At 39.5% G+C, this 40,890-nt stretch carries 40 protein-coding genes (1 of these 40 cut by a window edge); 25 read left to right on the plus strand and 15 right to left on the minus strand.

What is annotated here, in order from left to right; all coding sequences use genetic code 11:
- The 3 genes from BANA01_RS14345 to BANA01_RS14355 all read left to right on the plus strand — a co-directional run.
- A protein-coding gene (locus tag BANA01_RS14345) for an aldo/keto reductase (RefSeq protein ID WP_034672690.1) crosses the window boundary here: on the plus strand, window positions 1-419 show its end. It extends 457 nt beyond the left edge of the window; 419 of the gene's 876 nt are visible here — the last part of the coding sequence; its start codon lies off the left edge, out of view; it ends in the stop codon at window positions 417-419.
- A gap of 156 nt (window positions 420-575) precedes the next feature.
- The gene (locus BANA01_RS14350) at window positions 576-1,031 is read left to right on the plus strand and encodes a hypothetical protein (RefSeq protein WP_052106262.1); all 456 of its coding nucleotides are present in this window, start codon (window positions 576-578) and stop codon (window positions 1,029-1,031) included.
- 43 nt (window positions 1,032-1,074) lie between these two features.
- A complete protein-coding gene (locus tag BANA01_RS14355; RefSeq protein WP_034672694.1) occupies window positions 1,075-2,115 on the plus strand; it encodes a DUF418 domain-containing protein in 1,041 nt (346 codons plus the stop codon).
- Window positions 2,116-2,154: 39 nt separating this feature from the next.
- Here the strand turns inward: BANA01_RS14355 and BANA01_RS14360 are convergent, their stop codons facing one another.
- Window positions 2,155-3,990 carry an LTA synthase family protein gene (locus BANA01_RS14360; protein ID WP_052106263.1) on the minus strand — a complete coding sequence of 612 codons (1,836 nt, stop codon included), beginning with the start codon at window positions 3,988-3,990 and terminating at the stop codon, window positions 2,155-2,157.
- A 190-nt stretch (window positions 3,991-4,180) separates the two neighbouring features.
- On the opposite strand from BANA01_RS14360, the gene BANA01_RS14365 reads away from it, so the two are divergent.
- Window positions 4,181-5,449 carry an MFS transporter gene (locus tag BANA01_RS14365; protein WP_052106264.1) on the plus strand — a complete coding sequence of 423 codons (1,269 nt, stop codon included), beginning with the start codon at window positions 4,181-4,183 and terminating at the stop codon, window positions 5,447-5,449.
- A gap of 3 nt (window positions 5,450-5,452) precedes the next feature.
- Window positions 5,453-5,629 carry a hypothetical protein gene (locus tag BANA01_RS30190; RefSeq protein WP_218008397.1) on the plus strand — a complete coding sequence of 59 codons (177 nt, stop codon included), beginning with the start codon at window positions 5,453-5,455 and terminating at the stop codon, window positions 5,627-5,629.
- Window positions 5,630-6,026: 397 nt separating this feature from the next.
- Here BANA01_RS30190 and BANA01_RS14375 read toward each other — a convergent pair whose 3' ends face one another.
- Window positions 6,027-7,799 carry an ABC transporter ATP-binding protein gene (locus BANA01_RS14375; RefSeq protein ID WP_052106265.1) on the minus strand — a complete coding sequence of 591 codons (1,773 nt, stop codon included), beginning with the start codon at window positions 7,797-7,799 and terminating at the stop codon, window positions 6,027-6,029.
- Between the two features lie 125 nt (window positions 7,800-7,924).
- Here BANA01_RS14375 and BANA01_RS14380 point away from each other — a divergent pair, with 125 nt between their 5' ends.
- Both BANA01_RS14380 and BANA01_RS14385 read left to right on the plus strand, forming a co-directional pair.
- Window positions 7,925-8,287, plus strand: coding sequence for a DMT family transporter (locus BANA01_RS14380; RefSeq protein ID WP_052106266.1), 363 nt, complete (start codon window positions 7,925-7,927; stop codon window positions 8,285-8,287).
- Window positions 8,287-8,601 carry a DMT family transporter gene (locus tag BANA01_RS14385; RefSeq protein WP_034672699.1) on the plus strand — a complete coding sequence of 105 codons (315 nt, stop codon included), beginning with the start codon at window positions 8,287-8,289 and terminating at the stop codon, window positions 8,599-8,601. The genes BANA01_RS14380 and BANA01_RS14385 overlap by 1 nt, the downstream gene beginning before the upstream one ends.
- A gap of 49 nt (window positions 8,602-8,650) precedes the next feature.
- Here BANA01_RS14385 and BANA01_RS30385 read toward each other — a convergent pair whose 3' ends face one another.
- A complete protein-coding gene (locus BANA01_RS30385; RefSeq protein WP_235847147.1) occupies window positions 8,651-9,163 on the minus strand; it encodes a redoxin domain-containing protein in 513 nt (170 codons plus the stop codon).
- A gap of 372 nt (window positions 9,164-9,535) precedes the next feature.
- Between BANA01_RS30385 and BANA01_RS14400 the strand changes: the two genes are divergently transcribed.
- The 5 genes from BANA01_RS14400 to BANA01_RS14420 are packed head-to-tail and all read left to right on the plus strand — an operon-like array spanning window position 9,536 to window position 13,508.
- On the plus strand, window positions 9,536-10,486 hold the full coding sequence (locus tag BANA01_RS14400; protein WP_034672705.1) for an ABC transporter permease: 951 nt from the start codon (window positions 9,536-9,538) through the stop codon (window positions 10,484-10,486).
- Window positions 10,479-11,429 (plus strand): iron chelate uptake ABC transporter family permease subunit, encoded by a 951-nt coding sequence (locus BANA01_RS14405; RefSeq protein ID WP_034672709.1) that lies wholly within the window; start codon window positions 10,479-10,481, stop codon window positions 11,427-11,429. Before BANA01_RS14400 ends, BANA01_RS14405 begins: the two co-directional genes overlap by 8 nt.
- The gene (locus tag BANA01_RS14410; RefSeq protein WP_034672712.1) at window positions 11,426-12,187 is read left to right on the plus strand and encodes an iron ABC transporter ATP-binding protein; all 762 of its coding nucleotides are present in this window, start codon (window positions 11,426-11,428) and stop codon (window positions 12,185-12,187) included. The genes BANA01_RS14405 and BANA01_RS14410 overlap by 4 nt, the downstream gene beginning before the upstream one ends.
- Window positions 12,188-12,205: 18 nt before the next feature.
- Window positions 12,206-13,153 carry a siderophore ABC transporter substrate-binding protein gene (locus BANA01_RS14415; protein ID WP_034672715.1) on the plus strand — a complete coding sequence of 316 codons (948 nt, stop codon included), beginning with the start codon at window positions 12,206-12,208 and terminating at the stop codon, window positions 13,151-13,153.
- A gap of 49 nt (window positions 13,154-13,202) precedes the next feature.
- Window positions 13,203-13,508 (plus strand): antibiotic biosynthesis monooxygenase family protein, encoded by a 306-nt coding sequence (locus tag BANA01_RS14420; RefSeq protein WP_034672718.1) that lies wholly within the window; start codon window positions 13,203-13,205, stop codon window positions 13,506-13,508.
- Window positions 13,509-13,572: 64 nt separating this feature from the next.
- On the opposite strand, the gene BANA01_RS14425 is transcribed toward BANA01_RS14420, so the two are convergent.
- Complete coding sequence (locus tag BANA01_RS14425) at window positions 13,573-14,058, minus strand: hypothetical protein (protein WP_235847148.1); 486 nt, start codon at window positions 14,056-14,058, stop codon at window positions 13,573-13,575.
- A 216-nt stretch (window positions 14,059-14,274) separates the two neighbouring features.
- On the opposite strand from BANA01_RS14425, the gene BANA01_RS14430 reads away from it, so the two are divergent.
- On the plus strand, window positions 14,275-15,738 hold the full coding sequence (locus BANA01_RS14430) for a PAS domain-containing sensor histidine kinase (RefSeq protein WP_034672721.1): 1,464 nt from the start codon (window positions 14,275-14,277) through the stop codon (window positions 15,736-15,738).
- A gap of 450 nt (window positions 15,739-16,188) precedes the next feature.
- A complete protein-coding gene (locus BANA01_RS14435; protein WP_235847149.1) occupies window positions 16,189-18,567 on the plus strand; it encodes a M14 family zinc carboxypeptidase in 2,379 nt (792 codons plus the stop codon).
- Window positions 18,568-18,617: 50 nt separating this feature from the next.
- Here the strand turns inward: BANA01_RS14435 and BANA01_RS14440 are convergent, their stop codons facing one another.
- Window positions 18,618-19,175, minus strand: a complete 558-nt coding sequence (locus BANA01_RS14440) for a GNAT family N-acetyltransferase (RefSeq protein WP_235847150.1) — start codon at window positions 19,173-19,175, stop codon at window positions 18,618-18,620.
- 257 nt (window positions 19,176-19,432) lie between these two features.
- Complete coding sequence (locus BANA01_RS14445) at window positions 19,433-20,209, minus strand: GNAT family N-acetyltransferase (protein WP_034672725.1); 777 nt, start codon at window positions 20,207-20,209, stop codon at window positions 19,433-19,435.
- A 153-nt stretch (window positions 20,210-20,362) separates the two neighbouring features.
- Here BANA01_RS14445 and BANA01_RS14450 point away from each other — a divergent pair, with 153 nt between their 5' ends.
- On the plus strand, window positions 20,363-21,142 hold the full coding sequence (locus BANA01_RS14450; RefSeq protein WP_034672727.1) for a hypothetical protein: 780 nt from the start codon (window positions 20,363-20,365) through the stop codon (window positions 21,140-21,142).
- A gap of 125 nt (window positions 21,143-21,267) precedes the next feature.
- Here the strand turns inward: BANA01_RS14450 and BANA01_RS29545 are convergent, their stop codons facing one another.
- Window positions 21,268-21,375: a methionine/alanine import family NSS transporter small subunit gene (locus tag BANA01_RS29545; RefSeq protein ID WP_157411797.1), complete on the minus strand. Its 108-nt coding sequence runs from the start codon at window positions 21,373-21,375 to the stop codon at window positions 21,268-21,270.
- A gap of 1 nt (window position 21,376) precedes the next feature.
- Window positions 21,377-22,882, minus strand: a complete 1,506-nt coding sequence (locus BANA01_RS14455; protein WP_034672729.1) for a sodium-dependent transporter — start codon at window positions 22,880-22,882, stop codon at window positions 21,377-21,379.
- Between the two features lie 398 nt (window positions 22,883-23,280).
- On the opposite strand from BANA01_RS14455, the gene BANA01_RS14460 reads away from it, so the two are divergent.
- Entirely contained in the window at window positions 23,281-24,375 is a 1,095-nt protein-coding gene (locus BANA01_RS14460) for a cytochrome-c peroxidase (RefSeq protein ID WP_052106268.1), read from the plus strand.
- A 200-nt stretch (window positions 24,376-24,575) separates the two neighbouring features.
- Here BANA01_RS14460 and BANA01_RS14465 read toward each other — a convergent pair whose 3' ends face one another.
- The 4 genes from BANA01_RS14465 to BANA01_RS14480 all read right to left on the minus strand — a co-directional run bounded on the left by BANA01_RS14465 (window position 24,576) and on the right by BANA01_RS14480 (window position 28,346).
- Window positions 24,576-25,718 (minus strand): glycosyltransferase family 4 protein, encoded by a 1,143-nt coding sequence (locus tag BANA01_RS14465; RefSeq protein ID WP_034672731.1) that lies wholly within the window; start codon window positions 25,716-25,718, stop codon window positions 24,576-24,578.
- Window positions 25,719-25,747: 29 nt separating this feature from the next.
- Window positions 25,748-26,272 (minus strand): phosphatase PAP2 family protein, encoded by a 525-nt coding sequence (locus BANA01_RS14470; protein ID WP_411835054.1) that lies wholly within the window; start codon window positions 26,270-26,272, stop codon window positions 25,748-25,750.
- A gap of 21 nt (window positions 26,273-26,293) precedes the next feature.
- Window positions 26,294-27,622, minus strand: coding sequence for a UDP-glucose dehydrogenase family protein (locus tag BANA01_RS14475; protein WP_034672739.1), 1,329 nt, complete (start codon window positions 27,620-27,622; stop codon window positions 26,294-26,296).
- Window positions 27,623-27,809: 187 nt separating this feature from the next.
- On the minus strand, window positions 27,810-28,346 hold the full coding sequence (locus BANA01_RS14480) for a ribonuclease H-like YkuK family protein (RefSeq protein ID WP_034672742.1): 537 nt from the start codon (window positions 28,344-28,346) through the stop codon (window positions 27,810-27,812).
- 266 nt (window positions 28,347-28,612) lie between these two features.
- Here BANA01_RS14480 and BANA01_RS14485 point away from each other — a divergent pair, with 266 nt between their 5' ends.
- Complete coding sequence (locus BANA01_RS14485; RefSeq protein WP_034672747.1) at window positions 28,613-29,713, plus strand: amidohydrolase; 1,101 nt, start codon at window positions 28,613-28,615, stop codon at window positions 29,711-29,713.
- A gap of 176 nt (window positions 29,714-29,889) precedes the next feature.
- Window positions 29,890-31,311, plus strand: coding sequence for a Na+/H+ antiporter NhaC (gene nhaC / locus BANA01_RS14490; RefSeq protein WP_034672750.1), 1,422 nt, complete (start codon window positions 29,890-29,892; stop codon window positions 31,309-31,311).
- Between the two features lie 43 nt (window positions 31,312-31,354).
- On the opposite strand, the gene BANA01_RS14495 is transcribed toward nhaC, so the two are convergent.
- Window positions 31,355-32,605, minus strand: a complete 1,251-nt coding sequence (locus tag BANA01_RS14495) for a hypothetical protein (RefSeq protein WP_034672754.1) — start codon at window positions 32,603-32,605, stop codon at window positions 31,355-31,357.
- Window positions 32,606-32,677: 72 nt separating this feature from the next.
- Here BANA01_RS14495 and BANA01_RS14500 point away from each other — a divergent pair, with 72 nt between their 5' ends.
- Together BANA01_RS14500 and BANA01_RS14505 are read left to right on the plus strand one after the other, a co-directional pair.
- Window positions 32,678-33,787, plus strand: a complete 1,110-nt coding sequence (locus tag BANA01_RS14500) for a mandelate racemase/muconate lactonizing enzyme family protein (protein ID WP_034672756.1) — start codon at window positions 32,678-32,680, stop codon at window positions 33,785-33,787.
- A 14-nt stretch (window positions 33,788-33,801) separates the two neighbouring features.
- Window positions 33,802-34,512: a hypothetical protein gene (locus BANA01_RS14505; protein WP_034672766.1), complete on the plus strand. Its 711-nt coding sequence runs from the start codon at window positions 33,802-33,804 to the stop codon at window positions 34,510-34,512.
- A 56-nt stretch (window positions 34,513-34,568) separates the two neighbouring features.
- On the opposite strand, the gene BANA01_RS14510 is transcribed toward BANA01_RS14505, so the two are convergent.
- Complete coding sequence (locus tag BANA01_RS14510; protein WP_034672805.1) at window positions 34,569-35,054, minus strand: DinB family protein; 486 nt, start codon at window positions 35,052-35,054, stop codon at window positions 34,569-34,571.
- Window positions 35,055-35,169: 115 nt separating this feature from the next.
- The gene (locus BANA01_RS14515; protein ID WP_034672768.1) at window positions 35,170-36,366 is read right to left on the minus strand and encodes an MFS transporter; all 1,197 of its coding nucleotides are present in this window, start codon (window positions 36,364-36,366) and stop codon (window positions 35,170-35,172) included.
- Window positions 36,367-36,567: 201 nt separating this feature from the next.
- On the opposite strand from BANA01_RS14515, the gene BANA01_RS14520 reads away from it, so the two are divergent.
- The 5 genes from BANA01_RS14520 (at window position 36,568) to BANA01_RS14540 (ending at window position 40,525) form a co-directional block, all read left to right on the plus strand.
- Window positions 36,568-36,975 carry a hypothetical protein gene (locus BANA01_RS14520; protein WP_034672770.1) on the plus strand — a complete coding sequence of 136 codons (408 nt, stop codon included), beginning with the start codon at window positions 36,568-36,570 and terminating at the stop codon, window positions 36,973-36,975.
- A gap of 4 nt (window positions 36,976-36,979) precedes the next feature.
- Window positions 36,980-37,648, plus strand: coding sequence for a PspA/IM30 family protein (locus tag BANA01_RS14525; protein WP_034672773.1), 669 nt, complete (start codon window positions 36,980-36,982; stop codon window positions 37,646-37,648).
- 78 nt (window positions 37,649-37,726) lie between these two features.
- The gene (locus BANA01_RS14530; protein WP_063253609.1) at window positions 37,727-38,443 is read left to right on the plus strand and encodes a M50 family metallopeptidase; all 717 of its coding nucleotides are present in this window, start codon (window positions 37,727-37,729) and stop codon (window positions 38,441-38,443) included.
- A gap of 20 nt (window positions 38,444-38,463) precedes the next feature.
- Window positions 38,464-39,135: a response regulator transcription factor gene (locus tag BANA01_RS14535; protein ID WP_063253610.1), complete on the plus strand. Its 672-nt coding sequence runs from the start codon at window positions 38,464-38,466 to the stop codon at window positions 39,133-39,135.
- Window positions 39,125-40,525 carry a sensor histidine kinase gene (locus BANA01_RS14540; RefSeq protein WP_082799535.1) on the plus strand — a complete coding sequence of 467 codons (1,401 nt, stop codon included), beginning with the start codon at window positions 39,125-39,127 and terminating at the stop codon, window positions 40,523-40,525. The genes BANA01_RS14535 and BANA01_RS14540 overlap by 11 nt, the downstream gene beginning before the upstream one ends.
- Window positions 40,526-40,890: the final 365 nt, after the last annotated feature.

Genomic DNA, 40,890 nt, shown 5'->3' on the forward strand with positions numbered 1-40,890 from the left:
AGGCTGTTTTAGGCAGTCATGTTATTATGTGTAATCAGGTGGGGTATCATTTGAATGATCGAAGGGTGGAGAATGATATAATACCATACTGTCAGAAGAATGAGGTGACGGTTATGGGCTACTCACCATTTGGTTATGCCCCACAGTTTTTTGGCGGAGTTGGTTTCCCAGAACAGGGTACGATGGAACGTCAGATATTGGATAAGATTGGCAGAAAATATGGCGCAACAGCTTACCAAGTCGCATTGAATTGGATTCTTAGGCATGAGAAACTCATTACAATTCCGAAAGCGAAAACCATTACACATATTAAGAGTAATCTTAAAGCATTAGAACTGACATTATCGGATGAAGATTTACAATTAATTGATACATACTTTCCCAAAACCAATGAGGGTATGAGTTTAGTAAAATATTAGCCAGTGCGGCGGAACGCTTATAAAATTCAATTTCCGCCGATATATCTAAATAAACGCCTATAATTCATTTAACGCTGATATCTTTGAAATAAAGCTGATATCCCTGATACAGAGCATAATCTCGATTTAATATCTTGTAACAAAGGAGGGAAAAGCTTGCCCTATAAACTTTGGATTGCGGTAAATAGTATTTTGATTGACGTTTCGTTTATTTATATCTGGTTTTTCCTTCCGACTGACAGCAGTTTAGTCATTTTGGCTCGGCTGCTGGCACAAATAGCCATGGTCCTCTTTTTGATTAATATCAATATGTATTTGATATTTTGGGTTATTCGCAAAACCTCAATAAGACAGGTTAAGATACGTCTTGCAAAATTCTCAAGAGTTATGATGAAGTGGCATATTTCAATTGCAGTAACAGCTACAACCATTATTGTTGGTCATGCCGCTATCAATTTATATAAAATTGCTCCAGTTGTTGTCTTTGATAACATAAAAACATCAGCGGCTATCTGGCTATATCCTTTCTGTTCCATACTTTGGCTGCAGGGTATTTACGTCATAAAAAGTCTTCCGGATTTAGACGGAAATTTCATCTCACAACAGCCATGATCTTTTTTCTACTCTTTCTTGTACATCTGTTCATTCCGATCTAATGGAGGTGAGTTTATTGAAGCCGACGGAGAGTACTAAACGAATAGAAAGCCTCGATTATTTACGAGGATTTGCACTGCTGGGAATTATTCTAGTTAATATTCTGCCGCTGTTGGCTGTGAAAGTGCCTGAGCAAGGCACAGCGGATGCCTACTATCAAAGGTTTCTCTTTTTATTTGTAGAGGGAAGGTTTTATACGCTTTTTTCTTTTTTGTTCGGTGTAGGCTTTTATCTATTTATCTCAAGAGCGAATGCAAAGGGGAAAAACGGCTACGTTTTGTTTTTGCGAAGGGTGACAGCATTATTTATATTAGGCTGGTTCCATGTTAAATTCCATCCTGGAGAGGCATTAACTGTTTATGCCGTGACTGGACTGCTTTTACTTCCATTTTACAAAGTGAAAAAGGAAATTAACCTTGCCATTGGATTAATCCTGCTAATCGCGATAAGTGTCATGGCCTTCAAGCTGTTTATGGTTGTACCGCTGATGCTGCTGGGGATTACTGCTGGTCAATATCATCTCTTTGAAGGTGTGGCGGGGAAGATAAAAAGAGCTGTGATCTTTACTGCTCTTCTGCTAGTAGTAAGTGCAGCGGGACTTATTTTTCAATATCAACATGTACCAGCTGCACCATTTGGTTTTTATACCGGAGTTGACGAGGCTACTTATCAATTTTTAAGTATAGGAATTATGATTGGACCAATTGTTTCCGCTTTATATGTTGGGGTGCTAATTCTGCTTCTTCAATTTCAGTCTGTTCAAAAGCTGTTGTCCCCTTTGAAGAGCTATGGGCGTATGGCGCTGACTAACTATATTTTTCAAACTGTCTTTATCTATTTAGCTGGATATCTATTCAACTGGTTTGATACATTAACCTACCTCCAATCTCTACTTGTTTGTCTAACGATTTACGTTATCCAGCTTATCTTTAGTGTAGTCTGGCTTCGTTTTTTTCAATTTGGACCACTGGAGTGGCTATGGCGTGTTGTTACGTACTTAGAGGTGCCGCCAATGAGGAATCGTTTTAAAGCAGTAAATTAAAAAGAAAGGACCTGCATGCGATTCATGCAGGTCCTTTACCTAATCTTCTGTTTGTTCTTTGCGGATATAATCCGAGTACTCCATGATGGTTAAGGAATTATCAATACTTTTTTGGAGACCATTCGTATTCTTTGTTTTCTTCATGATTTTTCGATTATAAATGGAAGCAGGGAGCTTGGCACTTGGTGCTGTATAGATCGTTTTATCACTGATAAACGATCCACCTGGCAGGTAGTAACGCATTCCAAGCAGGTTCTTTTTGTAATGAAAGAGATTGTGCCCCATCATTTGCGTTTCATGCTCGATACCAAGTAAGTTTAATAGAGTCGGCATTAGGTCAATTTGACCTCCAAGGTGTGAATAAGTATCACCTGTAAATAGACCTGGTGCTGTAAATAAAACTGGTACAATGAAGCGGTCTTGCATGGTGTATTCGTGACCTAATACTTCTTTTAACAAGGTCTTATCGTGATCAGTAACAGGTGCACCGTGAAGACCAGAGTGATCGCCATAAATCAAAATAACAGATTCATCATAGATTCCTAACTTCTTTAGATGGTTAATGAATAACCCAATCTGTTCATCCGTATAACGAACAGATTGAAAGTAGTTCCCGACATACGTTTCTTTATAGTATTCCGGTAAGTCTAGAAGTTCGTATTCTTCGGGCATTTCAAATGGTGTATGGCTTGTAAGCGTAATAATATTCGAATACATCTTTTCGTGCGTCTTTAACTGCTTTTCTAGCTGTTCGTCCACAAAGTTAAACAGCACTTCATCTGCCGGACCAAAACCGATTTCTTTTTCGTTTGGAATCTCACTACTAGTGTAGATATAATCAAATCCAAGTGCTGGATATAACTTATCACGACTCCAATAGGTAATATCATCGGCGTGATAAGTGGCAGTGCCGTAGCCATTCTTTTTTAAAGCCCGAACCAGTGAAGGTATCTCTTCACCGTCAAGGGTATTAACGGTTGGGTCCATGCCTTCAGGGTATAGGGAGGTATGCATGAGCCATTCAGCATCTGATGTGTTACCTGCCCCAATTTGTTGATAGACATGATCGAAATAGGCACTTTCTTTTAAGAGTGCATTTAAATTTGGTGTGATTTCCTGCCCGTTTATCTTTTGATTAATCGTGAATTCCTGCAAAGACTCCACTTGAATAACAAAAACATGGCGGTTTTTTGCGAGTCCAAACGTGCTTTGTTCAGCAGCTGGGACATAGGTGTTTCCCTTAAGCTTTTCAAGTTCTTTTTCAGACATATACTCCTGACTTGCAAAGGCTGTCCCTAGGCTATTTTCATAAGCTTGAACGAATTGTGATTGGATATAGCCGTGCTTCTTTGCAAAGTAGGAAACATCAATTAACGGATAGCGAAATGCGATAACAGTCATGATGAGTCCGATACAGCCAAAGCCAGCTGTCCATCTCTTTGCTGAGATAAAGGTAGTGGAATTTTTCTTGAAAAACCAAATAAGCGGGAGGATTATCACTACATCTAGGAAAAACAGAAAATCATACGGGCTTCCAAGTAAGGCAACTGTGCCTCCGACAGAGTTGGATTGATAAATTTGTTTGACATCAAAATAAGATGGTACGGTTGAAAAATACCGAGTATAATAAACAACGACAATGAACAGCACTGACAAGATTAAGTTATAAAGCCAAATGGCTAACCAGGTTCGTTTTTTAAAAAATATCATGAGAGCAGTTAAAACTACAGCCCACATGGGAAACTCAATAAGCAACACATGAAAAAACGACGTGTTTTCAAAAACGACAATCTGAAAGGCATAAATTTTTATAAACAAAACAACCAATAGTAATACAATTGGTTGAAGAAAACCACCGCTCAAAACCTTATTCATAAAAAACACCTCTATAAGATACTCTTCTCTCTTAACTTATCAAAACTTCTACAATACTATCAACTAATATGGAAATAAATATTAATTTTCTGAAACCTTGGGTATCTGCTGAAATAAATTTTTCAATATGATATGATTATGCAGAATTTTGGCAAAAATAACTTTATAAAGATTTAAAGGGAGGAATACGATGGAGGGTAACAATCAGGGCACGTCATTCATTTCAACTGGAAATATATTTTCAAATCGAATTGTATTAGCCATTATGTCTTCAAACTTTTTACTCCAGTTAGGAATTTGGATAAGAAATTTTGCGATTTTACTTTACGTTACTGATATTACCAATAATGATCCGGTTTATGTTTCGTTAATATCAGTTGTTGAGTTTACCCCGATATTTATTTTTTCATTTATTGGCGGCACCTTTGCTGACAGATGGAAGCCTAAATTGACGATGGTTTGGTGCGATATGTTGTCTGCTTTATCGATCGGGCTGGTATTGTTGGCACTTCTTTTTGGCTCATGGCAGGCAATATTCTTTGCAACACTTATTTCAGCTATTTTATCTCAGTTTTCCATGCCTTCAGCAATGAAACTATTAAAGCAGCATGTACCAGGTGAACAGCTGCAATCCGTTATGGCCATCTTCCAATCATTGATGGCAGTTTTTATGGTTATTGGCCCTGTGATTGGAACACTTGTCTATCAGAACTATGGAATTTACATTTCGATTGGTGTCATGGGTGGGATGTTCTTACTGTCAGGACTAGTGCTTATGTTCCTGCCGCGTGATTTGGAGAAAGAAAAGTCGGAAGTACAAAATAATTTTAAAAAAGAGCTTGCAGATGGTTTTCGTTATGTGATGTCAAAAAAGGTATTGAAATCAATGGGAGGTATTTTTGCCGTTTGTGGTTTAGCTGTTGGATTGATTTCACCGTTAATGATTTTTATTACTATAGAAAAACTGGGAATGCCAAAGGAATCACTGCAGTGGCTGTTAATGGCAAACGGTATTGGAATGCTGGCTGGCGGTGGTATCGTTATGGCATTCTCAAAAAAGATCTCACCACAAAAGCTTCTTGCAATCGGAATTTTTGCAAGTATGGTATTCACGGTTGGCGTTGGCTGGTCAACAAGCTTTACGGTAACACTGGTATTGCAGGTATTGAACGGTATATTTTTCCCGTGTATTCATATAGGAATTAACACCATCATTCTGAAATATTCAGAAGAGGCATTTATTGGTCGAGTGAATGGTGTCCTAAGTCCGTTATTTATGGGGATGATGGTGATTGGAATGTCAGTTGCAGGTGTTGTGAAAATACCGCTGACATTATCCGGTGTTTATACGATTTCTGGTGTGTTATTTCTGATTGGGTCCTTACTGGTTGTTCCGCTTTTTAAAGTAAGAGAAGATGGGGCAAACCTTTCAATGGTAGAGAAGCAGCCAGAGGCTTAGAAAATGAGAAGGTACAGTATGCTTTGGGGTGTCGAGAAAGAATCGTTTCTCGGCATTTTTTATTTTCTAAGGATTAGTCATCAATCAGGGGCCTTGAGGACAAAACTTATCGTTCTCTGGAAGGATAAGTCCTCAATCGGGGGGCTTGGGGACAAATCAAAAGCGGAGGCAGGAGGATAAGTCCTCAATCGGGGGGGCTTGGGGACAAATCAAAAGCGGAGGCAGGAGGATTCGTCCTCAATCAAGGGGCTTGAGGACAAAACAAAAGCGCTGGCAGGGGGATTCGTCCTCAATCAAGGGGCTTGGGGACAAATCAAAAGCGGAGGCAGGAGGATCCGTCCTCAATCAAGGGGCTTGAGGACAAAACAAAAGCGGAGGCAGGAGGATTCGTCCTCAACCCGGGGTCTTGAGAACAAATCTTAGGCGCAGCCAGAAGGATTAGTTCTCAATCGGGGGCCTTGAGGACTAATCATACGCGACACCCTAAAGGATTCGTCCTCAATCCAGGTTTTAACGACAATCAACCACGCAATCTATATAGAAAAACACGATGCATTGTGAAAAAGGCACATTAAGCTCAGCTTAATGCACCTCTATTATGAATTTCTTGATCGCTGCTTGCTAATTGCTGCGCTGCGAATTCACGATATAATTGATGGGATTGTGTTAATTCTTGATGCGTCCCAATCCCAGTGACGCGCCCTTTCTCGATAAAAATGATTTTATCAGCGTCCACAATCGTCGATAAACGATGAGCAATAACAAAAGTAGTACGGCCTTCCATTAGCCGGGATAATGCTTGCTGAACGATTCCCTCTGATTGACTGTCAAGACTTGCCGTTGCTTCATCCATCATTAATATCTTAGGGTCACGTAAAAAAGCACGTGCGATTGCGATTCGCTGGCGTTGACCGCCGGAAAGTTTCACGCCGCGCTCGCCAACCTGCGTGTCCAATCCATCAGAAAAGGATTTAATAAACTCACTCGCATACGCCATCTCTGCGACCTTCCAAAGACTTTCATCCGAAATCAATTTACCATTTGGCAGTCCATAACATAAATTTTCGCGTATGGTCCCCGCCATCATGGCACTTTCTTGCGATACATAACCAATCTGAGAGCGCCATGCTTCCACCGATAAGTCGGTTATCGGTATATCCCCCACCATAATTTTTCCAGAGGTTGGCTCGTAAAAGCGTTCGAGTAAGCCAAACATGGTGGTTTTACCGCCGCCGCTAGGACCGGCAAATGCAATCATTTCACCTGGCATTGCCTCAAAGGATACATCTTCAAGGACCGGTTCATCATCACTATAGGCAAATGAAACATTGCTGACGAGAATAGGTTTATTGGTGATATCTAGTTCTAAACCTTCCTGCCCTTCTTCTAAAGGGAGTTGTAAAATATCGATAATCCGCTCGGTAGCCCCTTTTGCCTTTTGTAACTGGGTAAAGAACATGGCAAAACTCGTAATCGGAAAAATGATTTGAAACAGGTAAAGTAAGAATGCTACCAGTGAACCAGTGGACATCGTTCCGTTTGCCACCCGCATGCCGCCGTACCCAATAATCATTACGATAACAATCATGACCACCAGGTACATGAAGGGGGCAATGAGTGCAGTGATACGTGCTTCTTTTAACCCAAAACCAAGCAAATTGCTGATCCCTGTAATTCCTTTTTTCTCTTCATGTTGTTCTGCTGTTGAAGCTTTCATTAATCTGATTTCACTTAATGTTTGTTGGATATTCCCTGTGAAGGCTGCCGTTTCATCTTGAAGGCCGCGGGAGATTTTAGCCATCTTTCTTCCGAGTGGCATCATGATAGCAAACGTAAGTGGTACAGATATTAACATCATCAGTGTCATTTTCCAATCCATGATCAATAAAATGACGATTGCACCGACAATTGAAATAATCCCTGAGATGAATTGTGGAAAGTGATTTGAGATCAAATCCCGTACAACACTTGTATCATTTACAATCCGGCTGACGGTTTCACCGCTGGATTGTTTATCAAAATAACTGACAGGCAGCCGTATTAATTTTACCCACATCTTTTCACGCAGCCGGGCAACAATTTTCTGCCCGACAAAACTTAACAGGTAAATCGATACCCCGCTGATGATGGCTTGGAAAATGAATGCAGCACCTATCCCTATCATGAGCGGGATACTTAACGATGCAACTGAAAATCCATCGACTAAATTCTTCGTTAATACGGGAACAAGAAGTCCCGCAAGTGTCGTAATAAGACTTGCAGATAATCCAATAACCAACGCAGTTTTCGGGAACTTAGTAGATAATATTAGGGAGATAAATGGCTTTAGACCATCTTGGTTTTGGTTCATTTGTACGGCTCCAATCTTTAAATAAAAGAATGATTTTCATAAGCAATCATACGTTCATCATGAATGTTATGCAAATGATAATTTGGTAAAATAAAGCAAGCAAAGGAAAGAGAGGAATAACAAAAATGAATGATTCAAAAGTGCTAGCTGCATCAAGCGCAAAGAATGAATCAAAAGCATGGTTATACGTGATTTTAGCTGGGCTTCTTGAGATTGTTTGGGCAAGCGGTTTTAAATATGAAGAAGTTCCGTCACTTGTTGTGCTTCTAGCGATCTTGTTAAGTTTTGATTTAATTATAAGAGCGACAAAAGTGATTCCTGTTGGAACGGTATATGCTGTATTCGCCGGAATCGGCACCATTGGGATGGTGATAGTCGAAATTGTGTTTGAAAACGGCTCCTATAGTCCATTAAGAGTGGCCCTTATTTTATTACTTTTGGTTTGTATTATTGGCTTGAAATTAACAAATAAGGAGAGTGAGCTTTAATGGATTGGCTGATGTTAATTTTAGGAGGGTGTTTTGAAGTCGTTGGGGTTATCGGTTTAAAAAGAACGGCCGATAAAGGTAACTTTGTTAATTATCTCATCCTAATTGGAGGATTTATTATGAGTTTTCAGCTGCTCATGGGGGCAATGGAGACGATTCCATTATCAACCGCCTATGCTGTATGGACAGGGATTGGAACCGTTGGGGCAGCAGTAGTGGGGATGGTATTCTTTAAGGAATCTAAGAGCAGGCTACGGATTGCATGTATTTTAGGAATTATTTTTTCAGTAGTAGGCTTAAAGCTCGTTCATTAAATAAACAAAAAACATCTCTCAAACTGTCGGGAGATGTTTTCTTTTCTGCTTAAGCAAGCTTTTCGAGTTCTGAAAATACTGCTTCGTAATCTTCCTTTTTATCGGCTTTAAAGGAGGTGTTCATATACGTAATCACTCCATCTCGATTGACAACAAATACGGAGCGGATGGCAACGCCGCCTTTTTCGTTATACACCTTATAGTCCTTAATCGTCTGCCTTTGCCAATCGGAAGCTAATGGATAAGGCAATGTACTCATACTTGCAGCAAAGACACGGTGCGAGTGAATATGATCTGCACTGATTGCAATAACCTCTGCGCCTAACTCTTCAAACCTTTTGTAGTCCTCTTTCCAAGAGGCGATTTCTTTAATTCAGCCAGGGGTAAAATCCATTCCATAAAAGGCGACAACCACATTTGTCTTTCCGCGATAATCCGAAAGAGAAAGGGGGTCCTTTGTTGTTGCTGGTAATGAAAAATCAGGGGCGGTATCCCCAACCTTTAAGGTTTCTTCCAAGATAACTCCTCCTCTCGTAATAATATTCTTTGCTAGGATTTCCATCTTGCTAAAAAATTACACAAAAATAGAGGGTGATGTACCATCTTTTACTTTGATATAGCCTAGTGCTTCCAAACTGCTCCAGTTCTAAGGTTCTATAATCTCTTATCCTTTTTTACTATTCTTCATAAAAGGGAGAACATCGGAAATCACACGTTAGATTTACAAGGGAGACACCGTGTTTATGTCACAAATTAGTCAGAAATTAGTGAAAATAGTTCTCACTAACCGGTTGACTTGAAATTTTTCAATGCTTATAATCAAATATGTAGGGCATTGATAATGATTTTCAATGCCATTTATTTTTATCATTTTGTGATAATTATTCTCAATTAGATTAATAATGATAGAAAAATAGAAATGTTGGAGACTGCCATGAAGAAAAGATATTTACTGCTAGCATTAATAGTTTTATCTGCTGCTTCCTTATTTGTTGGGGTTAGCAGTATCTCTCCATTGGACCTGTTAGATTTCCAATCAGAGGAGACACAAATTTTCCTTATCAGCAGACTTCCAAGGCTTGTTGCGATATTACTTGCAGGTGCTGGGATGAGTATTGCTGGATTGATTATGCAGCAGCTCAGCAGGAACAAATTTGTTTCACCGACTACCGCAGGAACATTAGACGCAACCCGGCTTGGTATCCTTGTCTCGATGTTGTTGTTTGCAAATGCAACTATGCTTGAAAAAATGGCCGTTGCCTTTGTGTTTGCACTCGCTGGTACGTTTGTTTTTATGCAAATTCTAGATCGAATTAAGTTTAAGGATGCTATTTTCATACCGCTTGTAGGGTTGATGTTTGGAAATATATTGTCCTCCGTGACGACTTTTTTTGCGTATCGTGCCGACGTCATTCAAAATATGTCTGCTTGGCTGCAGGGTGACTTTTCAATGATTATGAAGGGCAGATACGAATTGCTCTACATAAGTATTCCAATATTAATTATTGCTTATTTCTATGCAAACCGCTTTACAGTAGCTGGAATGGGTGAGGATTTTTCCAAAAATCTTGGCCTTGCCTATCGCCGTGTGGTGAATTTCGGTCTTATCCTTGTTGCACTTGTAACCACAACTGTGGTTCTGACCGTCGGAATTATCCCTTTTTTAGGCTTAATTATTCCAAATATCATCTCGATTTTTAAAGGCGATCACTTACAAAAAACATTGCCGCATACAGCACTCCTTGGGGCCATCTTCCTTTTGGTTTGCGATATTTTGGGCAGAGTGCTCATTTATCCATATGAGATTTCAATCAGTCTTATGGTTGGAGTGATAGGAAGCGGAATTTTCTTATACTTACTGTTCCGGAGGAAGGCATATGCGTAACTCAATCAAACTACTAGTTTTTGCTTTAATTGCTGCCGCAGTGTGTGCCATCTATTTATTCCATGAATTAAACGGGAGCTTTGGATATGCCCTTCCAAAACGAACGATAAAAGTGCTGGCAATGATTTTAACCGGAGTCACCATTGCGTATGCAACCGTTGTTTTTCAGACGATCACTCATAATAAAATTCTAACACCGAGTATCATGGGGTTGGATTCACTTTACCTGCTTTTACAAACCTTAATTATTTTCTTTTTAGGCTCAGGTCATATCATTATAGTCAATAAACAGGTGAATTTTTTACTCTCAGTAGTTGTCATGATTGTTTTTGCTCTATTTTTATACAAGTTTTTATTTAAAAAGGGCAATCAGCCAATCTACTTTTTATTGCTTGTCGGAATCATTGTAGGAACATTTTTCTCCAGTATTTCAACGTTTTTTCAGGTACTGATTGACCCGAATGAATTCCAAATCGTCCAAGACCGGATGTTTGCGAGTTTTAATAATATTAATTCAGACTTAGTTTGGCTGGCGATTGGCATCGTTGCGCTTGTGATGATTTATGCATGGCGTTTTTTAAAGTATTTAGACGTCCTGTCTTTAGGGCGTGATACAGCAATCAATTTAGGGGTTCCATATGATTCTATCGTCAAAAAAATGCTGATAGTCGTAGCAGTCTTTATCTCAATTTCGACTGCTTTAGTAGGACCGATTACCTTTTTTGGCTTAATCGTTGCCAATCTATCATATCAATTTTTCAAAACGTACAAACACAATATCCTGATTACTGGAGCAATCCTTATGAGTATCATCGCTCTTGTTGGCGGGCAATGGGTGGTTGAACGGGTGTTTACTTTTTCAACCACGTTAAGTGTCATTATTAACTTTATCGGTGGAGTGTACTTCATCTATTTACTGTTAAAGGAGAGGAAAGCTGCATGATACAAGTCCGAGCTTTGTCTAAGCTATATGGTAAAAAGTCAGTTGTTGAGGACGTGACCGTTGATATTCAGCCGCGGAAAATCACGAGCTTTATCGGTCCGAATGGAGCAGGTAAATCGACATTATTATCAATGGTGAGTCGTCTTCTTGATTCAGATACTGGTGAAGTGCTGATTGATAAAGCTGATGTAAAAAAGATGAAGTCAAATGATTTTGCTAAGAAGGTTTCAATTCTAAAGCAGTCCAATTACATGAATGTTCGCCTGACGATCCGCGAACTTGTATCCTTCGGACGCTTTCCCTATTCGAAGGGGAGATTAACGGAGGAAGACGTACGGATTGTTGACCAATCGCTTGAATATATGCACCTAACCGATATGCAGGACAGTTTTTTAGATGAATTATCTGGCGGCCAAAGGCAGCGCGCGTTTATTGCGATGGTTATTGCGCAGGATACAGAATACATTTTACTTGATGAACCATTGAACAATTTAGATATGAAGCATTCCGTTCAAATTATGAAAATACTGCGCAGGCTTGTTGATGAGCTTGGAAAAACAGTTGTCATCGTGCTGCATGATATCAACTTTGCCTCGGTTTATTCCGATCGAATCGTAGCAATGAAGGACGGTAAGGTCGTGAAAGATGGACCGACAGAAGAAATTATTGAATCAGCCGCACTAAAAGAGATTTACGATATGGATATTCCCATTCAGAAAATGGATGGCTGCAGAATTTGTGTATATTTTAGCTCTTAATAAAAGGAGAGATATGTTGTGAAAAAATGGAGTTTTTTATTGGTAATGGTATCAATGATGTTATTCTTAGCAGCATGCGGGTCACAAGAAGAGAGTAAGGCAGAACCAGCAGATGGAAAAACGGCAGCTTCTGAAAAAATAACCATTGAACATAAGTATGGAAAAGTAGAAATCGATAAAAATCCAGAAAAAGTAGTGGTTTTTGACTTTGGTATTCTTGATACCTTGGATGAATTGGGTATAGAAGTTACGGGAGTTCCACAGGCAACCATTCCTTCCTACTTAGAAAAATATGCAGGTGAGAAATATACGAATGTTGGAAGTTTAAAAGAGCCTGATTTTGAGGCGATTCATGCTATGCAGCCTGATGTTATTTTTATTTCTACCCGCCAAGCTGAATTATATGGACAGTTTGCAGAAATTGCTCCAACGGTGTATGTGGAATTAGATTATTCCAAGTACATGGAGTCTTTTGAGAAAAATATGAATCTTGTCGGCGACATTTTTGATAAGAAAGAAGAAGTGGCAAGTAGCGTTAAAGAAATCAAAGCAAGTGCTGATGAATTAAACAAAAAGGCTTCTGAGCTTGACCAAAAAGGGTTAATTGTTTTAGCAAATGAAGGAAAAGTAAGTGCTTATGGACCGAGCTCCCGTTTTGGTGTGATTCATGATGTGTTTGGTTTCGGAGCAGCTGATGAGAAAATTGAAGTTTCCACACATGGACAAAGCATTACCATGGAATACATTATGGAGACAAACCCAGACGTATTGTTTGTGATTGACCGTAACACAGCAGTAGGCGGTGAGGCTGGTGCTGAAAAAGTAATTGAAAATGAGCTTGTTAAAAAGACCACTGCCTTCAAAGAAGATAAAATCATTTACCTCGATCCAGACGCTTGGTACTTAAGCGGCGGCGGTTTACAATCTGTAAAACTTATGACGGAAGAGATTGAAGCTTCATTATAAAAATTTGGGCCAGGTGCTTACCTGGCTTTCTTAATATGGAGGGAAGTTTATGTTCTATCAAATTAGAAGAATTGTAGTGAAAGAGGGATTTAGCGATCAGGTGGTCGAGAATTTTTCAAATCGAGGCGGTTTGTTAGCAACTCGTCCTGGATACATTGGCAGACAGATTTTGGTTAAGAAAGTTCGCCGAGGCGAAGAGGAAGTTATGGTAATGGTTCAATGGGAATCTGAAGAGGATTGGAAAAACTGGGAGAAGAGCCCTGAGCATATTGCCGGCCATAAGGCGAAGCCCAAGGCAGAGAAGCCTGAATATATCATTGAATCCACTCATGATCTTTACTATGTAAAAGGGTAAGTCTAGCTAGAGAGAGGCTGACGCGAAAGGTCACTTAGTGGTCCAATCGTGTCAGCCTTATTGTTTACTCTTTTTCGATTTCCACGTTATTTTCCTTTGCTAACTCATCGAGTTTTTTGTTATAGTCTTCAATTTGAAGACGCCCTTCTTCGAGAAGCTTATTTGCTTCGTCTACCAAACTAGAATCTTGTTTTTCGAGGGCTTCAACAATCTTTTCAAACGCGCTAAATTGGAGCTTTGCTCCAGAAAGATAAATGTCATGTATTTCTTTCAATTCATCTGTTTCAATTGATACATTTTCAAGTTCAGTCAGTAATTCCTCATAATTGGGAATGACCTCGTTTACCATGGCATCATACATTGTTTGATCATCTGTATAATTGACCCCCGCAACACCCTCATAAGCAGCAACAGCCTTATCCTCCAGGGTTTGTGCCGTCTTCAATTCCTCATTAATATAATTCACAATATCATCCTGAACCGGCCCCCCGCAGCCAGCCAAAACAAGCAAAAATCCTAAGAAACCCACCGCTAACACACGCTTCACCACAACCCCACCTCCCTCGACCATTATATGAACCACCGGAAGTCCACTATGTATGAACAAAGTTGAAAAAAGTGGAAATTAACCGGAAAGTAACTGTCCGCCTGAGGTGGAAAGTGTCCACAAGTGGTGCCTGTCACCCAATTCAAAAAAATCTTTTATTATTCCCGCAATTCTGTAAAATGGAAATAGAAGAATAATGTTGTGTCTGGAGAGATTGTTATGGCGAAGTGTTATCCGATTTTTGGAAGTAAGGCTGCTGCAGATTTATGTAATCCTGATGAGTGGATTGATTTATTTCTTAGTTGTACCCCAGATGGTGTTAGTATCATCAATATGGAGGATCGGTTTATTCGAATCAACCATTTGTTTTCGGTGATTTTTGGCTATACCGAGGAGGATGTGATTGGCAGAAAAATATATGACCTTCCTGCTCCGTTTTGTATAAATGGAATCCTAACAGAAGTGAAAAGTGGTAAAGCCTTTACTAATTTGATCACACAGCGTCAACATAAAGATGGTCGCCTCTTAGACATTGCCGTATCTTACTCTCCGTTTCTAAATGCAACGGGTGAGATAATAGCCGTTCTAGCCATCTATCGAGATATTACGAAAGAAGTAAATATGGAGAGAGAGTTAAAAAGAACACGTGAATTATATAAATTAATATCGGAAAATACATCGGATTTTATTAAGGTTTATTCAAGGGATAAAACCATTTTATATGCTTCTCCTTCTCATGAAAAAGCATTTGGGTTTTCACCTGAAGAATTACAGGGCATGCATGTGTTAGACGTTATCCATGAAGAGGAACAAGAGTCATTAGATAGAATGTCAAAGAACCTTCACGAAACTGGAGAACCTCAGCTAATACAACTAAAATTGAAAACAAAGGATAATAAGGTTTTTTATTCAGAGACAACGGTTTCTCCAGTCTACAATGACAAAATGGAGATTGACTCTTATGTTACGGTTGGCAGGAATATTACAGAGCGAGTTGAAAATGATGCGGCACTCCGTAATTTAGATCGTCTCTCTATAATTGGTCAATTGGCTGCAGGAGTTGGACACGAAATAAGAAATCCCTTGACAGCTTTGAAAGGGTTTACGAAGTTGTTGAAAACATCGAATCCTTCTGACAAACAGGCTGAATACTTATCAATTATCACAGACGAGCTAGATCGAATCGATATAATCGTCAATGAATTTATGTCTTTGGCAAAACCCCAGGCGATTCAATTTGAGCAAGGGAATTTAATTTCAATCCTAGAAAGTACCATTAATGTACTCCGTCCACAAGCCATGCTGGATAATGTACAAGTAACCACTAAATATCCGAAAGAAGACAATCTTGAACTTCTATGTTCTCCTAATCAACTCAAACAAGTCTTTGTAAATATAATAAAAAATGCAATAGAAGCCATGCCCAATGGCGGAAATGTTTCAATCAGCCTTCTAAAATTGAAGAACAAAAGAGTTGTCATCACCTTTAAGGATGAAGGGCCTGGTATAGATAATGATCTCTTGCAATATTTAGGAACTCCGTTTTATACAACGAAAGATAAGGGGATTGGTCTAGGATTAACCGTCAGTAACAAAATAGTCCAAGAACATAACGGTAAGATGAAAATAGATAGTCACCAGGGAAAAGGGACAACTGTGAAAATTGAATTAGAATGTTTGTAAGATTTTACAAAAAACAATTAAATGCCTATCAATCTTTATGCCAGTCCATCATTAGATAAAGAGACGAGACTAATCATGGATAAGGATGATTGAAAATGGCGAAGAGGAACAGAGGGAAAACCATAAACTACCTCCCATCAAAAGGGCGGGGGACATGTCCCTTGTGTGGAAGGACAAGAATAAAGCTGTTATACCCGTTTAAAACAGAAAGCAACCAAACCATCAAAGTGTGCAAAAACTGCCGGTTAAAAAAATACTAAACAAAGTTCCTAGGGAGGTTTCCTTAGGAACTTTTTATTAGGGCGTAATGACTATAAAGAATAAAGCTTAATTGCCTTTTTCAGGAAAAAGGTAGGATAGTATTTTGTTTCTAATGATATTAAAATAATTTTACGTTATAAAAATACATAATTATTAATAAAAATACAAAATGGTTGTGGGGGCTTATTGATGAAGAAGAAAAAAATTGCAGGTCTATTAGCGGTGAGTTTACTTACGGCAGTTCCTTTTTCGACAGGATTTGCTGAGGGACCGAAATGGACGAATGTGAATGCATATGAAGAGCAGGATGCTAGCAAGTTTAATAGTGAAAACTATGACTTTATGAAATTCTCCCAAATTGGGGCTAAATTGACAGCGATTGAAAAACAATCGAATCGTATAAAAGTAGAAGTCCGCGGAACATCTGCTGATGGTCACCCTCTTTACGTGGTAACCATTGCGGATCCAACTACACAAGGAAAGTTTGGGAAATTCCAGTCTCTTAGAAAACAAATGTTCAAGAATCCTGGAAAGGCTCAGGAGTGGATTGAAAATAATCCGGATTTCAAAGTACCGATTATGATCAATGGCTCGATTCATGGTACTGAGTTTGTAGGAAGTGACGCGGTTATCCAATTAATCGAACGCTTTGCAACCCAAGATGATGCAGAAACGAAAAATATTTTAGAGAATAATATTCTTATTTTTAACGTCGTGCAAAATCCGGATGGCCGTGTGGAGGCAACCCGTTTTAATGGAGAAGGGATTGATTTGAATCGTGACTTTATCACCCAGTCCCAGCCTGAAACCCAAGAAACGGTTGAATTAATTAAAGAGTGGAATCCAATGGTGTTCCTTGATACCCATGGCTATGTGAAGAATTACGCACCTAATAAGCAGGGTTTAATTGAACCATGTACACCGCCTCATAATCCTAACTATGAGTATGACCTTTATAGTAAATGGGCAATGGATCAGGCAAAGGCAATGGAAGCAGAGATTTTGGGAGACAAGGAAAGTTATAAAGGAAATTTGTATCAAAGTATGGAGGGAGTTTACGTGCCGCAGCGTGACGATGCGGCTGGCTGGGATGATTATCCGCCCATTTTCACACCGATGTATGCGATGTACCATGGTGCTTACGGACATACGTTAGAAGCACCGACAAATGATTTGGACGGAGTACGCTGGATGTATAATGCCATCATGGGTGCCTTGAATTTTGCCACGGAAAACAAGCAATCCATGATCACAGACCAAATTGAAATGTTCAAACGCGGCATTAATTTCGACCATCCTTTCCATGAAACAGGATTCTTCCCTAATGCTTACATTTTGCCAGTTGATGAAAAAGACCCAACGGTAACGACGAAGGCTGTGAACCATTTACTCCGTAACGATATTGAGGTTAAAGAAGCAACAAAAGCATTTACGGTTGAAGGAAAAACCTATCCTAAGGGAACGTATCTTGTTCAAATGGATCAAGCGAAAGCTGGTTTAGCCAATACAATGCTATGGGATGGTGAGGATATTTCAAACAATACAACTGCTATGTATGATATTTCTGCATGGAGCCTTCCGGAGCTTTGGGGCTTTGAGGCAGTTGAAATATACAGTGCTGTAGACGTTACAACTAAACAGGTTAATCAAGTAACGGTGCAAGGGACAGTATCAGGTAAAGGTCCTTACTTGATTCCGAATAGTTCTGTAAAAGCAATTGAATTAGTAAATAACTTGCTTAAACAGGGAGTAGCGGTATCACGCAGCGAATCGGGCGATTTTTATACAGCTGCCTCAGCAAATAAAATTTCAGCAACTGTGAAAGAATCTGGTCTGAAAATCGGATCGGTTGAAAGTGTACCGGGGGATGCTGTTGAGGTAGCTAGTTTGCAGGTAGCCATTTTGAAGGATGGTGGAATGGGGAAGGTTCAGTCTCATAGCGGGACAAAACTTGCCTTGAAGAGACTAGGATTTGAAGTGACAGAAGTGACACCTGTTGAAGTAGCAGAGCAAGGTTTAGCGGGCTTCGATGTGTTTGTATATAGTGGGACAGAAAGTCTTATTTCTACGAACTTGTCTGCGGCAAACAAAGAATTTGGATTCCAAAAACCGGAACAGCTAACAGCATTTCAAAGCAATGTTAACAGTTTTCTAGACAATGGAGGAAAGTACATTGCTGTAGGTGCCGGTGCATCAAAAGCAACCAAAACACTTGGCTTGACTGACAACGAAATTAACAGTGCTGGATCAAACAGTAACGGTATTGTGAAGGTTAATTATGAAGGTACTGGACTAACTGCAGGCTATAATCAGGACGACTTAGGATTTGTATACCGCCCAGCTTGGTACAGTGTTGTAGGAAATGATGAAGTAGCCGCTACTCTAGCAGATTCGGATGACTTCTTTGTAGCTGGCCATTGGAGAATAAATAAACTTCCAGCCAAGGGTCAGGCTGTCATCGTAAAAGAAGATAATAAAGACGTCACTCTTATAGGTTTAGAGGCAGGGTTCCGTGACCATACCGACTACTTATTCAGACTCCTTTCCAATGCAATATTTGAAAGATAATGATGAGTAAAGCCTGGTTCTGCTATGGACCAGGCTTGCTTTTTGATACTTTACATTAATTTTTGACCTAATTCCATTTTTTTAAGACAGTTATTAAGTACCTCTTCGTCAATCTTATTTACTAAATAATATTTTTCTTTATAAATCGCAAAAATAATTTTTTTAATATCTTGTTCGTGATTTTGTAGATCCTTTATAAAAAGATTTAGTTGAACCGGCTCATCTTTATTATGTAGTGGTGGTTGGAGATAGCTGATTCCTTGTGACTTTTTAAAACCATTCCTTTTAAAAAATTCATTTCTCTTCTTACACTGATCTTTCTCTTCCTTCGTATGGACCAGACCCTCTGTTTCTGTTTCTAGAATGATTGCGTTTAATGAAGAGTGACCTGCTGCAATAGCATCATCGATAAATAATTCTTCCATTTTTGCTAACGTTTTCGAACCTATTCCTTTACTTCTAGTATGTGGATTTGTTGCAATATAGACAATAAAACCGGTATTAACTTCCTCTAAATAGTGGCCAGTTGCAAAAGAAATAAGTTGCTCCCCTTCAAAACCTATCAGGAAACGAAAATTGTTAGGCTTTTGAAGCTGTGCATAATGCAAGCCATTAAAAAAATAGTATGTGGTTCTCTCACAACAAGTGGAAAAACTAAATAATATAAATTTAGCACCCTATCCATGTGGCGTAAGTTATCCTGAGTTATCTCATCCCAGTGGATATTCATATTAAATCCCTCCCCTTTAATAGTACAACAAAGAAGATAGTAGTTATAAGTGAAGGCCAATGACTCAGGGCTTAAGGATAATCCTTTTATTTTTAATGAGAAAAAAATCCCTAGGAATCAAGTCCAAGGGATCTTCTAAGTAAACTTTGGTGACATACATGGTGTTGAATAACCATAGCAGATGAATCCGTGCTTTTCAAGGATGGGCTTGCTCATCGAACTGGCATCGACAATCAATAAAGGATAACCTTTCTCTGAAGCCGCACGTGCCCGAATTGCGAGAAGTGAACTGTAATAACCTCGTTTGCGGTATTCAGCCAAGGTAGATACTCCCCAAAGGCTGGCAAAAGGTGTGCCCTCATGAAGGTATATCCAGGCAGCGCTGACAATTTTTCCATGTATATAAGCTCCGTATAGGGAAAGATGAGCAGAACTGTTATTAAAATCCCGAACAAGACGCTGACCTAAGTCTTGATAATTCTCATTCCAAATGTCTTCTTCTAGTTTAATAATGTCCCAGATTTCCTGTTCAGTCGTAAGTCTTCTTACTTCCGGGAGAATCTGAGTATTGAGCAGTTGATTGGCCTCTGTTAAGTCGGAAATCATAAGTGCCTCTGATTCCTCAAGTGTGAAGCCTTTTTTTTGTAATCTCTCTTTTAAATCTGTAGGCTGGTCATAGTCAAAAACCTTCCATTCAAATTGCTGTTTTAGATTTTTATAGAAATTAATTTGTTCTTCTATGACTTTGTCTGCATTAGATTCGTTCATTTCCGAGTAGGAAATAAACCCAGGTTCATTCGATAATGAAACCTTTCTTACGACAGAATCGGTCTTTTCTCTTCGAGAATTCGGCTCATTTATCTCAATCCTTAAATGCTGGTTAAAAAGTTCTAGTATTGTGTCTCTGTTCATAAAAAACCTCCTCCAAAAGTAGTGAAAAGAGAACAAAACAATCATATAACAATTTTTTCCTAGTTAGTAGATATTTTATTTTGATTTTTTTAAAGATTTAGATATGATAGTACAGGATTGTATCTAAAAAAATACAAAATGCGGGGAAACAATATGAAAAAAGTTTTGTTGGTTATAGGGATACTAGTTGGCTTAGTAGTTTTATCACCTTTTTTACTGTTAGGAGTTTATGCTTTAGATTTTGTCTATTATGACGCTAATGACGATAAAGTAGAAAAGGCAGTTTTGAAATATTTGGAAGATAAGTATGGGGAGCATTTTAAGATAGACGATGTAGAATACAATAAAGCTTTAGGTGATGATGAGGGAGCCTACTCTCTTTCTGTACATCCAGTGGCAAATCCGGATATTACGTTCGGGATGGATGCTTCTGAGAAGTATCAGGTGATAAGGGATTCTTATAAAGAAAACAATTGGTCGGATCAATTTAGGAAAGAGATGCTTCCGATTATTGAACCAATATATCAAGGAACAGCGGAACTCTATGCCTATAGTTCTTTTCCAGAGGAGATAGAGGAGCGATACCGATTCGAAGACAGCTATCAAAAAATTTATAATGAGAATCCTCTGCAAAGCAACGAACGTATCCATATAGTAAATTTCGACGATCCCTTTGATAAGGAGAAAGAATTACAGCGTATTTATCAGTTATGGGAAAACGTTAAGGATAGAGAATTTAAAGACAATACTATTAAGATCGATTATTATCCAAAAAGACTTAAGAAAAAAATTAAAACCTACCCAGACTTAAACGAATTTGAAAATAAACATTGGCAAGAAATGACCTATACCTGCAGATTCTCCAAGCAGGGAACACAAGAAAAACCGATAACATCTCCTGGTGATATCGAGGGGTATTGCAGACAAATGTAAGATGGGTTCACAGGTGTAGTGATAAAGGATGCGGTGACAGGCACCGCCCGTGGACACTTTCCACCCCAGGTGGACACTATATGAAAAAAGGATTGAGCAAGGTTATTTGCTCAATCCTTTTTTGTTTAGGATGATTTTTTTGATACTCTAATTGCGTTGTAAACGCTGGCTGCTAATCCGCCCCAGAGTATGATCATTCCGACGATCATCATTGTGACTGCACTTGCTGACATGTTAAGCAGCCTCCTTTTTTTGTTCTATATTTTTAGTAGCCTTCCAGCCTTTGAGTGAGAGGAGGATTCCTCCGACGATACTTGCGGCAACTACCAATAGCCCTCCGTACATGATAAGGTCTGTAGGGTAACCCTCATAGTTTTCTTTTAGGTTTTGACGGATGTTGTCAAACATCATATACCCAAGAATAATTGGCGTTACGAAGCTTAAGCAGATTTTCCACCATGCTCCAATGCGTAAGTCAGAAATGGCATTTGCATGTGTTTGCAAGCCGCCAAGCCCTTTGAAGAACCAAGCAATTAAAAGTACCTCTACTAATCCTGCGGTAACAACCCCAAAGTTATTGATGAAATAATCGACAACATCAAGGAAGTATAAGCCGCCTCTTGTAGCAAAAAGCAAGGAAATGACAGTTGCTGTTAATCCGCTTGTTAAAACTGCTTTTGTACGAGAAACATTGAATTTTTCCTGAATACCTGCCACAAATGTTTCCACAATAGATATTAATGATGTCATACCAGCGAACACAAGAGATAAGAAGAACAATACTCCAAAGAATCCATTCATCCCTGGGAATTCGTTAATAATGCTAGGAAAGACAACAAATGCTAAACCAATTCCACTGCTTACTACTTCGTCTACAGCAACACCCTGTTGGTTTGCCATAAAGCCAAGTGCCGCGAAAACACCGATACCTGCAAGTAATTCGAATCCTGAATTAGCAAAAGCTGTAATGAATGCATTGTTATTGATATCAGACTTCTTTGGAAGATAGCTAGAATACGTTAGCATGATTGCAAATCCAATCGATAACGAGAAGAAGATTTGACCGTAAGCAGCTATCCAAACCTTACCGTCAAAAATCATTTCCCAATTCGGCTTAAAGAAGGCGTCCAATCCTTGTGCAGCTCCATCAAGTGTTAAGGCACGTACCACAATGATTAAAAACATAACGACTAGAGTTGGAAGGAAAATTTTATTTAGTTTTTCGATCCCTTTTGATACACCGCGATAAAGGACAAAAAGAGTAACTGCCCAGACAAAAAGGAGTGGAACCACAATACCAGGAACTAATCCCCCGATTGTTCCAGGTTTTTCAGCAAGCTTCAAAACATCTCCGAATAAAAAGCTGCTAGGGTCGCTTCCCCACTGAGTGCCAAAGGAATAAATCGTGTATTTAACAGCCCAAGCGATAATCACTGCATAATACGTACAGATGACGAATGATATTAATAACTGCCACCAGCCAAGCCATTCTGCTTTTTTATTAATGCGAAAGAGTGAAAGTGGTGCCGAGCCTCTATATTTATGTCCAATCGTGAATTCCATAATTAAAATAGGAATACCAGCTGTTAAAATCGCAAAAAGATAGGGGAGGAAAAAGGCACCCCCGCCATTTTCATAGGCAACTGCAGGGAATCTCCAGATGTTTCCTAAACCTACTGCGGAGCCAACGGCTGCCATAATAAAACCGTATCGTGATCCCCATTGCTGACGCTTTTCCATAATATGTTCCTCCTTGATGATTTCTATATTTTCTATTTTTTAATAATATTCGGATAATTAATTTGTTATATTAATATATCTATTATTTTTCGAAATGTCAAATAATTTTTTATAAATAGTTAGTTTTGTTGCTTTACTAGGTTAAGAGAAAATCTCGAATTTGTAAATGGATAATATTAGTATCATATAAACATAGTAACTATTATTCGTTGGTGCCTGTCACCGAGTGGTTTTTGCTCGGTGACAGGCACCGTCCGTGTACACTGTCCACCCCAGGCGGACAGTTGATGGTGCTAGTTGTAACGTTTGCTAATTTCTTCACAATGTGGTGACCATTTTTAATAAAACCAATTTTATAATGGTGATAAGATAATAAAAATCAGGGGAGTACTCAATTTATGAATAAGGTAGTGAAGGGCACAGTTTTGACTCTATTATTGTGTTTAGGTTTGTCTGCTTGTGGAGAGAAGGAAAAGGTGAAGGCCCCAACGAAGTTGCCAATAGAAGAACAGAGTAGTACAGAAGGGGATGAAATAAATTCAGAGGAGCTGCTGACCAGTCTTCGAAATCATACAACACTTGTACCGATTGGTGATATACCAATCCCCGAGGATAATCCGATGAAGCCTGAAGTGTTAGAGCTTGGGCAAATGTTGTTTTTTGATCCGCGTTTATCAGGGAATAATGAGGTAAGCTGCCAGACTTGTCATGACCCAGATTTGGGTTATGGAGATAATCAGCCTACCTTTGATAAGTATACTGGCGGCAGTGGAGCAAGAAACAGCCCAACTGTAATCAATTCAGGTTATTACACTTCAAACTTTTGGGATGGACGTGCTGCTTCCTTAGAGGAGCAAGCACTTGGCCCGATTCAAAATCCAGATGAGATGAATCAGTCGCTTGATGAACTTATAAAAGAACTATCGGCTATCAAAGGATACCAGGACCGTTTTCAGTCTGCATTTCCTGATGGAATCACCGAACAAAATATTGCTAAAGCCCTAGCAGCCTTCCAAAGGCAAATTGTTGTAAAGGATACTCCATACGATAGGTTTCTTGAAGGGGATACAGAGGAATTAACGAAACAAGAAATCAGCGGGTTAAGGTTGTTCACCGGAAAAGCATTTTGTGTAACCTGCCACAATGGCCCCAATCTTTCAGATAACAAGTTTTATAATATCGGCCTCAATACAGAGGATAAAGGCCGCCAAGCGGTAACTGGGCAAGAAGGGGATTTAGGCAGGATTCGTACGCCTGGACTATATGGAATTACCCATACAGCACCATACATGCGGGATGGAAGTCTCGCAACGCTTGAGGATGTAATCGACTACTATGACCGCGGCGGTGATAGCCATCCCAATAAGAGCTTTTTTATCCAAAAATTTATGAGTCCGATTGGTTTAACAGAACAAGAAAAAGCAGATCTACTAGCCTTTCTAAAGACCTTAGGCGGAGAACCGCCAATTTTTACTAAACCAGAACTCCCATAATTTAGAATAGTCCTGAGCCCCTTACATAATCACAAGGGGGCTTAGGACTTTATTATATTGAGGTTACTTTTTTATTTTATTTTATTTTATAGAGGTTAATTTACCTGTATAGATACTTGGTTTTGATGATCTGAAGGAAATAAACATGATAGCAAGTTTTGAGAAACTTTTTTTGCTCGGAACCAAAGGTCCTTTTAGAATCAAGCATATATTTTTGTGGCAGGTTCATTGATAACATTAGAATATTGGTGGATTACGTCTTCAAAGATCTGATCCCATTTTTGTGTAAGGGCATACTTTCTAGCATTTATCCCCATTTGAACACGTAAAGAATCATTGTCTAACAAATGAAGTATTCTTTTGATAAAATCCTCTGCATCCCCGGGTTCACACAAATATCCGTTAACTCTATTCGAAATAATATATTTCACCCCGCCTGAATTCGCCCCAATCACAGGTGTCCCACTAGCAAGGGCTTCAAGAACAACATTTCCAAAGGTTTCAGTTGGTGATGGAAAAACAAATAAATCTGTAGCTGAATAGGCTTCAGATAATTCCACACCTTTTAAATAGCCGGTAAAGGTCATATTAGGAAGTGCAGTCATTTTGAGTTCGTCATGCAGCGGCCCATCGCCTGCAATGAGCCAATGTACTTGTTCGCTTATTTCAGGGGGTAAAGAACCAGCGACCGTCATGAGCGTTTTTAAATCCTTTTCTGGTGCCAATCTGCCAACAAAAGAAAGAATGTACTTCTCAGAAATTGCATATCGATTGCGAATCATTTCTTTTTTGTAATAAGGATGGTAGGCTTGGCAATCCACACCTCTTGGCCAGATTTCTAGGTTACAGAAACCGCGGTTATTTAGTTTTTCAAGTGTATCCATTGAAGGGACAAAAAGCTTTTTAAAAGAATGATGAAACCATTTCATATATTTCCAAAGAGGTTTAGTTAGGAATTGAAGGTCATAAAAATGTAAATAGTCACTGAAATCGGTGTGATAAGAGCCGACAAGGGGAATATTTAATTTCTTTGCAAAATAAACACCTGAAAGACCAACCGTGAAAGGTGTTGCAACATGAATGATATCTGGAGAAAATTGCTCTATTTCCGTCTTAAGCTGAATGATGTTAGGAAAAGCTAATCTACATTCAGGATAAAGGAAAAACGATAGGCTCTTTAATCGGTGAATATGGTCTGAAACATATCCATTTGAAACGGAAATAGGCGCAAAAACTTTGTAGGATATATCTTGAGTTTCAAGATAGTTTGTAAATTTTTTAAGCGTATTAGCAACCCCGTTTACTTCCGGATAAAAGGTATCTGTGAAAATAGCAATTCTCATATAAACCCTCCTAAGTTTCAAATCTATTTCTAGACGATGAAATAATAGCAGAGACTGCCGAAGAACGCTCCAAGAAACCCTCCTGCAATAACGTCGGAAGGATAATGAAGCCCTAAATAGATTCTCGAAACTCCTACAGATAGCCCTAAAGGGAGGAGAATAGCAATTAATGAAGGTAATTGAACCAAAAAGGGAACGATAACCGAGAAAACGGCTGTTGTATGACCTGATGGAAAAGAATGATCTTTCAAAGGATTAGGCAGGATTTTTGTTGTTTCAATTTGTAGATAGGGCCTTTTTCGCGGGAAAAACTTTTTTACTAATTGTACAGGTATATGACTTAGAGCTAAGGCAGCAGCACTTGAGATGGCTGTAAGCCTAGTTTGATTCGTTGCAAAGATGATGAGTAATAACGTTGTTACACTAATAAAGAGAACACCGCCAATGTGAGTAATCGTACGGAAATAGAGGTTCATAATCCTTTTATCAAAATGGCTATTAATTTGTTGAAAGACTTTGCATTCGAATTGATATAAGGTTTGAATTTTTCTCATCATGTTAGTGTCTCCCTTTCATTAATGTTGTGGGGTATGCGCCACATTTGCAATAGTCGGTCTTCCAATGGATACATAGGTAATCGGATATCGTTGAATATCCTTAAGAGAATAGCAATTTCGTCCATCAAAAATAATCGGTTCTTTCATATAGGCAGTATAGGTATCCAATGGAAGATGCTTGATTTGGTCCCACTCTGTAGCAATGACAGCAAAGTCAGCTCCTTTAACCGCTTCACGAATCGTTGTTGAATACTCAATTGAATTTCCTAGTAGCTTATGTGCATTAGGAATCGCAATCGGGTCGTAAGCAGAGACAAATGAACCTTCCCCAAGTAATTCTTTAATAATGGTTAGGGAGACAGCTTCTCGGATATCATCTGTTTCAGGTTTAAAAGCGAGCCCCAATACTGCGGCTTTTTTTCCTTTTAATGATCCGAACCTTTCTTTTGCCTTTCTCACTAGAAGGGAATGCTGCTGCTGATTTACCTTAATAACGGATTCAAGCAATTCGAACGGATGTAGAACATTGCCAGCCAGTTGAACGAGTGCTTTCGTGTCCTTAGGAAAGCAGGAACCTCCATAACCAATTCCGGGCTGTAGATAGTTAAGTCCAATCCGTTTATCCATACCCATTCCAAATGAAACCTCGTCAATATTTGCGCCAACTTTTTCACAAAGATTGGCTATTTCATTGATAAAGCTAATCTTCGTGGCAAGAAAGGCATTGGAGGCATATTTAATCATCTCAGCACTTCTGGTATCAGTGACAACTATCGGTATTTGAAATGGAAGATAGAGCTGCTCCATAATGGAGGCTGCTTTAGGGTTGTCAGCGCCAATTATAATTCGATCCCCCAAATAGAAGTCCCTGATGGCTGAACCTTCGCGAAGAAATTCAGGATTTGATACAACATCCACGTTAAGGTGGCGGGGTTTACGATGCTGTAATATTTGCTTAATGATATCGTTTGTTCCAACTGGGACGGTGCTTTTCGTACAGACAATGACGTCATTCTCGATATTTTCAGCAATGTGGTAAGAAGCAATATAAATATAGGATAAATCAACAGACCCATCTTTTTTTTCAGGAGTTCCAACTGCAATGAAAATGATTTCTGCACCACGATATGCTTGTTTTGGATTCGTCGAAAAGCGGAGTTGTCCGCTTGCGAGGTTCTTTTCTAATAAAGGTTCCAGCCCAGGCTCAAAGAATGGTGTGTGTCCTTTTTCGAGCATTTCGATTTTCTCTTTTTGAGTATCTAAACAGGTTACTTGATGTCCTGCTTCTGCGAAACAAACGGCTGTAACTAGCCCGACGTTTCCTGCCCCTGCGACTGTAATCTTCATTTTATCCCTCCAAAGAATGGCGTTTATTTAATCTTATCTGAAAATTTAGAGTTTTTTCTTAACCTAGTGTTAAAAGAGTGTAAAGACTTTGTATAGTTGGCAGGGAACTAGCGCTTTGCAGAGCCAAAATAAAGTAAAGACCTGAGCCCTGGTGCGTTTTTTAGTGAACGCAACATGGCTCAGGTCCCTATTTTGTGTAACGGTTGGCATAGCTTGAGGCAACAAAAGCATTTGGCTTTATCTTTGGCTCCACTCCCATAGATTCCATTCTTGCTACCATTTCTTTCACAAATTCTCTCGTTTTATTGCGTTTTCCTGCTCCGATATCAATATGGCCTTCCATGGTGAACGTTGCCCCTTGATAGACAAAGGGAAGGACAATATTGATTAACCGATTCTTTCTTTCCTCCGTAAATAAAGCAACAATATCCTCTGTTAATGAAAGCTCAAAGGAAATCCGCTCATGCAAATGTGTCATTTTTCTTGGGATTACAATCTTCCTGATACAAGCCCATGCGCCTTTACCCTCATTTTGGATGACAATACCGGTAATAAAAATGGTATGCCTTTTATGAACCTGTGAATCCGTTCCAACCATTAATCGAAAATTACCGCTGGGTGCTAAATTCATGAATTTGACAATGTGTTCAAAAACCTGTTCAAACGACATACTCTTTTCACGCAGATTCTGAAACGAATAATCAAAAACCTGATAATTTTTCATTTAAAACACCACATCTTTCCTTTCGTTAATATAATTACTCTTAGTCTTCTTAATATTATTTTATGGAATAAAAATTATTCTTGTGCAGACATAATGGGACATGCTGCAAACAAAGTTGTCCCATAAAAATCCACACTGTCCACCTGGGGTGGACAGTGTCTTTCTGTGGTGCCTGTCACCATGATTACCAGTTTTAAAAAATATTGTAGGAACAAGTTCATTTGATGTACTATGACTTTATTAGTTTTTTTGAATAGGAGTGTGTAATGGTGGCAAAAAGTTTTGAAGAACAAATTTTGGCTTGGTTTGAACATTTCCATGCCCACCCTGAGGTTAGCTGGAAAGAGGTTAAGACAACTCAAGCGATTGCTGATATTTTAGATAATCTTGGCGTAGAATATCGTCGTTTTTCTGATGTAACCGGACTTATAGCAGAAATCGGCGAGGGAGAAGAAGTGATAGCGGTTCGTGCAGAAATTGACGCTCTATGGCAGGAGGTGGACGGAGTTTGGCAGGGGAATCACTCCTGTGGACACGACGCCATAATCTCTATGGCGCTTGGAGCCCTCCTTTACTTGAAGGATCAGCCTCTCAATAAAAAGCTGCGTTTTATTTTTCAGCCGGCTGAAGAAAAAGGGAATGGCTCGATTGCAATGATTGAAAAAGGGGCAATCGAAAACGTTAGCCACTTATTCGGTATTCACCTTCGACCAATTGAAGAGCTTCCAATGGGACAAGTCTCGGCATCCATCCATCATGGAGCCGCTATCTTTCTAGAAGGAAAGGTACTTGGCGAAGACGCGCACGGTGCAAGGCCGCACCAAGGCAAAAATGCGCTAGATGTGATTGTTGGACTGCACCAGTTCATTAAGTCTATTTATCAATCACCTTTTGAAGCCTATTCTGCAAAACTTACAAAAGTGATTGCTGGCGGCGAGAGCTTAAACATAATCCCGGGTTCTGCAGAATTTGCCATTGATGTCCGGGCACAAAAAAATGAAGTTCTAGAAGAACTTAAGAACCGAATTGACCACGGAATTAACAACTTAAAGAACCTATATGGGGTCGATATCGAATGGAAATGGAGTGATTTTACTCCGGGTGCTGAGGTTTCTGCTGAAGCAGAGGCGATTGCTGAAGAAGCGATTCTAAACATTGCTGGTCGAGAGGCGCTTGCACCACCTGTTATCACGTCTGGTAGTGATGATTTCCATTTTTATACCATTAAGAATCCAAAGTTAAAAGCAGCCATGATTGGGGTTGGGGCAGACCTTCAACCAGGGTTACATCATCCTATAATGGCATTTAATCAATCTGCCCTTGACGTTGGGGCACGAATCCTTGCTGAAACACTACAGAGAGCATAGAAAAAAATGCGATGCAAATCATGCATCGCATTTTTTTCTGAATTGTGGGAAATTTGCGTTGACGTGAAATTATCAAGTGTATAGAATATAGTTACCGACTATTTAGCGACAATTAATAATTTTCTAAAAAGTAAGCGCTAACAGTGTTTGCGAAATAATTTGGATGGGGGAACAATATGAAAAAAGAGATGACTTTTAAGATGGCAATAATACCACTTCTAGTCATGATCGGGGTAATGGGGATTACGATCATTGTTTTCGAACAAGGTCCGCATATTCCACTGATTTTTGGAACATCGATAGCAGCGATCGTTGCTTGGCGCTCTGGCTACAAATGGTCAGAAATTGAAGAAATGATGTATAAAGGAATTCGCTTGGCTTTACCCGCTATTGTTATCATCATTCTCGTTGGATTAACGATCGGTGCCTGGATTGGCGGCGGTATTGTTGCAACCATGATTTATTTTGGATTGAAGATTATTACCCCATCTCTCTTCCTTGTGTCGATTACAGTTATTTGTATGATTGTGTCACTGGCAATTGGAAGCTCATGGTCCACAATGGGAACCGTTGGCGTAGCTGGTATGGGTATTGGCTTAAGTATGGGAATACCGGCACCAATGATTGCGGGTGCTATTATTTCAGGCTCATATTTTGGTGATAAAATGTCACCACTATCGGACACTACAAATCTAGCATCTGGGTTAACAGGAACTGATTTGTTTGTACATATCCGCCATATGCTTTATACCACCATCCCAGGTATCATAATCACCCTGGCAGTCTATGGTTTTATGGGCAGGAAGTTTGGAGATAAAGGAATGGATACTGCTAGTATCGATAAAACCTTAGGGGTTCTCCAGGATAGCTTTGTCATCTCGCCTTTTTTATTAATTGTTCCATTATTGGTTATTGTTTTGGTAGCAAAAAAAGTACCAGCAATACCAGCATTAATTATTGGTATTACGCTTGGATTCCTCTCGCAAGTTTTGATTCAGGGCGGGACGATGTCTTCAGCAGTTGCTGCGCTGCAAAGCGGGTTTGTGATTGATACTGGCAATGAAATGGTGGACAATCTGTTTAACCGCGGTGGTCTTGACTCCATGATGTATACCGTATCGATGACCATTGTGGCAATGACATTTGGAGGGATTTTAGAAAATTCCGGAATGCTTCAAGCAATTGTTAATCAAATACTTAAATTTGCTAAATCAGCAAGGGGTGTTGTGGCTTCAACGGTGGTTTCATGTTTCGCCACCAACGCAACTTGTTCAGAGCAATATATTTCAATCGTTATTCCATCACGGATGTATGCGAAGGCATATCGTGATAAAGGCCTTCATTCAAAAAATTTATCGAGGGCACTTGAAGATGGAGGTACACTTACTTCCGTATTTATTCCTTGGAATACCTGCGGTGTATTTATCTTTGGTACTCTTGGAGTACATGCAATCGATTATGGTCCGTATGCAATATTGAACTTCATCGTGCCGATCATTTCAGTCTTTTATGCGCTAACAGGGATTACCATTGCCAAATTGACACCAGAAGAAATGCTGCTTTTGAAAAAAGAAGAGGAAGCAACGATTTCAGTTTAAAAAAATAAGGAAAGTTCACCACTACGGGAACTTTCCTTTTACTTTATTGGGGAAGTGATAGGTGAAGTTCATATATTGCTCTTGGACGTCCTTGTTGATATACCATCTCTTCACCGACAACCTTTATGTAACCGTGATCTACAAGTTTTTTAATAATCCGTTCTGTGGAGCGGCGGGTAACCTGGAGATAGTCTGTGAGATCTGCAGACGTAAATTGAAGTGACTGCCTTGATCTGCTGAACTCAATGATCTTAGAAAGATTAGAAGGGCTTAGTTTTGTTTCCTTTGCCACTTGTAAAAGTTCAGGATGGTCATTCTTTAAACTGTACTGTTTATGCTCGTATGGGAAGGGGCCAATCATTTCCTTGTCTCCTGTTAAAATATAACCGCATTTTGAGGACAAGTCTTTCTCGGCAAACTGCAGTGCAATCTTAGCGTGTTGGTCTGCCTCTTTCATCGTTGATCCATAGCCAAAGCCAACTAAAATAGTTCCAGACCATTTTTCCAAAAAGTCATTCAGGCGAAGCTTATCCATTTCGCCCCTGGTACTATAAAGAACAAATAGGGTTTGGTTTATTGGCTGAATATATGCGTTCAGCGAATGAGCGAGGTAATTAATTTGTTCTTGCTGCGGTTCTTGAAGTGAAAGGTAACCAACAGCCACTTGAGCGGCTTTACTTTTAAAAAGCTCTGCTTGATCTTTTGCTGTTTGCAAACCACGGAGCAAAGATATTTGCGGATCGGCCATCCTAATGGCAGGAACACCAAGAGCTTGAAGCTGGTGATAAACCGCATGGACACTGGTTAAAGCAGTTTCAGTTACACCTTGTTCCCAGAGAGTAAAGTGAAATTGGACAATACTTTCTAAATTGAAACAGTCTTCAAGCATTTGTTTTTTTAAATCCATTATTTTTAAGTGTTCAATCCTGATTTCACTTTCCGAAAGAACATGTTTGATGTTTGAAACGTCAAACAAATCAATAGAAATCCGCTCAAATGGTATTTTGCTTTTATACGTGATAGCAAGTAAAGAGGCTGCAACCGCTATTTCGTCTTGGGTGAGAATTAGAGTTGGAATTGTCAGGTTCTCAAGGTGCTTTTTTGAAAAATAGTAAGGCAGGGCTCCTGAGAAAAAGACCACATCACAGGGCTTTAATTTTCTAACAAGTTCACAAGCTTCCTGTGGCTGCTGATAAATATAAGGTTCAATTGTAATATCCGGAACTTGTGCAGCAACGGTAAGGATATTTTTAAAAAATTCCTTCGAGCTTATGACAGCTATCTTTGTGGTCAAGTTAAACACATCCCTAAAACGCCTATTTAACGACAAATATAACATATTATTGTTTGGAGAGGAACGATTATTATGAAGATTATGTCAATTCAACTTTTTGCTATCCACTTGCCCTTAAAAGAACCATTTATCATCAGCTACCACACCTATAACCATATGCCGTCTATTATTGTGAAAGTAACAACAGACGAGGGCATTGTCGGTTATGGTGAAGGGGTGCCAGACGAACATGTAACAGGAGAAACGTGGGAAGGTACATTCGAAATTATTAAGAATACCTTAGGACCTGTTGTGATCGGGCAAAATCCGATGGAAATTGAACGAATTCACGAAGTGATGAACAAAGCAATATATGGTGCACCGACAGCAAAGGCAGCGATCGATATTGCTTGTTTTGATATAATGGGAAAAAAAATGCAGCAGCCGGTTTACCAGCTTATAGGCGGGCGTTATCATAAAGAATTTCCAATTACCCATGTGCTTAGTATCGCAGAGCCTGAGGAAATGGCTGCAGAAGCAGCTGGTATGAGTGAGGTGGGCTATCGTTCTTTTAAAATGAAAGTCGGGACGAAGGTAAGCAAAGATGTTGAACGGATTAAAGCTGTTCGGACTCAAGTGGGTGAGGACATTGCCATCCGTGTCGATGTGAATCAAGGCTGGGTTAATAGCGGCACAACAATAACTGCAGTAGAACAGCTGCGTAATCTTGGTCTTGATTGGCTGGAACAGCCTGTTGCTGCAGACGACATCGATGGAATGGTTGAGGTAAAGTCGAAGACCACAATCCCTCTCATGATTGATGAGGGTTTAAAGGGTACACGTGAAATGCGGGAAATTATACAAAAGCGTGCTGCAGATAAAGTAAACATAAAACTTATGAAATGCGGAGGAATCTATCCCGCTGTGAAACTTGCACACCAAGCAGAGTTAGCTGGAATTGAATGTCAGATTGGTTCCATGGTCGAATCCTCAATCGGTTCAGCGGCAGGTTATCATGTTGCTTTTTCAAAGAAGGTCATTACAAGTGTCGAGTTGACGGGACCTTTGAAATTTTCTAAGGATGTTGGAGATTTAGCATTTGAAGTGCCATATATCCGGTTGACAGAAAAGCCTGGATTGGGCATAGAAGTTAACGAAGAAACACTGAGAGAGTTAACTGTGTTTCAAGGCAGTATTCAATAAAGGAGGGGTGGCTCTTGAATTGGCTGTATGAAGGAGTACTTAGAAATGGGAATATGCCTTTTAAGGTTCGAAAGTTAGTTGCTGAAGACTTAATCGAGATTTTGGAGGTGCAGAAGCAAGTTGTTCAAGCGATGGAAAGTCCAGGAATACTTCAGCCTCTGACGGAGGATGAGTATCAGTATATCTTAGAGGGGAAGGGGTTGATGATTGGTGCTTTTGCAGGGAATAAGCTGATCGCCTTTCGAGCACTGCTTATTCCGCCAATTGATGAGGACCATTTAGGAAGGGATATTGGACTGCCCGATCATGAACTGCCGAAGGTCCTCTATCAGGAGATCTCGAACGTACTTCCTAACTTCCGCGGAAACCATCTGCAAAAGACTTTAGCAACAGTAATTATGGATGAGTTAGGAAGCGAAGTTCAACCATTCCGCTATATTTGCTGCACGGTTGCGCCGTTTAATATTCCTAGTCTAAAAGATAAGTTTGCACAAGGAATGCAAATCGCCGCCCTCAAAGAGAAGTACGGCGGCAACCTGCGTTATATCTTTGTCAAAGACCTAACAGGAACCGAGGAACAGATAATACCTTATCGGGAAAATATCACAATTACTATGGGTGACATTGAAACCCAACAACAATTGCTCGCACAAGGCTGGCGGGGAATACAAATGGAAAAAGCAGAAGGAACCCGTTGGGTAGTATCTTATTCTCGTATCTTGTAAACAGCAATAAAACTGCTAGGTGGCTGTTACCATTTATGTGGTGACAGCCACCTTTTTTATAACAAAGACTTAATTTCTTTAATTTGCTGGATATGCCGCTCTTCATGAAGATAAATTAAATCAACCCATTGGTCTAAAGGCGTGTAACCAAAGAGCGGGTGCTTAGTGGATTTTTCTTTTAGGATGGACTTGTCTTCAAGTTGATTATAAAACTCCAAAAATAGATTTCTTGATTGGTTCAACAGCTCTGTGATCTTCTCTAACTCCAACGATTCATCGCCAGGGACTACCATATCAGGTGCCTTTGCCTTCTGAGTCCGGTCAACTGCCAGCTGAACAGGCTTCGGCTCTGCCTTTTTTCCATTGCTTTTAGTAAGACCATAAATAATGGCTTGTGTGAAGACATTTTCGGTTAAATACAAATGATGACACACCTGAGCCACACTCCATGTAGACTCATCAGGTTTTTGATTCAGCTGTTCATAGCTTAAACCAGAAATCTCATTTAACAACTTATTCCTTGTTGCCGTTAGATTTTCCATAACCTCTGCACTAATAATAACCACGCTCCCTAAATGGACATTCAATACTGTTTATATTCACGAGTATAAAAAATATTCCTTGCAATGCTGCAAGGAAAAATGGATGATGCCTGCGTCAATTCTCCAGTTTAGCAGTACCAAACTGTTTGTTTTTTAAATAAAAGATAATGGTAATGATGACGGTCAACCCGCCATAAATCAAACACATTAACTGCAGGCCAATAAAGTCTAAGAGGAATCCAGTCAAAAGCAGAACAACTTGGAATCCAATCCGATCGAGCATGTTGCGGAACGAGAAAAATCTTCCGTGAAAATCCTTTGGCACTTTTGTTTGGAAAATCGTCGATGCCGTTGGGAAAAAGCAGCCGACTGAAAAACCGAAAACGATGAATGCTGCAATAGTTAAAACAAAAACATCTGCAAAATAAAGCATAATCTGGGAGACCCCGACCAGGAGCGAGCTGCCAAATAAAATTTTGTAAGGCGAGAATTTGTCGTTGATTTTTTTTATGAAAAAGGCACCAATCATAAAGGAAACCCCTTCTGCGGCATAAATATATCCTTTTATCGCAGAGCTGTCTTGCAGCTCACTAATATTAATGACTAAAAGGTTGAAACCGCCAAGAAACAATAGTGGTACAAGAGTCATCAATAAGGTCATTAAAACAATTGGCAGCCCCTTTATAACTGGTAAAACATCTTTAAAGCTGGATTTCCCATTGGTACTTTTTCTTGATGAAGGTGTTTCATTATTCTCTTCAAAGTTTAGGAACCAGGTTAGAATCAGCAATCCAAGATAGGCAACGAGAGAACCAATATAAAGCATGGATAAGGGAAGGAGTACCAATAAAATCCCTCCGACGGCCGTCCCTATGATCCGCGAAAGGGTAGACACATTCATATGAACTCCATTTAATTGGAGTAAATCTTGATCTTTAACAATAAGCGGGATCGCTGCTTGCAGTGCTGGAAAGTAGAAGGCAGCGGAAATTTGAATAGAAACGAAAAATACGAGCATCCACCAAACCGAACCAGTAGCAATAGCAATCAGCATGAAGATGACACTCACTGTTCGTAGTAATCCAGACCAAAGCATAACAGTTTTCTTGCTTTTTTGGTCAGTAATTCTTCCTGCGTAAGGGCCAACAGCAATTCCTGCGACAAGGCCGGTGGCCATAAGCAGTGATTTTAAGAAATCAGAAGGTATCTTTTCCTGCATGAACTCTAAGTTTCCAATGATCCCAAGCCATAAACCGAGTCCAGCAATGAATTCCCCTGTTAAAATAATCCAGACATTTCTATTTTTCCACATGTATAAGCCTCTCTTAGTCTGTTAATTTGATTTATCCAAACACTATCATAATCCAATAGTGAATAGAATAAAATAACTTCTTTTACATATGGTAATGAACAATTTTTTTATAAATTTTTTTGTACTTCCCTCCTTTCACCAAGTTTTCACCATTGTCCTTTAAACTTCGAACTATCAAGAACGAAAGGAGGAAAGATAGCGATGAATTCAAAAGTTAAACTAGCCATTATCTGGGGCGTGATGATTACTGTTGCACTGGTTGTAATTAATTTCTTCCTGCACCTATTAGGAGGGCGCCAAACCAATGTAATGTTCCAAAATGGGTTTCGACCTGAGGGGAGGGGGCACCATGGCGGAAGGGGACCTCACCCGTTTATGGGTGGTCCGCACCATGGAGGAGAATTTTCTTGGCTTGGCCTTTTATTCTTTCTGATTATGGGACTAGCACTTTTAGTTCTAATTGTGAAATGGGTTAGAAGAAAAGCAAAAAATGCTGCGATGCAACAGTTCGTCGATACACCTGTAGTAGGTTCACATATTCCGGTTATGAATCAAAATGCAAGCATATTAGACCAATGGGAAAAAAATATAACAAAAAAAGGAGAATGACAAAATGGGTATTTTTAAAAGGGTAAAAACAATTACGAGGGCGGAGATTAATGGATTATTAGATGGGATGGAAGATCCAATTGCCATGTTGAGTGAATATTCAAGAGAATTGGAGCAAGAAATAATTAAGGGACAAAAGGCATTATCACAGCAATACCTAGTTGAGAAAAAACAAGCGGCTTTACTACTGGAAACAGAAGAATTAATAGCAAAAAGAACACGTCAGGCTAAACTTGCCATTGAACAAAAAGAGGATACCATTGCAAAATTAGCTGTTCAGGAAAAACTGCTTCATGAAAAACAATATAATCTGTATCAGCAGCAATTTAAGGCAATTAAGGAGCAAACACAAATTTTAGTAGAAAAATTAAATCAGTTAAAGGAAACATATAATGAATTGCACCATAAGAAAATTCTATTAGCCTCCCGGGCGAATGTGGCTCAGTCTATCAAACAAATTCAAAAAGCGACGGTTTCCTTTCAAACAGATAACATTGCAAGAGGAGTTTCACGTGCGGAAGAGCGGATTATGTTGATGGAGGCTCAGGTACAAGCAGGCAGTCAGTTTTCCAATCCTTTAGCACAGCATGAAGCGGTATTCCAAAACTATGTAAGAGAAGAGGAACTCGAAAAGGAACTTGAAAAACTAAAGGGTGAAAAAGTGACGTTGTAAGAATAAAGAGAGATAGGAAGCACTTTTTGCAGAATGAGTGCTTCTTTTTTCTTTATACAAATGGAAAGGAGATTTCATGTGAGTACGACCAGCCTTATTATGATTTATTTGACCGCTGCGCTGGCTATTAGCAGGCTGCCTATGTTAAGAGTTTATTTTTCCTTATGTAATACACTTATGGAGAAGATTTTTCATGTTCTAGCGGTTGTGGTTACGAAAGAGGGAAAATCAAATAAGATTAAATTGTTCAAAACCGGCACAGGCGAGACAACAAACATGATCGATTCGAAAATCCAAAAAGCAATGATTGTTTATGTTGGATATACGGGTACATTGTTACTAGCAATAGGATTATTTTATTTACTATCTATAAATCAGTTTCATTTCGTTCTTTATTTCTTTATCGGCCTAATGGTAGTCTCTATTTTACTCTGGATTCGTAACTTCTTTGGGGTTATGTGGGCGTTATCATTTGCCGCGCTATTAGTCTTACCGCTGTATTTAAAAAATGAACTGGCGATTATGCATATTAGTATCTTTATATCCTCACTTATTCTTATTCAAGCGATCATCAATGCCTTCCAAGTAATTAGCCAAAGTTTTCAGACTGGTAGAAAACCAGGAACTTTAGAAAGAATAGCTAGGGTGCCGGCAATTATTTGTGGAGTCGCCTTACTTGGCCAATCGCTCTATGCGGCGTATTTTATTTTTAGTAAAGTTCTAAATCTCAAGGCAGCTATGATAAGATTTGAGTTGTTAGAGATTGTCCAGAATATGGAGAAGTTTATTACCTGATTTAAAGGAGTTCTCAGAGCATGAATATTTTACTAGCAGAAGATGATTCGCAGCTAGGTGAATTAATTGTATATATGCTAACGAAAAGTGGATACAAGGTAGAGTGGGTGATGGAAGGGGAAGATGCGTTTTATTACGCTTCCAATGCACACTATGATGTCTTAATCTTGGATTGGATGATGCCAAACGGCGATGGAGTGGATGTCTGCCGCCGTTTACGGAAACAAGGATACCCGGGAGCCATCCTTATGCTGACTGCAAAGGATACAGTGGAAGACCGGATTGAGGGATTGGATTCCGGGGCAGATGATTACCTCGTGAAGCCTTTTGAAATTGGTGAACTGCTGGCAAGGCTGCGTGCTCTTTCACGGCGTAATTATGCACCTATTTTAGAAGAGGAAATCAAGTTACAAGACTTAGTTCTGAATCGAAACGGTCATTTTGTACGATTCGGAAACGAAGAAATTCAATTAAGTCCCCGGGAGTATCAGCTATTAGATTTATTGGTCCAAAATAAGGGACAAGTCATCCCGCGGGAAGTCATGCTGGAGCGAATTTGGGGGCTCGATTCTGATGTTGCACTTAAAACGATTGATGCCACTGTAAAACTTATCCGGAAAAAGTTAGATAAGGCGGGAAAGCCAGAGTTGATCCAAAGTGTAAGAGGGGTAGGGTATAAGCTTGAAAACTAATTTACTCTCTATCTACCGCTCATTAACCAATTTTGGTGAAAAGGATGTCTTTAAAAGTACTCAAGGCAGGCTGACTCGTATATATAGCGGGTTACTGATTTTATTTCTTGTTCTTTTTATTATGATTGTTTATTCCGTGCTTTATTTTAGTATTCTTAGGAATCAGGAGACTGAACTGGAAACATTAGTGAGACAAGAAGCAGGTTTTTTAGAGGATTATTTAACAACCAATGAAAAAAGTGATTTCCGCGGGATTCAAAATCAAGAGATAGTGTTTGCTGGAGTCAATCAGCTCTTTTATTATGTTGTGAATTCAAATGGAGAATTGATTATGGGAAACGAAGCAGATCCGCGTATACGAACTGCTGTGTTAGGAATTTTGAATCAAAGAGGCCAGAATGATGGAGAGATACTAAAGGATACACTTCATTTAGAAGGCAGCAAGAAAGGCAGAGGAAAACCGGGAGAATTTTTTCAGCGTGAGCGAGAGAGAGATGTCCGCCTTATCATTGCCAGTCAGTCTATATACGATAAAGGTCGGTTGGTGGGTAAATTATTTATAGGAAAGGATATTTCCTTTGCCTATCAGCTTTTCCATTGGTTATTGATCATCCTTTTAATCCTTGGATTGGTGTTTGTAGGGGTGGCGATATTCATTAGTAATGCCATGTCAAAAAAAGCAATGATACCGATTAGCAGAGCTTTTACAAGACAGCGGGAGTTTGTTGCAGATGCGTCGCACGAGCTGCGGACACCTTTAAGCGTTCTGTTATCGTCACTTGACGCGATTGATATGACGATTGATACAAAGAAAGAGGAATTTACAGGCAGGCTGCTTTCAAATATGAGGCAGGAAGTGAAACGGATGACAAGTTTGGTTAGTGACTTGTTAACGCTGGCACGTTCAGATTCAACTATTATCGAGCGAACAACAGAGACGTTTGACTTTCTTCCTCATGCCAAGAAAGCGATTGAATCTGTCCAGTCACTAGCAGACTCAAAACAAATTAAATTGCACTTAGAAGCACCAGATTCACTGGTGACAACTGGCGACCCGCAAAGATTATCTCAACTATTGTATATCTTATTGGACAATGCCATTAAATACACGCCAAACATGGGCGAAGTTTGGCTCTTGCTTTCAAGGGAAGGGCAGCAAATGAGTATTCGTGTAAAGGATACTGGAATCGGAATTAGGAAAGAGGATTCCCATCGCATCTTTGAACGGTTCTATCGAGCAGACAAATCCCGCTCACGGCAAATGGGAGGTCATGGACTAGGCCTCTCCATCGCCAAATGGATCGTAGAAACACATAAAGGAACAATCCACATATCAAGCGAAATAGGGAAAGGGACCGAATTTACAATTCGACTCCCCCTCACACAATAGCGTACAACCGATAATAGTGTCCATAATGGTGCCTGTCACCGCTCGTGGACACTGTCCACCTGAAGCGGACAGTATGGAATAAAAAAGCCTGATCTTTTAAGAAGCAAAAAGTCTATTTTTATAATACATGCCGAAATGCCACTTGTATTGGCTGTCTTGTTCTTAAGCAAGTAACCAGCAAAAGTAGAATAAGCGGACTTTTTCCGGTTAAATGCAAAAGGGAGCTCGTTTTGGGGAGAATAAGGGGAGGTTTTCCGCTTATGCAAGGAAAATACCCTATTTTTGAATTTTTCGGGTCATTAGGCGGAATTTCTCCGTCTATTTGAGCTTGTTTTGATAATGATTTTTAAATAAGCGGAATTTCT

This window comes from Neobacillus niacini NBRC 15566, from assembly GCF_001591505.1.
Lineage (GTDB): Bacteria > Bacillota > Bacilli > Bacillales > Cytobacillaceae > Neobacillus > Neobacillus niacini.

Coding starts and splice junctions, on each gene's coding strand:
- BANA01_RS14355 (WP_034672694.1), top strand. CDS start 1,075: ATGGAGGTGAGTTTATTGAAGCCGACGGAGAGTACTAAACGAATAGAA.
- BANA01_RS14360 (WP_052106263.1), bottom strand. CDS start 3,990: ATGAATAAGGTTTTGAGCGGTGGTTTTCTTCAACCAATTGTATTACTA.
- BANA01_RS14365 (WP_052106264.1), top strand. CDS start 4,181: ATGGAGGGTAACAATCAGGGCACGTCATTCATTTCAACTGGAAATATA.
- BANA01_RS30190 (WP_218008397.1), top strand. CDS start 5,453: ATGAGAAGGTACAGTATGCTTTGGGGTGTCGAGAAAGAATCGTTTCTC.
- BANA01_RS14375 (WP_052106265.1), bottom strand. CDS start 7,799: ATGAACCAAAACCAAGATGGTCTAAAGCCATTTATCTCCCTAATATTA.
- BANA01_RS14380 (WP_052106266.1), top strand. CDS start 7,925: ATGAATGATTCAAAAGTGCTAGCTGCATCAAGCGCAAAGAATGAATCA.
- BANA01_RS14385 (WP_034672699.1), top strand. CDS start 8,287: ATGGATTGGCTGATGTTAATTTTAGGAGGGTGTTTTGAAGTCGTTGGG.
- BANA01_RS14400 (WP_034672705.1), top strand. CDS start 9,536: ATGAAGAAAAGATATTTACTGCTAGCATTAATAGTTTTATCTGCTGCT.
- BANA01_RS14405 (WP_034672709.1), top strand. CDS start 10,479: ATGCGTAACTCAATCAAACTACTAGTTTTTGCTTTAATTGCTGCCGCA.
- BANA01_RS14410 (WP_034672712.1), top strand. CDS start 11,426: ATGATACAAGTCCGAGCTTTGTCTAAGCTATATGGTAAAAAGTCAGTT.
- BANA01_RS14420 (WP_034672718.1), top strand. CDS start 13,203: ATGTTCTATCAAATTAGAAGAATTGTAGTGAAAGAGGGATTTAGCGAT.
- BANA01_RS14430 (WP_034672721.1), top strand. CDS start 14,275: ATGGCGAAGTGTTATCCGATTTTTGGAAGTAAGGCTGCTGCAGATTTA.
- BANA01_RS14435 (WP_235847149.1), top strand. CDS start 16,189: ATGAAGAAGAAAAAAATTGCAGGTCTATTAGCGGTGAGTTTACTTACG.
- BANA01_RS14445 (WP_034672725.1), bottom strand. CDS start 20,209: ATGAACAGAGACACAATACTAGAACTTTTTAACCAGCATTTAAGGATT.
- BANA01_RS14450 (WP_034672727.1), top strand. CDS start 20,363: ATGAAAAAAGTTTTGTTGGTTATAGGGATACTAGTTGGCTTAGTAGTT.
- BANA01_RS29545 (WP_157411797.1), bottom strand. CDS start 21,375: ATGTCAGCAAGTGCAGTCACAATGATGATCGTCGGAATGATCATACTC.
- BANA01_RS14455 (WP_034672729.1), bottom strand. CDS start 22,882: ATGGAAAAGCGTCAGCAATGGGGATCACGATACGGTTTTATTATGGCA.
- BANA01_RS14460 (WP_052106268.1), top strand. CDS start 23,281: ATGAATAAGGTAGTGAAGGGCACAGTTTTGACTCTATTATTGTGTTTA.
- BANA01_RS14465 (WP_034672731.1), bottom strand. CDS start 25,718: ATGAGAATTGCTATTTTCACAGATACCTTTTATCCGGAAGTAAACGGG.
- BANA01_RS14470 (WP_411835054.1), bottom strand. CDS start 26,272: ATGAGAAAAATTCAAACCTTATATCAATTCGAATGCAAAGTCTTTCAA.
- BANA01_RS14475 (WP_034672739.1), bottom strand. CDS start 27,622: ATGAAGATTACAGTCGCAGGGGCAGGAAACGTCGGGCTAGTTACAGCC.
- BANA01_RS14480 (WP_034672742.1), bottom strand. CDS start 28,346: ATGAAAAATTATCAGGTTTTTGATTATTCGTTTCAGAATCTGCGTGAA.
- BANA01_RS14485 (WP_034672747.1), top strand. CDS start 28,613: ATGGTGGCAAAAAGTTTTGAAGAACAAATTTTGGCTTGGTTTGAACAT.
- nhaC (WP_034672750.1), top strand. CDS start 29,890: ATGAAAAAAGAGATGACTTTTAAGATGGCAATAATACCACTTCTAGTC.
- BANA01_RS14500 (WP_034672756.1), top strand. CDS start 32,678: ATGAAGATTATGTCAATTCAACTTTTTGCTATCCACTTGCCCTTAAAA.
- BANA01_RS14510 (WP_034672805.1), bottom strand. CDS start 35,054: ATGGAAAATCTAACGGCAACAAGGAATAAGTTGTTAAATGAGATTTCT.
- BANA01_RS14515 (WP_034672768.1), bottom strand. CDS start 36,366: ATGTGGAAAAATAGAAATGTCTGGATTATTTTAACAGGGGAATTCATT.
- BANA01_RS14520 (WP_034672770.1), top strand. CDS start 36,568: ATGAATTCAAAAGTTAAACTAGCCATTATCTGGGGCGTGATGATTACT.
- BANA01_RS14525 (WP_034672773.1), top strand. CDS start 36,980: ATGGGTATTTTTAAAAGGGTAAAAACAATTACGAGGGCGGAGATTAAT.
- BANA01_RS14535 (WP_063253610.1), top strand. CDS start 38,464: ATGAATATTTTACTAGCAGAAGATGATTCGCAGCTAGGTGAATTAATT.